This window comes from Arthrobacter sp. YC-RL1 (assembly GCF_001454985.1).
Lineage (GTDB): Bacteria > Actinomycetota > Actinomycetes > Actinomycetales > Micrococcaceae > Glutamicibacter > Glutamicibacter soli.
Map to the genome: position 1 here is coordinate 170494 of NZ_CP013297.1, position 55753 is coordinate 226246.

General features: G+C 64.3%; 56 protein-coding genes and 1 riboswitch (2 of these 57 running past the window's edge). Of the genes, 39 read left to right on the forward strand and 17 right to left on the reverse strand.

The annotated features are described in order from the left end of the window. Positions 1-280, reverse strand: the 5' portion of a protein-coding gene (locus ATC04_RS00790) for a lipopolysaccharide assembly protein LapA domain-containing protein (RefSeq protein WP_052772557.1). Its footprint begins 206 nt before the window's first position; only the first 280 of its 486 coding nucleotides appear in the window; the start codon lies at positions 278-280; its stop codon lies off the left edge, out of view. Between the two features lie 247 nt (positions 281-527). On the opposite strand from ATC04_RS00790, the gene ATC04_RS00795 reads away from it, so the two are divergent. From ATC04_RS00795 to ATC04_RS00805, 3 genes are all read left to right on the forward strand, one after another. Continuing rightward, a complete protein-coding gene (locus ATC04_RS00795; protein WP_231735868.1) occupies positions 528-1790 on the forward strand; it encodes a M18 family aminopeptidase in 1263 nt (420 codons plus the stop codon). 364 nt (positions 1791-2154) lie between these two features. Continuing rightward, positions 2155-2493 carry a hypothetical protein gene (locus tag ATC04_RS00800; RefSeq protein WP_052772556.1) on the forward strand — a complete coding sequence of 113 codons (339 nt, stop codon included), beginning with the start codon at positions 2155-2157 and terminating at the stop codon, positions 2491-2493. A 94-nt stretch (positions 2494-2587) separates the two neighbouring features. Next, positions 2588-3136 carry an LURP-one-related family protein gene (locus tag ATC04_RS00805; protein WP_052772555.1) on the forward strand — a complete coding sequence of 183 codons (549 nt, stop codon included), beginning with the start codon at positions 2588-2590 and terminating at the stop codon, positions 3134-3136. On the opposite strand, the gene lhgO is transcribed toward ATC04_RS00805, so the two are convergent. Then, complete coding sequence (gene lhgO, locus ATC04_RS00810; protein WP_047120542.1) at positions 3133-4341, reverse strand: L-2-hydroxyglutarate oxidase; 1209 nt, start codon at positions 4339-4341, stop codon at positions 3133-3135. The two genes, ATC04_RS00805 and lhgO, sit on opposite strands and share 4 nt — an antisense overlap. A gap of 180 nt (positions 4342-4521) precedes the next feature. Between lhgO and ATC04_RS00815 the strand changes: the two genes are divergently transcribed. The 7 genes from ATC04_RS00815 (at position 4522) to ATC04_RS00845 (ending at position 9924) form a co-directional block, all read left to right on the forward strand. After that, positions 4522-6588 carry an acyltransferase family protein gene (locus ATC04_RS00815; protein WP_052772554.1) on the forward strand — a complete coding sequence of 689 codons (2067 nt, stop codon included), beginning with the start codon at positions 4522-4524 and terminating at the stop codon, positions 6586-6588. 198 nt (positions 6589-6786) lie between these two features. After that, positions 6787-7083, forward strand: coding sequence for a 30S ribosomal protein S6 (gene rpsF, locus ATC04_RS00820; RefSeq protein ID WP_047120541.1), 297 nt, complete (start codon positions 6787-6789; stop codon positions 7081-7083). Between the two features lie 55 nt (positions 7084-7138). Then, the gene (locus ATC04_RS00825) at positions 7139-7699 is read left to right on the forward strand and encodes a single-stranded DNA-binding protein (RefSeq protein ID WP_047120540.1); all 561 of its coding nucleotides are present in this window, start codon (positions 7139-7141) and stop codon (positions 7697-7699) included. A gap of 62 nt (positions 7700-7761) precedes the next feature. Then, a complete protein-coding gene (rpsR, locus tag ATC04_RS00830; protein WP_013350683.1) occupies positions 7762-8001 on the forward strand; it encodes a 30S ribosomal protein S18 in 240 nt (79 codons plus the stop codon). An 18-nt stretch (positions 8002-8019) separates the two neighbouring features. Next, a complete protein-coding gene (gene rplI, locus ATC04_RS00835) occupies positions 8020-8478 on the forward strand; it encodes a 50S ribosomal protein L9 (RefSeq protein WP_047120539.1) in 459 nt (152 codons plus the stop codon). A 126-nt stretch (positions 8479-8604) separates the two neighbouring features. Continuing rightward, a complete protein-coding gene (locus tag ATC04_RS00840; RefSeq protein WP_160309112.1) occupies positions 8605-9447 on the forward strand; it encodes a bifunctional hydroxymethylpyrimidine kinase/phosphomethylpyrimidine kinase in 843 nt (280 codons plus the stop codon). Positions 9448-9651: 204 nt separating this feature from the next. Then, positions 9652-9924: a helix-turn-helix domain-containing protein gene (locus tag ATC04_RS00845; RefSeq protein ID WP_082124032.1), complete on the forward strand. Its 273-nt coding sequence runs from the start codon at positions 9652-9654 to the stop codon at positions 9922-9924. Positions 9925-10010: 86 nt separating this feature from the next. On the opposite strand, the gene ATC04_RS00850 is transcribed toward ATC04_RS00845, so the two are convergent. The 4 genes from ATC04_RS00850 to ATC04_RS00865 form a co-directional block, all read right to left on the reverse strand. Continuing rightward, a complete protein-coding gene (locus tag ATC04_RS00850) occupies positions 10011-10376 on the reverse strand; it encodes an SPW repeat protein (protein WP_047120537.1) in 366 nt (121 codons plus the stop codon). A 262-nt stretch (positions 10377-10638) separates the two neighbouring features. Next, the gene (locus tag ATC04_RS00855; protein ID WP_197413499.1) at positions 10639-11280 is read right to left on the reverse strand and encodes a CueP family metal-binding protein; all 642 of its coding nucleotides are present in this window, start codon (positions 11278-11280) and stop codon (positions 10639-10641) included. 14 nt (positions 11281-11294) lie between these two features. After that, the gene (locus ATC04_RS00860; protein WP_047120536.1) at positions 11295-11900 is read right to left on the reverse strand and encodes a DUF305 domain-containing protein; all 606 of its coding nucleotides are present in this window, start codon (positions 11898-11900) and stop codon (positions 11295-11297) included. Positions 11901-11999: 99 nt separating this feature from the next. Then, complete coding sequence (locus ATC04_RS00865; RefSeq protein ID WP_047120535.1) at positions 12000-12473, reverse strand: hypothetical protein; 474 nt, start codon at positions 12471-12473, stop codon at positions 12000-12002. A 267-nt stretch (positions 12474-12740) separates the two neighbouring features. Between ATC04_RS00865 and ATC04_RS00870 the strand changes: the two genes are divergently transcribed. Further along, a complete protein-coding gene (locus ATC04_RS00870) occupies positions 12741-14258 on the forward strand; it encodes an acetyl-CoA hydrolase/transferase family protein (RefSeq protein WP_286158840.1) in 1518 nt (505 codons plus the stop codon). Positions 14259-14337: 79 nt separating this feature from the next. Here the strand turns inward: ATC04_RS00870 and ATC04_RS00875 are convergent, their stop codons facing one another. The 3 genes from ATC04_RS00875 to ATC04_RS00885 all read right to left on the reverse strand — a co-directional run bounded on the left by ATC04_RS00875 (position 14338) and on the right by ATC04_RS00885 (position 17774). Next, complete coding sequence (locus ATC04_RS00875; protein ID WP_047120534.1) at positions 14338-15489, reverse strand: PQQ-dependent sugar dehydrogenase; 1152 nt, start codon at positions 15487-15489, stop codon at positions 14338-14340. A 29-nt stretch (positions 15490-15518) separates the two neighbouring features. Further along, complete coding sequence (locus ATC04_RS00880) at positions 15519-16097, reverse strand: dihydrofolate reductase family protein (protein ID WP_047120533.1); 579 nt, start codon at positions 16095-16097, stop codon at positions 15519-15521. A gap of 78 nt (positions 16098-16175) precedes the next feature. Beyond that, entirely contained in the window at positions 16176-17774 is a 1599-nt protein-coding gene (locus ATC04_RS00885) for an AMP-binding protein (RefSeq protein WP_197413552.1), read from the reverse strand. Between the two features lie 249 nt (positions 17775-18023). Between ATC04_RS00885 and ATC04_RS00890 the strand changes: the two genes are divergently transcribed. Next, entirely contained in the window at positions 18024-19196 is a 1173-nt protein-coding gene (locus ATC04_RS00890) for a helix-turn-helix domain-containing protein (RefSeq protein ID WP_047120531.1), read from the forward strand. A 979-nt stretch (positions 19197-20175) separates the two neighbouring features. Here the strand turns inward: ATC04_RS00890 and ATC04_RS00900 are convergent. Beyond that, complete coding sequence (locus ATC04_RS00900; RefSeq protein ID WP_047120529.1) at positions 20176-20610, reverse strand: hypothetical protein; 435 nt, start codon at positions 20608-20610, stop codon at positions 20176-20178. 410 nt (positions 20611-21020) lie between these two features. Next, positions 21021-21530: a hypothetical protein gene (locus ATC04_RS00905; protein ID WP_047120528.1), complete on the reverse strand. Its 510-nt coding sequence runs from the start codon at positions 21528-21530 to the stop codon at positions 21021-21023. Positions 21531-22558: 1028 nt separating this feature from the next. Between ATC04_RS00905 and ATC04_RS00910 the strand changes: the two genes are divergently transcribed. After that, positions 22559-24349 (forward strand): NAD(P)/FAD-dependent oxidoreductase, encoded by a 1791-nt coding sequence (locus ATC04_RS00910; protein WP_047120527.1) that lies wholly within the window; start codon positions 22559-22561, stop codon positions 24347-24349. An 89-nt stretch (positions 24350-24438) separates the two neighbouring features. On the opposite strand, the gene ATC04_RS00915 is transcribed toward ATC04_RS00910, so the two are convergent. Beyond that, a complete protein-coding gene (locus ATC04_RS00915) occupies positions 24439-25407 on the reverse strand; it encodes a DMT family transporter (RefSeq protein WP_231735869.1) in 969 nt (322 codons plus the stop codon). On the opposite strand from ATC04_RS00915, the gene ATC04_RS00920 reads away from it, so the two are divergent. The 6 genes from ATC04_RS00920 to ATC04_RS00945 all read left to right on the forward strand — a co-directional run bounded on the left by ATC04_RS00920 (position 25406) and on the right by ATC04_RS00945 (position 31423). Then, positions 25406-25960 (forward strand): XRE family transcriptional regulator, encoded by a 555-nt coding sequence (locus ATC04_RS00920; RefSeq protein WP_047120526.1) that lies wholly within the window; start codon positions 25406-25408, stop codon positions 25958-25960. The genes ATC04_RS00915 and ATC04_RS00920 overlap by 2 nt on opposite strands. 351 nt (positions 25961-26311) lie before the next feature. Continuing rightward, positions 26312-26428: riboswitch (SAM riboswitch) on the forward strand. A gap of 97 nt (positions 26429-26525) precedes the next feature. Then, the gene (locus tag ATC04_RS00925; protein ID WP_047120525.1) at positions 26526-27026 is read left to right on the forward strand and encodes a flavin reductase family protein; all 501 of its coding nucleotides are present in this window, start codon (positions 26526-26528) and stop codon (positions 27024-27026) included. Positions 27027-27627: 601 nt separating this feature from the next. Continuing rightward, positions 27628-28983 (forward strand): replicative DNA helicase, encoded by a 1356-nt coding sequence (dnaB, locus tag ATC04_RS00930; RefSeq protein ID WP_152666918.1) that lies wholly within the window; start codon positions 27628-27630, stop codon positions 28981-28983. Positions 28984-29044: 61 nt separating this feature from the next. Beyond that, a complete protein-coding gene (locus ATC04_RS00935) occupies positions 29045-29785 on the forward strand; it encodes a ZIP family zinc transporter (RefSeq protein ID WP_047120524.1) in 741 nt (246 codons plus the stop codon). Between the two features lie 53 nt (positions 29786-29838). Next, complete coding sequence (locus tag ATC04_RS00940) at positions 29839-31221, forward strand: MFS transporter (RefSeq protein ID WP_082124031.1); 1383 nt, start codon at positions 29839-29841, stop codon at positions 31219-31221. A gap of 13 nt (positions 31222-31234) precedes the next feature. After that, positions 31235-31423: a hypothetical protein gene (locus tag ATC04_RS00945; protein ID WP_047120523.1), complete on the forward strand. Its 189-nt coding sequence runs from the start codon at positions 31235-31237 to the stop codon at positions 31421-31423. 10 nt (positions 31424-31433) lie between these two features. Here the strand turns inward: ATC04_RS00945 and ATC04_RS00950 are convergent, their stop codons facing one another. Both ATC04_RS00950 and ATC04_RS00955 read right to left on the reverse strand, forming a co-directional pair. Then, positions 31434-31766: a GNAT family N-acetyltransferase gene (locus ATC04_RS00950; protein WP_047121010.1), complete on the reverse strand. Its 333-nt coding sequence runs from the start codon at positions 31764-31766 to the stop codon at positions 31434-31436. A 24-nt stretch (positions 31767-31790) separates the two neighbouring features. Continuing rightward, positions 31791-32792, reverse strand: coding sequence for a pirin family protein (locus ATC04_RS00955; RefSeq protein WP_047120522.1), 1002 nt, complete (start codon positions 32790-32792; stop codon positions 31791-31793). Positions 32793-32961: 169 nt separating this feature from the next. Between ATC04_RS00955 and ATC04_RS00960 the strand changes: the two genes are divergently transcribed. The 3 genes from ATC04_RS00960 (at position 32962) to ATC04_RS00970 (ending at position 34267) form a co-directional block, all read left to right on the forward strand. Next, positions 32962-33414 (forward strand): MarR family transcriptional regulator, encoded by a 453-nt coding sequence (locus ATC04_RS00960; protein ID WP_047120521.1) that lies wholly within the window; start codon positions 32962-32964, stop codon positions 33412-33414. 97 nt (positions 33415-33511) lie between these two features. After that, the gene (locus ATC04_RS00965) at positions 33512-33772 is read left to right on the forward strand and encodes a hypothetical protein (protein WP_047120520.1); all 261 of its coding nucleotides are present in this window, start codon (positions 33512-33514) and stop codon (positions 33770-33772) included. Positions 33773-33826: 54 nt separating this feature from the next. Further along, positions 33827-34267: an SRPBCC domain-containing protein gene (locus ATC04_RS00970; protein WP_047120519.1), complete on the forward strand. Its 441-nt coding sequence runs from the start codon at positions 33827-33829 to the stop codon at positions 34265-34267. Positions 34268-34300: 33 nt separating this feature from the next. Here ATC04_RS00970 and ATC04_RS00975 read toward each other — a convergent pair whose 3' ends face one another. Further along, the gene (locus ATC04_RS00975; RefSeq protein ID WP_047120518.1) at positions 34301-35065 is read right to left on the reverse strand and encodes an SDR family oxidoreductase; all 765 of its coding nucleotides are present in this window, start codon (positions 35063-35065) and stop codon (positions 34301-34303) included. A gap of 161 nt (positions 35066-35226) precedes the next feature. After that, positions 35227-37512 carry an ABC transporter permease gene (locus tag ATC04_RS00980; protein ID WP_047120517.1) on the reverse strand — a complete coding sequence of 762 codons (2286 nt, stop codon included), beginning with the start codon at positions 37510-37512 and terminating at the stop codon, positions 35227-35229. Between the two features lie 125 nt (positions 37513-37637). On the opposite strand from ATC04_RS00980, the gene ATC04_RS00985 reads away from it, so the two are divergent. From ATC04_RS00985 to ATC04_RS00995, 3 genes are all read left to right on the forward strand, one after another. Continuing rightward, a complete protein-coding gene (locus tag ATC04_RS00985; RefSeq protein WP_047120516.1) occupies positions 37638-38297 on the forward strand; it encodes a TetR/AcrR family transcriptional regulator in 660 nt (219 codons plus the stop codon). 45 nt (positions 38298-38342) lie between these two features. Continuing rightward, complete coding sequence (locus ATC04_RS00990; protein ID WP_052772551.1) at positions 38343-38867, forward strand: hypothetical protein; 525 nt, start codon at positions 38343-38345, stop codon at positions 38865-38867. A gap of 159 nt (positions 38868-39026) precedes the next feature. Further along, positions 39027-39362 carry a cupin domain-containing protein gene (locus tag ATC04_RS00995; protein WP_047120514.1) on the forward strand — a complete coding sequence of 112 codons (336 nt, stop codon included), beginning with the start codon at positions 39027-39029 and terminating at the stop codon, positions 39360-39362. Between the two features lie 89 nt (positions 39363-39451). Here ATC04_RS00995 and ATC04_RS01000 read toward each other — a convergent pair whose 3' ends face one another. Then, positions 39452-39634 (reverse strand): hypothetical protein, encoded by a 183-nt coding sequence (locus ATC04_RS01000; RefSeq protein ID WP_047120513.1) that lies wholly within the window; start codon positions 39632-39634, stop codon positions 39452-39454. A 320-nt stretch (positions 39635-39954) separates the two neighbouring features. Here ATC04_RS01000 and uraD point away from each other — a divergent pair, with 320 nt between their 5' ends. From uraD to galK, 14 genes are all read left to right on the forward strand, one after another. Further along, positions 39955-40449 carry a 2-oxo-4-hydroxy-4-carboxy-5-ureidoimidazoline decarboxylase gene (gene uraD, locus ATC04_RS01005; RefSeq protein WP_047120512.1) on the forward strand — a complete coding sequence of 165 codons (495 nt, stop codon included), beginning with the start codon at positions 39955-39957 and terminating at the stop codon, positions 40447-40449. A gap of 53 nt (positions 40450-40502) precedes the next feature. Then, on the forward strand, positions 40503-40859 hold the full coding sequence (gene uraH, locus ATC04_RS01010) for a hydroxyisourate hydrolase (RefSeq protein WP_047120511.1): 357 nt from the start codon (positions 40503-40505) through the stop codon (positions 40857-40859). A 4-nt stretch (positions 40860-40863) separates the two neighbouring features. Continuing rightward, on the forward strand, positions 40864-41787 hold the full coding sequence (gene pucL, locus ATC04_RS01015; protein ID WP_047120510.1) for a factor-independent urate hydroxylase: 924 nt from the start codon (positions 40864-40866) through the stop codon (positions 41785-41787). A gap of 77 nt (positions 41788-41864) precedes the next feature. Beyond that, positions 41865-43400, forward strand: a complete 1536-nt coding sequence (locus ATC04_RS01020; RefSeq protein ID WP_047120509.1) for a nucleobase:cation symporter-2 family protein — start codon at positions 41865-41867, stop codon at positions 43398-43400. Between the two features lie 139 nt (positions 43401-43539). Next, complete coding sequence (locus ATC04_RS01025) at positions 43540-44601, forward strand: LacI family DNA-binding transcriptional regulator (protein WP_052772550.1); 1062 nt, start codon at positions 43540-43542, stop codon at positions 44599-44601. A gap of 164 nt (positions 44602-44765) precedes the next feature. After that, entirely contained in the window at positions 44766-46379 is a 1614-nt protein-coding gene (locus ATC04_RS01030) for an FGGY-family carbohydrate kinase (RefSeq protein ID WP_047120507.1), read from the forward strand. Positions 46380-46390: 11 nt separating this feature from the next. Beyond that, positions 46391-47107, forward strand: a complete 717-nt coding sequence (locus ATC04_RS01035) for an L-ribulose-5-phosphate 4-epimerase (protein WP_047120506.1) — start codon at positions 46391-46393, stop codon at positions 47105-47107. A gap of 7 nt (positions 47108-47114) precedes the next feature. Then, positions 47115-48626, forward strand: coding sequence for an L-arabinose isomerase (araA, locus tag ATC04_RS01040; protein WP_047120505.1), 1512 nt, complete (start codon positions 47115-47117; stop codon positions 48624-48626). Between the two features lie 244 nt (positions 48627-48870). Then, positions 48871-50040, forward strand: coding sequence for a multiple monosaccharide ABC transporter substrate-binding protein (gene chvE, locus ATC04_RS01045; protein ID WP_047120504.1), 1170 nt, complete (start codon positions 48871-48873; stop codon positions 50038-50040). Positions 50041-50127: 87 nt separating this feature from the next. Next, positions 50128-51666, forward strand: a complete 1539-nt coding sequence (gene mmsA / locus ATC04_RS01050) for a multiple monosaccharide ABC transporter ATP-binding protein (RefSeq protein WP_047120503.1) — start codon at positions 50128-50130, stop codon at positions 51664-51666. Further along, entirely contained in the window at positions 51663-52844 is a 1182-nt protein-coding gene (gene mmsB / locus ATC04_RS01055; RefSeq protein ID WP_047120502.1) for a multiple monosaccharide ABC transporter permease, read from the forward strand. The genes mmsA and mmsB overlap by 4 nt, the downstream gene beginning before the upstream one ends. 11 nt (positions 52845-52855) lie before the next feature. Further along, on the forward strand, positions 52856-53785 hold the full coding sequence (locus ATC04_RS01060; RefSeq protein ID WP_047120501.1) for an aldose 1-epimerase family protein: 930 nt from the start codon (positions 52856-52858) through the stop codon (positions 53783-53785). A gap of 42 nt (positions 53786-53827) precedes the next feature. Beyond that, on the forward strand, positions 53828-54934 hold the full coding sequence (gene galT, locus ATC04_RS01065; RefSeq protein ID WP_047120500.1) for a galactose-1-phosphate uridylyltransferase: 1107 nt from the start codon (positions 53828-53830) through the stop codon (positions 54932-54934). After that, on the forward strand, positions 54934-55753 hold the 5' portion of the coding sequence (galK, locus tag ATC04_RS01070) for a galactokinase (RefSeq protein WP_047120499.1). It continues 365 nt past the right edge of the window; only the first 820 of its 1185 coding nucleotides appear in the window; its start codon is at positions 54934-54936; its stop codon lies beyond the right edge, outside the window. Before galT ends, galK begins: the two co-directional genes overlap by 1 nt.

Below are 55753 nucleotides of genomic sequence, written 5' to 3' on the forward strand. Positions count from 1 at the left end.
TCAGCAGCAGCACGCTGATGACGGTCGCCGTCCACAACCGGGCGAGCCTGGTCGAGTGGGCGCGGTCCTCGGAGTCCTCCACGGGCAGCGGCCGCAGCCCCTCGGGATCCGGCTCCGCCGGAACATAGGGTTCGGTCTCAACGGATGCCGGGCTGGAATCCAGCGTGGTGCCCAGCCCATCAGCCTGCTCAGGGTCTACTCCGGCCTTGGTCTCCGACTGCGGCTCGAGGGAATCACGGTGCTCCGGGAAATCTTCGGGCGTGCGGTTGGTCTTTGGCATGATGTACTCGCTTTCTTGGTCGGCGTAGGCCTGATCACAGCATTTACGCCGTCCGCGATCCGCGTCAAGTCCGGTCGCGCAATTCGCGGGCATTTCCCCGCCTGGGTCGCCCGCGCACTTCGCCGGACCCAATCCGCGGCGCAGACTACTAAGCTGGAGACAACCCGGCAGATCCCGCCGGCAGCAGCACTTGATGACAATCGATCGCGAAAGAAGTGAGCATCCAGTCATGGCACAAGCCGCGGCAATGGCACACATTGCAGATTTGGCCGAATACGTAGCGACCTCCCCGTCGAGTTACCACGCCGCCGCGAGCGCGGCGAAGCGGCTGGATGCCGCCGGGTTCACGGCGCTGGACGAAGCCGAGGCATGGACCCTCGGGGCCGGCGCCTACTATGTGGTGCGCGACGGCGCGGTCATCGCCTGGGTGCAGCCCGAGGGGGCCGCTGCCACCACTGGCTTCCACATCCTCGGCGCACACACCGACTCGCCCGGCTTCAAGCTGAAGCCGAAGCCGACCACCGGATCCAACGGGTGGTGGCAGGCCGGGGTGGAGGTCTACGGCGGACCGCTGCTGAACTCGTGGCTGGACCGCGAGCTGGTGCTCGCCGGCCGTCTGGTGCTGCGCGACGGATCGGTGCATCTGGCGCAGACCGAGCCGCTGCTGCGTATCCCGCAGCTGGCCATCCACTTGGACCGACAGGTCAACGACGGACTGACTCTGGACCGCCAGACCCACACCAACCCGATTTTCGGTGCCGGAGACCTGGCTGACGCTGACATCCTGGCAGTGCTGGCCGCCTCGGCCGGCGTGGATCCGGCGCAGATCGCCGGCTACGACGTGCTGACCGCTCCGGCGCAGCGCGGCGAGGTGTTCGGCGAAGGCAAGAACTTCTTCGCCTCCTCGCGCCTGGACAACCTGTCCTCGGTGCACGCCGGCCTGATCGCGCTGACCGACTACGCGCGCAAGCCAGAGGGCCGGCGCATCGCCATGCTGGCGGCCTTCGACCACGAGGAACTGGGTTCCGAGTCGCGTTCGGGCGCCAGCGGCCCCTTCTTGGAGGAACTGCTGCAGCGCATCCAGGCCTCGTTCGGCGCCACGGTGGAAGACACCGCCCGCGCGCTGGCCAACTCCGTGTGCCTGTCGGCCGACGCCGGCCACGCCGTGCACCCGAATTACGCCGAGCGCCACGACCCGGCGAACCGCCCGCAGGTCAATGCGGGCCCGCTGCTGAAGATCAACGCCAACCAGCGGTATGCCACCGATGCCGTGGGCGCCGCCGCGTTCGCCGGCTGGTGCGCCGCCGCCGGGGTGCCGTACCAGGAATTCGTCTCCAACAACCGGGTTCCCTGCGGATCGACCATCGGCCCGCTGACCGCGACCCGTATCGGCATCCGCACCGTGGACGTGGGCGTGGCGCTGCTGTCCATGCACTCGGCCCGCGAGATGTGCGGCGTCGACGACCCGTGGTACCTGTCCAAGGTGGCCCGCGTCTTCTTCGGCGAGTAGTTGACCCAAGGCCGCGGCCGGAATCTCAGAGGGAGGACGTCCGGTCGCGGCCTTCGAATGTATCGCATATGCAGTATCAGGTATATGCAATTCGCGCGAAGTTCCACCGTTCCGAGCAGCTTTCCTGAAAACGTAGCCACGGGTCTCATGAAGCCGGAAATGCGCGATGACGTGACATTGTCGGGTAGCTGTCGGCAGAAAGTCGTGGTGTTGTCGTGTCCTCAATGGCTAGTGTGATCTGCATGAACGAATCACGCATATCGGAAATACGCCGCACCATGGGGTAGACGCAGGAACGATTCTCCACGAAAGCGGGGTCACCGTCAGAACAGTCCAATGTCTGGAAGCCGGCCAGGACGCCAGCATGGACACGCTGTCGAAAATCGCCGCCGCTCTGCAAGTGCCGGTGGGAGACTTGTTTGCCAGCGTGGAAACGCCGCAGTTCCAAGCCTCGGTCGATGGGCTGGAATACCGAGTTGCTGAGCAGCGCGACTCCTACACCAAGGGCGTGGAGCTGATCTCCCGGGGTCTGGGGATTGCGGTCCTCTTTGCTACTCCCATCCTCGCCCTGACCATGCATTGGGGATGGCACGTATGGCTGGTGATCCCGGTGTACTGGGGTGCCGGGCGGCTGGCCTTGGAAGCGGCCTTCCGCCTCAAACTGGATCCCCTTCCGCCTCAGACTGGATCCGAAGCTGGATGAACGGTGCCGCTGTCCAAGGCGGACCGCACATTCCTGGGCTGAATCGCGTTTGATGGCCCGGGGACGGCAAGCCGCAAATGGCATAATCGCTGGCATGACGATCTTCGAATCTGACGTGCTGGTCATCCAGCAGACCAAGAACCTCATGAAGAACGATTTCGCCATCTTGAACGGCGAGGGCGTGCAGGTCGCCCATGTAGAGACCGGCGGAAGCGCGCTGGGCCGCATGTTCGCCGGGTCCCGGCAGCTGACGGTGTTCGATGGACCGGACAACCCGGTACTCCAGGTGAAGGACACCATGAGCGTGGGGCGCGACCGCATGGAGATCATGGACGGCCAGGGCAACCAGATCGCGACCCTCGTCAAGCGGATCACCTTCTTCAAGACCAAGGTCACCGTGGATTTCCAAGGCGAAGAGATCGACCTGGACGGAAATCTCTGGGATTTCGAATTCCAGATCAGCGCCCGCGGCCAGGTCATCGCCACCGTTTCGCGCAGCTGGTCGGGCCTGGGCAACGCGCTGATCGGCAAGTCCACCTACGCGGTGCGGCTCGCACCGAACCTCAGCCCGGGGCACCGCCTGATGACCGTCGGCGCGGTGCTGGCCTTGGACCTGATCCGGGAGAAGCAGTCCCGCGGTTAGGCGATGCTCCTGGAGACCAGCGAATCTACGATGTACTCGGCGATGGCCAGGGAGCTGGTGGCGCCGGGAGACGGCGCATTGCGGATATGCGTGGCATGATCGCGGTAGTCGATGGCGAAGTCGTCCAGCAGCTTGCCGTCGGCGTCCATGGCCTGCGCCCGGATGCCGCGGGTGAGGCGGGTCGCCTTGGCTCCCTCCAGCGACGGAACGTACTTCGCAGCTTCCCTGAGGAAAAACTGTTCCGAGACCACGGTGCGGATCTCGCGGACAGCCGTAGGCAAGTTCCGCGACGCGAACTTCCAGAAACCAGGGTTGGCCATGACCTCCCCGAGATCCTTGAAATCCAGTCCCAGGCCGTGGTACTTCTCCCGCGACAGGGAGAGGAAGGCATTGGGTCCGACCATCATCTGGCCATCCACGCGCTTGGTCAGGTGGACGCGGAGGAAAGGGTATTTCGGATCCGGGACCGGATAGACGAGCCCGTTGAGGATGGTGCGGTAGCTTTCCTCCAACTGGAAATACTGGCCGAAAAACGGCACAACACTGGGCTGGGCGTTGGCCCCGGAACCGCGGGCCAGCCGGTCGGACTGGGATCCTGCGCACACGATGACGTGGTCTGCAAGGAACTGCCCGGTGCTGGTATGAAGGCGCACCCCGGTGGCTAGTTCCTCGATACGCTCGACGGCGCAGCCGAAACGCACTTCTCCGCCTGCCAGCCGCACTTCGTCGAGCAGGGCTTCGGTCACCGCGGCATAGCTGATGATCGCCGTACCTGGGGAGTGCAGGGCCATCCGCCCCACCGCGTTGGGTTCGATGTCTTTGATGCCATCCGGACCGAGCATCCCCACCCCGGGAACACCGTTGGCTTGCGCCCGTTCGAAGATGTTCTTCAGCCGCTGTTCCTCGTCGGCTTCCAGCGCCACCACCAATTTGCCGCATTGCTCATAGGGAAGAGACCTGGCCTGGGCAAGGTCTTGGAGCAGTTCAACGCCGCGTCGGCACAGCTTGGCCTTGAGGCCTCCCGGCTCGTAGTAGAGCCCGGCGTGGACTACCCCGGAGTTGTGCCCCGTCTGGTGCCCGGCTGCCGCCTGTTCCTTCTCCACGACGGTGACGCTCGATCCGGGATATCTGGCCAGCAGCTCCCGGGCCACCGCGGCGCCGATGATCCCGGCACCTACCACTGCAAACGACTTGGCTTGGGGCATTGCGGGTCCTAACGTCGGGCAGCGCGGAAGATCACGGGAACATCTGGAAACGCTACCGATGAACGGCTTGCGAAACAATTGAATTACGCCAGCCTTTTCAGTCATTTCAGACGCGCAGTTTCTGCGCCCGTTGATTGGCGCTCACCGGATGTTTACCCGGGGCTGATTCGATCAAGCACTATGAGTTCGTTTGCCGCCCCGATCAGAAACTTCCGGCCCGAAATCCAGGCGTTGCGCGCACTGGCGGTCCTGCTGGTGGTGGTCTACCATCTGGAACCGCGGATCCTGCCCGGCGGGTATATCGGGGTGGATATTTTCCTTGTCATCTCCGGGTTCCTCATCACTTCCCATCTGCTCCGCGAAGCCGACCGCACCGGCCGCATCGACCTGCTGTCCTTTTACGCCGGGCGGGTGCGGCGAATCCTGCCTGCGGCGCTGCTGGTGATCGTGGTGGTCGTGGCGGGAACGCTGCTGCTCCTGCCCAGCACCTTGTGGGAATCGCTCGGCATCCAGGCCGTAGCCTCCGCCCTGTCGGTGCAGAACTGGGTGCTGGCCGCGTCGTCGGTGGACTATCTCGCAGCCGAGGAAGCCCCGAGCGCGCTGCAGCACTTCTGGTCTCTGGGTGTGGAGGAGCAGTTCTATCTTTTCTGGCCGCTGCTGGTGGTGGCCGCCTTTGCCGGACCGCTTCGCCGCTGGAGAACCAGCGCCTTGTGGATCGGTTTCTCGGCCACCGCGCTGGCTTCGCTGGCCTATTCGGCCTATTTGGGTTTCTCAGGTGATCCCAGCGGATATTTTGTCACCACCACCCGGGTCTGGGAACTGGCGGCTGGCGGTCTGCTGGCCCTGGTTGCCGCACAGCGGGCGCAAACCGGACGGCGGATTCTGGAAGGAATTCCCGCCGTGCTGCGCAATGTCCTGGTGCTTTTTGCGCTGGCCGCGCTGGCCGGCGCGGCATTCACATACAGCGGGGATATCGTTTTCCCCGGTGTTGCCGCCCTGGTCCCGGTCCTCTCCACGGTGCTGATCATCGCCGCGGAGCGCACCGAAGGACTGCTGTCGCTGCACCCGGTGGTGGACAGCGGACCGATCCAGTGGGTCGGCGCAGTGTCCTATTCCCTGTACCTGTGGCACTGGCCGTTGATCGTCTTTGCCGCGCAGCTTACCGGCGGTGATCCCGGCCCGCTGGAATCCGTGGGCCTGCTTGCCCTGTCGCTGCTTTTGGCGCAGCTCAGCTTCCGCTATGTCGAGAATCCGGTGCGCCGCTGGCCGACCTTGTCGCGCGGAGCCGGCCGCACCGTGCTGGCCGGGGCAGCTGCCGTAGGTCTTGTCGCGACGCTGGGATTCGTCCCGCAGCAGGCGCAGTCCGCCCTCGCTGAGAAGCAGAACAAGCAGGCGGCCGAACTGACCAGCAACCCGCCTCCCGGTTTCGGCGCCGCCTCGCTGGCGCAGGGCATGCCGGCCTATCTGGGCGAGAACCGTCAGATTGTTCCCACGCTCAGCGAAGCCAGCGGTGATTTTCCGCAGCTCGGGGACTGCGTGCAAAAACCCCAGTCCACGCAGGCCAAGGAATGCGAATTCGGCAACCCGTCAGCAAAGACCACCATTGCGCTGGTCGGCGATTCGCACGCCACGCACTGGTACCAGGCCGTGCAGGCGCTGGCTGATGCCAACGACTGGAAGCTGGTTACCTATCTGAAGGACTCCTGCCCGTTCTCCAAGGCGCAGCGCACAGCGGAAGCCGACGGGTCGATTTCCTGCAGCGAGGCGAACAGGGAAACCGCGCGGCGTTTGGCCGAGCGCGGCGACATCGACGTGGTGCTGACTGCCAATTGGGCCGAACCGTCCTACACTTCGGACGCTGCACGGGGATTTGCCGAGGCCTGGTCGGAGCTCGAAGATGCGGGGATTGACGTCATCTCGCTGGTGGACACACCCCGTCCGGCGCTCAAAGGCTACGCCAGGGACTGCCTGGCCGAGAATCCCGAGAATCCCCAACGGTGCGTCACCCCGCGGGACAAGGCCCTGCCGCCGGGGGATGTCACCGGAGAAGCAGGGAAGCTGGAGCCGCGTGTGCAGGTCCTGGATCTCACCGATCAATTCTGCACCGAGGAAACCTGCCCGTCGCTCGTGGGCAACGTTCTGGTGTACCGGGACAAGCACCATGTCTCAGACACCTACATGCGCACCCTTGCCCCGGACTTCATCAACCGGATCCAACCGCTGATCGACCGCGACCTGGAGGGCTAATACAGGTACGGGTCGCGAGCGCGGAGCGCATTTCATGATCTGCGACACCTTGACTACTACAAGGCGGGCACCCTCGGGTAAGCTTGGAAGGTCTGTGCTACCGCACGCCCGAAACTTGGGTGTGTCCGGCTCAGGCAACGCAAGAACCTCCTGTTGCGGAAAGGCCGCGACCGTTTAGCCCAAAGGAGGTGGGTTCACATGCGTGCTTATGAACTTATGGTCCTCATCGATCCAGAGGTCGATGACCGCACCGTAGAGCCAACCATCGAGAAGTACCTCGAGGTTGTTCGCTCCCACGGTGGCACCATCGACAAGGTTGATGTCTGGGGTCGTCGCAAGATGGCTTACGAGATCAAGAAGAAGGCAGAAGCCACCTACATCGTGGTGAACTACACCGCAGATCCAGCTACTTCGGCTGAGCTTGAGCGTCAGCTCAAGATCAACGAACTGATCCTGCGCCACAAGGTCACCCGTCCGGAAGAGGCTCGCGTTTAATTACGCAAGTACTTCCGTCGTAGGACAAACGTTCAAACTTTTCTAAGGAGAGTCAATGGCAGGCGAGACTGTTATTACCGTTATCGGAAACCTGACCGCCGATCCGGAGCTGCGTTTCACGCCGTCCGGCTCAGCCGTAGCGAACTTCACGATCGCTTCGACTCCTCGCACCTTTGACCGCCAGACCAATGAATGGAAGGACGGGGAAGCCCTGTTCTTGCGTGCATCGGTATGGCGCGAGGCTGCAGAGAACGTTGCAGAAACGCTGACCAAGGGCATGCGCGTCATCGCCCAGGGTCGTTTGCGCTCGCGTTCTTACGACACCAAGGAAGGCGAACGTCGCACCGTTATGGAGCTCGAGGTCGACGAAATCGGCCCGTCGCTCCGCTTTGCGTCCGCCAAGGTAACCCGCACCCAGCGCTCCGGCGGTGGCGGCGGCGGATTTGGCGGTGGAGGCTTCTCCAACGCACCACAGCAAAATGCACCACAGCAGCCGCAGCAACAGCAGCCGCAGCAGGGTGGTGGCTGGAACGCTCCAGCCAACGACCCGTGGAGCACTGGCGGAAACAACGGTGGCGGCTGGGGCAACCCGGGCAACGACGAACCGCCTTTCTAACCACTATTTATTCACCATCCCGCAGAATAATCTGCGGGCTCCCAAACTAAAGGAGCTCCACGATGGCTAAGGCTGAAATCCGTAAGCCCAAACCAAAGTCCAACCCCTTGAAGGCCGCTGACATCACCGTCATCGACTACAAGGACACCGCATTGCTGCGCAAGTTCATCTCCGATCGCGGTAAGATCCGCGCTCGTCGTGTGACCGGCGTTTCCGTGCAGGAACAGCGCAAGATCGCACAGGCAATCAAGAACGCACGTGAAGTTGCCCTGCTGCCTTACTCCGGCGCTGGCCGAGGCTAAGGAAGAAGGGATAGCAAAATGGCAAAGATCATTCTGACTCACGAAGTATCCGGTCTCGGTGCTGCTGGCGATATTGTCGAGGTAAAGAACGGCTACGCCCGTAACTACCTGCTGCCACGCGGTTTCGCAATCGTTTGGACCCAGGGTGGTGAGAAGCAGGTTGATTCCATCAAGGCTGCTCGCGCTGCTCGCGCCGTTGCAAACCTTGAGGAAGCTCAGGCTCTTGCAGCATCGCTGAAGTCCCAGCCGGTCAAGGTTACCGTCAAGGCTGGCGCTAACGGCCGCCTGTTCGGCACCGTGAAGACCGCAGACATTGCTGCTGCTGTTGCAAACGCTGGTCTGGGCAAGATCGACAAGCGCAACATTGAGGTCAGCGACCACATCAAGTCGACTGGCAACTACACCGCAACCGTTCGCGTTCACGAGGACGTTGTTGCAAACCTGCGCCTGCAGGTTGTTGCTGCTGCAAAGAAGTAAGTCCTCCAGACCTGCTTCCTGTCCGACGGGTGGGGCACTCTCCGCGAGGGGAGCGCGCCACCCGTTGGCGTTTAATCAAAGCACTCCGAAAGAACGGCAGGGGCTCCCTCTCGTTAAGATATGGGTGTGGAACAACAGGATGAAAACAGCGCATTGTCGCGTGAACGGTGGGAACTGGATTCCTGCCCGGTGGATATCATTGCCATCGGATCCCAAGTGGTTTACGGCACGGTCGGCCTGAGCGCTTCGGTGCCGGTGTTGACGGAGCGCGGCCTGAAGGTCGCGGCGCTGCCCACCGCCATGCTCAGCAACCTGCCGCACTACCCGCAGGTGCACGCCGCCGACCTGTCGGGCCCATGGGTTGCGGACGCGCTGCATGACCTCACCGCGCTCGGCATCGCAGATGAGGTCTCCACCGTCTACACCGGGTACTTCGCCGGCCCGGCCCAGGTGGTCGCCGTAGCCAGCTGGCTTCGCATGCTGCTCGAACGCCGCCCGCAGCTGCGCGTCGTCGTCGATCCCACGCTTGGGGATTACGACGTGGGCGCCTACACCGATCCCGAGGTCGCCGCTGCCCTGCGCAAGGAGCTGCTCCCGCTGGCTACCGGGATCGTTCCCAACCTCTTTGAACTGCAGCACCTGCTTGAAAGCCCCCCGGCGCGCGAGCAACCCGTCGACCAGATCATCAAGGACGCGCGCCGTCTGCTGTCCGGACGCTGCCAATGGGTGGTTGCCAGCGGCTTGGAGGGGCAGGACAGGCAGCACGGCGAGGATCTCGTCGTGACAGCAGATGAGGTCGCCGCCATCGGCTACGAGCGCCTGGACGTGCGTGTCAAGGGAACCGGGGACGTCATGGCCGCCTCGATCGTGGCAGGGCTGCACCAAGGTCTGGGCATCGCCGACGCCGTGGAACAAGCCGGATCCGCAGTACGCCGACGGCTTGAAGCGCGCCGAATCGGCCGCATTTAGAAGCACGACGGACATCACGGATCATCCTGCCCAGCTGCCGAAGCTAGCAAGCGTTGGTTCCTCCCGTGGCCTTGTTGATAGTTCGCGTGCATCGAGAAAGCCGAATCTCTTGTGTACCGTTATCCCCGAATGATCGAAAATCTGGCTAAGGAATCCCAGAAGAGGCGTGCCAGATTTCCCAAGGATTGCGACGGATATACCTAGCTGGCGCAGCTTCGCGAAGTGGCAGGTTTGAGCACCAAGGATCTCGTCGGAAGCCTTAAGGTCAGCGCCGACCGGGTCAAGAAACTTGAATCAGGAGACCTGGACCGCGTCCAGCTGGCAACCCTGCCTCGGCATGCGGAGGCCATCGGCTGCCGCTTGGAGTTGCGCTACGTCGCCGAAGGCACCCCACGCGGCATTCAACTAAGCGGCTGGTTCGGAGGCATCCCAGCGCTGGGACATCTCACGGAGCTGGGCGAGCCAATTGGCACCTGAACAACTAAAAAACCATTGCCTGGGCTCCGGATCGTCAATCATCCGGAGCCCAGGCAATGTGAATGCACTGGTCTTTCACGAGGAATCTAGTGTGCGGTGCTTGAGCCGCCTGTTGCGTGGCGCATTTCCATGGCCGGGGCCAAGGCCATCAAGCCCGCTGCGATGCCAACGGCACCGCAAATCCATGACACCCATGTGCTCATGGCGTAGCTGGTGAACTGTCCCATCCACGGCGAGGCAAAAAGCAGTGCACCCGAAATGGCAAGTGCCCATTCCATCGAAACGAGACGCGGCATCGCAACGCTCCACACTGCGGTGACGACCATCAGCAAACCGAAGACCATCATCAGCGTCATGGATGTTGTCGTTCCATTGAGCCAGATAGATGCGATTGCGGCATACAGACCTGCCGCGACACCGACCCAGTCTTGCCACCGAGTCCATTTCTTCATTTGAATCCGACCTCCAACATGAATTTTCAGAGGGCCCCCGACGGGAGTCACCTTAAATGTAGGAGCGACCCCATGACGGGTCAACGGCAATTCGGGGACAAAACGGTAACAGCCAGATTTCCTTAGGAATTTGGCGATTTTCGCACCAAGCGAGCGTCTCGAAGCTCCAGAACTCGGGCGTGGCAACGTTCATGGGCCCATGCCCACACCGGTTCGGCACGCAGTGTACTGCCGTGCTGAACCAGGTGAAGGGAAGCCGGTCCTAGACGACCTGCATGGTCGTCAGACAGGTGGCGTCCTCGGACCCTGCCGTGGAGATGGACTGCGTCGAGGTTTTGCCGCCGGCGGTGATCGTCAGTTCACCGGTGACTCCGCTGGGCAGCCAGAGACCGACGAAGCCGTTGTCATTGGTTGCCAGCTGCATGCCGTCCAGGACCTTCGTGCCATCGTTTGTCGTGAAATCGACGATGACGTCAGCATTCTGTAGCTCCCCGAGGCAGGTGGTGAGACTGTGGAAATGGCAGTCGTGGGTTTGGCTCTCGTAGGGAGCGACGGAAAGGTAGAATTTGTCCGCAGGCAGCTGCATGGCGGCCTGGCGACCGGCTTCGTCGCTGAGCACCAGCTGCCCGGGACGGACCGAGGCCATCAGATTGGCCGGGCGTTCGGCAACCGGCAGCTGCTCCAGCTGATCGATGATCTGCGCCGCGTCCAATCCCTGCAGGCCGAACCGTTCAAGCAGTTCGCCTGAATCTGCGGTAGATTCGGCGTCGGACTGGGATGCCGGAGCAGATGTTGGGGCCGGTGCCTGCGAGCAGCCGCTGAGCACCATGGCAAGCATGGCCAACGGAGCGGCGAGCCGCACCGCCTGGCGGCTCCAGACGCTTGGTTTTTCGGTGGAGTTCATTGCTTCCTTCGGGCTTAGTGTGCGGAAAGCAGATCATTCATCTGCTCAATTTCTGCGGTTTGGGTGTCGACGATGCGCAGGGCCATGTCCTTGGCTTGGGCGTAACGTCCTTCTGAGAGCTCTTGTTCTGCCATCTCAACGGCGCCTTCGTGGTGGGTGATCATCTGCTCCAGATACAGCGTGGTGCCTTCCGCTGCCGTGGCCTGGCGCAGCTTCTCCAGATTCTCGTCGCTGACCATTCCGTCATCCTCGCCCATCGAATGGGGCTGGTCCGACGGGACGTTCCACTGTTCCTGCCAGGTTCGCAGAGTCTGGATTTCTGGGCCCTGAGCCTCCTTGATGTCCTGCGCCAGCTGCTGGATTTCCGGGGCCAGTCCCTGCTTTGACAGCAGGATGTCGCTCATCTCAATGGCCTGTTCATGGTGTATCACCATCATCGAAGCGAACATTTCGTCGGCCTCGTTCTGCGCGGCGTTCACGGATTCGTTCGAAGGCGGGGCGGCACTCATGTCGTGGGTTGAATGCTCCGCCGGGTCGTTTGGTTCTGGCGCGGAACAGCCTGCCAGGGCCAGCGCAGCCGCCGCCCCGAGGGCGCTGAGAGTCAGAGGGGTGGACTTCATGGAAGATCTCCTGTGTTGTTGTCGAGGGCGCGCAAAACGCGCCGGATTACCGGGAGGCGGCCAGGGAATCGGCGAAACGCTTCCGGCCGCCACCGGTCATCACGTGCGACTAATACACAGGCTGATTAGGCTCGGCGCGCGCAGCACGCTCCAGTTTGCCCGGGAACATCGCGGCCCGGCCCGCGACGGGGAGACCCGGCGGACCAGTACGCTGCCGCGGCGCGGCAAGAGCAGGAAAAAGAGGATGAACGCGAGGACGCATCCGGCGGCGGCCGCCTGTGCGCCCTGCTCATCGCAGTCGGTGCAGGCCAGCGCGTTCGGCTGGCCGACAAGATGCTGGGTTCTCGTGGCGACGAGTCCCGATCCCGGCGCCAGGGGTCCTGCCGCGTGCCCGTGGGCGCTCTGGGCGGGAGCCGCGGCGCCAGTACCGGCCGCATGCTCGTTGTGCAGGTTCATCCCGTGCATCAAGAGCAGGCCGAGAATCAGCAGCAGGGAGAGAAGCACTGCGCGCGGCAACAGGACCAGCGCCGCAGTGAGGCGGTGCCGGGGTGCGGCGGCTCGTGCTGTAGTCATCACTACCCAACCTAGCCACCGAGCCTGTCAATGGACTTAGAACGAGGTTGAAACTGCACCGCGCACGGTGTTCGGGAGAATACTAGTCGCACGCGGTGAATTTCCGGCGACCGGTCACCGCAAACTCTGGACAGGTCAGCGCTTTGCCCCTGCTTTATTCGGCATTGGGCCTAGAAGCTGGCCCCGGACGGTCGAAAGCGACACTAGAGTAGTAGGTTGAGATACTCGTTACAGACGTGGATCACAAAGAAGTGAGAAAGGGCTATTTTGCACCAGCGTATCCACCATCGCGCCTTCACCGAACGACTGATGAGCGCAGAACAGGCTGCCACTTTCGTTAAGCCGGGCATGACCGTGGCCATGAGCGGCTTCACCGGCGCCGGCTACCCGAAAGCCGTGCCAGGCGCTTTGGCAAAGCTCATCGGCGACGAGCATGACGCCGGCCGAGACTTCAAGATCAACGTTCTGACCGGTGCCTCCACCGCTCCGGAACTGGACGGCGTACTGGCCAAGGCCGAGGGCATGAACCTCCGCCTGCCGTACATGTCCGACCCGGAGCTCCGCCGCCGTATCAACGAGGGCAACATGGAGTACATGGACATCCACCTGTCCCATGTCGCCCAGCACGCTTGGTTCGGCTTCTACGGCAGGATCGACCTGGCCATCGTCGAGGTTGTCGGCGTCACCGCCGAGGGCGACCTGATCCCTTCCTCCTCCGTGGGCAACAACAAGACCTGGCTGGAAATGGCCGACAAGGTCATCATCGAGGTCAACTCCCAGCAGTCCGCCGCCATGGACGGCATGCACGACGTCTACTACGGCACCGCCCTGCCTCCGCACCGCAAGCCGATCGACCTGACCACCGTGCGCGACCGCATCGGCCAGAAGTACCTGAACGTCGACGTGAACAAGATCGTCGCCGTCGTGGAGACCGACGCCCCGGACCGCCTGAGCCCGTTCGCCCCGGTCGACGCCACCAGCGAGAAGATCGCAGACCACCTGCTGGGCTTCCTGGACTACGAGATCCGCGCCGGCCGCCTGAGCGAGAAGCTGCTGCCACTGCAGTCAGGCGTGGGCAACATCGCCAACGCCGTGCTCGCGGGCCTGGCCCGCGGCGGTTACAAGGGCCTGACCGCCTACACCGAGGTCATCCAGGACGGCATGCTCCAGCTGATCAAGGACGGTACCATCGAGTTCGCCTCCGCCACCAGCTTCTCGCTGTCCGAGGCAGGCATCGCCGAGTTCAACAAGAACGTCGACCACTACCGCGACCGCATCCTGCTGCGCGCCCAGGAGATCTCCAACCACCCGGAGATCATCCGCCGCTTGGGCTGCATCGCCCTGAACGGCATGATCGAAGCCGACATCTACGGCAACGTGAACTCCACCAACGTGCTCGGCTCGCACGTCATGAACGGCATCGGCGGTTCGGGCGACTTCGCCCGCAACGGCTACCTGTCGGTATTCATGTCCCCGTCCACCGCCAAGGACGGCAAGATCTCGGGCATCGTCCCGTTCGCCTCCCACGTGGACCACACCGAGCACGACACCATGATCCTGATTACCGAGCAGGGCCTGGCGGACCTGCGCGGCCTGTCGCCGAAGCAGCGTGCCCAGATGATCATCGACAATTGCGCGCATCCGGACTACCGTCCGCTGCTGCAGGACTACTTCGACCGCGCCCGCAAGGAAAGCTACGGCAAGCACACGCCGCACCTGCTGGGCGAGGCATTGTCCTGGCACGAGCGCTTCCGCACCACCGGGGACATGCGCCCAGCGCAGTAGCGCCCGAGGTCATCTCGGAGGCCGGCACTTCCCCTGACGGGGCGGTGCCGGCCGTCGGCGTTTGCAGGGTGGAAGCCCGCTATCCGGTCCCTGACGGCGGGAGGGAGATCAGCCGGTCGTCTTGCAGGCCCGGGTCGCCGCGCCCGTCGGTGTTGTTGGTCAGCACCAGCAGCCGCCCATCCGGCCCCGGGACCACGTCGCGCAGCCTGCCCAGCTCGTTGACCAGCAGCTCCCGCTGCATTTCCGGGTCGTCCAGCTGCACCGCGCGCAGCCGCTGCCCGCGCAGGTTGGCCAGGTAGAGCACGGAATCGACGATCGCGATGCCGCTGGGACTGGCCTGGTCGGTGCTCCACTGGGCGACGGGGTCGGTGAACTCCCCGGTGCCGCCGGTGCCTTCCACTTCCGGCCAGCCGTAGTTGCCGCCTGCGGTGATCTTGTTCAGCTCGTCCCAGGTGTTCTGCCCGAATTCGCTGGCGTACATGGCGCCGTCGGCGTCCCAGGCCAGCCCCTGCACGTTGCGGTGGCCGTAGCTGTACACGTAGGAATCCGGGAACGGGTTGTCCGCCGGAACGCCTCCCTCCGCGTCCATCCGCAGGATCTTGCCGCCCAAGCTGCCCAGATCCTGCGCGCTCGCCGGCCGCGCCGCATCCCCGACGCTGGCGTAGAGCATGCCGTCCGGTCCGAAGGCCAGCCGCCCGCCGTTGTGGTTGGAGGCTGAAGGCAGCCCGTCCAGCAGCGTCCTGGGCTCGGACAGCGAATAGCTTCCTACCGCCCCGGCCAGCGTGAAACGCTGGATCCGGTTGCCGTTCGGGCCGGTGGAATACGCGTAGAGCCGGTCCGGGGTCTTGAAGGCCAGGCCCAGCAGCCCGCCCTCGCCGCCGAAGTCCACATCGGGCAGCCGGCCGACCTCGCGCACGGCGCCTGAATCGAGGATCTCCAGGACGCGCCCGGAGTCCCGTTCACTGACCAGTAGCGCATCCCCGGCATCCGCCACCGACCACGGAGCGTTGAGATTCGAGGCCAGCGTTTGGAAGCTTGCGCCCTGGGTGTTTTCCGCCCCGGAGGGCGAGCCGCTGGTGGGTGCATCGCTGGTGGGAACGGGGCCGGCCGGCGCCGGGTTGTTGGGAGTCGAGCAGGAGGCCAGCGCCAGCGCCCCGGCCGCTAGCAGCCCCAGGGCGCGCAGGGAAAGCGTGGAACGCGTGCGGTGCGCCGGTGCGCCCTTCCTGGCCACCTGGACCTCCTCTCAGCCGCCGGGGGCGGCTAGCCGTGCCGGGTCGGGCGGTAGGTGAGTTCCTGGATGCTGCCATCCAGCAGCCGGGAGTCGACGAGCTCCAGGTCGTAGTCGTCCACCCCGGCGAACACCGGCGAAGCGCCGTTGCGGCCGGTGAGCACCGGGAACACGGTGACCTGGATGAAGTCCACCAGGCCGGCGGCCAGCAGCGAGTGGTTCATCGCCAGAGAACCGTGGGAGCGCAGCGGCACCGCGGATTCGGCCTTGAGCCGGGCCACCACGCTCAGTGCGTCCTCGCGTTCGAGCACCGCGTCGGGCCAGTCCAACGGCTCGGACAGGGTGGTGGAGATGACCGTGGCGGGCTGCTCGTGCATGGCGATGCCCCAGGGGTCCTCGACTTCCGGGTTGTCCGCGATCTCGTTCCAGAAGCGCTCGAAGAGCCGGAAGGTGTTGGCGCCGTAGACCATGCGGCAGGCAGGGGTGTAGAGCTGCAGCCGGCGCTCGAGCAGCTCGGGGCCCTGCTTGCCCCAGTAGCCGCCCCAGTCGCCGCCGGCGCTGCCGAAGCCGTCCAGGGAGCTGAAGACGTCGAAGGTATAGGTTGCGGGCATGGCGGACCTTCCGGCCGGTAGGCTATGCGGTGCGCCAACTCTACGCTGTTGCGGTGCGCCGCGGAACCCCGCCGGGGCCTATCCGGCGGCCTCTTCCAGCGCCTGCGCGCGCAGCACGTTCTTCTGCACCTTGCCGGTGGAGGTGCGCGGCAGATCCTGCGGGAACACGATGGTGCGCGGCACCTTGTATCCGGCCAGGCGCTCACGGGCGAAACTGATCAGCCCCTCGGCATCCAGCTGCGAGCCGCTGGCGCGGATCACGTAGGCCACCGGGCGTTCACCCCACTTTTCGTCCTGCACGCCGACCACCGCCAGATCCAGCACCTCGGGGTGTGCGGCCAGCGCCTGCTCGACCTCGATGGTGGAGATGTTCTCCCCGCCGGAGATGATGATGTCCTTGGCGCGGTCGCGGACCTGGATGTAGCCGTCGGGGTGCATCACGCCCAGGTCCCCGGTGTGGAACCAGCCGCCGGCGAAGGCCTGCTCGGTGGCCTGCGGGTCGCGGTAGTAGCCGATCATCACGTTGTTGCCGCGCAGCACGATTTCTCCCATGCTTTCCCCGTCGGCGGGCACGTCGTTCATGTCCAGGTCCACCACGCGCGCGGATTCGGCGGTGATCATGCCGACGCCCTGGCGGGAGAGCCGCTCGGCGCGCTCGGCCGGCGCCAATTCGTCCCAGGCGTCCTGGTATTCGCAGATGGTGTACGGGCCGTAGACCTCGGTCAGCCCGTAGACGTGCACCACCTCGATGCCCAGCTTCTGCAGCTTGGAGATGATGGCAGGCGAGGGCGGGGCCCCGGCGGTGGTGATGCGCAGCGGCTCGGCCAGCTCGTGGGCGCGTTCGGCGTCGGCGATGATCGAGCAGACGGTCGGGGCGCCGCACAGGTGGGTGGTGCCCAGGTTCTCGATGGCGTCCCACACCGAGTCCTCGCGCACCGCGCGCAGGCACAGATGGGTGCCGCCGGCGGCGGTGACCGCCCACGGGGTGCACCAGCCGTTGCAGTGGAACATCGGCAGGGTCCACAGGTAGCGGGTGGCGGAGTTCATGCCCTGGTGCATGGCCTCGCCCAGCGAGTTCAGGTAGCTGCCGCGGTGCGAATAGAGCACGCCCTTGGGTTTGCCGGTGGTGCCGGAGGTGTAGTTCAGCGTGATCGGCGCGCGCTCGTCCTCGACGGAATAGGGCAGCTTCACTTCGCTGGCCTCCGCCAGCAGCTCGTCGAGCACCGCGTCCACCGCCACGTCGGGGCGCCGCCCGGTGAACTGGTCGTCGGTGAGCTCGATCAGCGCCTGCAGCGTGGGGTTCTCGGCGCGCAGCATCTTGGTGTTGCCCAGCAGCTCGGTGTCGGCGAAGAGCAGCTTCGCCTCGGAGTGGTCCATGATGTACTGCAGCTCGTGGGCGGACAGCCGGGTGTTCAGGGCGATCAGCACGCCCCCGGCCAACGGCACGGCATAGTGCGCCATGAGCATCTCAGGGGTGTTGGGGGCCAGCACGGCCACGCGGTCGCCGGGGGTGATGCGCTCGCGGATGACCTGGGCGAAACGATGGATCCGGGCTTCGAGTTCCGCGTAGGTGTAGCTGCGGGTACCGTGCAGGACTGCCTGCTTGGACGGGTAGACCTCGGCGGAGCGCTCCAGGAAGCGCAGCGGGGTCAGCTCGGAGTGGTTAGCGTGAGTCATGGCCATGGGGGTGACGTCCTTTGATCTCTGTACCTGTCACGTAGCACCGCCCGCGATCCTGTGAGCTGGCGCACGTCCAACAAATATCGTGGCATGAAACGCAGGTTCAATTCAAGAAACGTAGTTTCATGTCGGTAAGCGGAGGCAATGCCGCGCCGAACGCACCACCGCGCTCTGGGCGCTATGGAAGCAATGCCGCGCCGAAAAACAAGTCTTTTCCTGCGCATGAATGCGTGTCATCCTCTATGAATGACACCTGCCCGCCCTCCGGCCGCTCCGAGCCTTCAGGCAGCGCTTGGCGCCGGCGTGGATCCGCTGGGTTACGCCCGCCAGCTGCTGCCGCTGCACCGCAGCTGGTCCGAAGGAGCGCGCATCCAGCGCGAAGTTCGCCCGGTCATCGCGCGCTCCTGGGAGCGGGCGCAGGGCCGCGGCGGCGAATCCCGCCCGTTGCCGAGCGGCGAGCTGGCAGCGCGCCAACGGGAGAATAATGAGCTGTCGATCCTCGGCGAGCTGCTGAGCGACCGGCTGCTGCCGATGGCGGGTCAGGCAGAGAACCAGCTGGTCATCGCCGACGGCGAGGGCTACATCCTCACGGTGCTCGGACCCCGCGCGGTGCGCAGGCAGAGCGATGGGATCGGATTCGTGGCTGGCGCGCGCTGGCGTGAAGCGGATGTCGGGACCAACGGCATCGGCACCGCCATGGCCGAGCGGATTCCCGTGCAGGTTTTCGGCCCGGAGCACGCCCGCGAGGAACAGCATGCCTGGGTGTGCACCTCGGCGCCGATCGTCAGCCCGGCTACCGGAATGCTCACTGCCACCGTCACACTAGCCGGTTCATTCCGCACTGCGCACCCGCACACCCTCGCGTTGGTGTCCGCGACCGCCCGCGAGGCGGAGGGTGAGCTGCTGCGCGTGCACCAGTTGAAGCTGAACGAACTGCGCGACGCAGTGGACCAGCCGGCCGATAACTACGTGCTGGTTGACGAGCAGTACGCGGTAGCTGCCAGCCGTGGTTTCGACTGCCCGGTGCGGCTTTCGGCGATCGGCGGATTGCACGAGGGAAGCGTCTGGGTGCGCGGGCTGGGCGCCATGCACGCGGCACCGGTGCCGGGCGGATGGATGTTGCGCCCCATCGCCGAGCAAACCGTCTTGGAATTGTGTCCCAGCCCGATGCCGCGCGCGGTGATCTGGGTGGGATCAGAGCGTACCGAGGTGCCGCTGAACTCCCGGCATTGGCGGATCCTGCAGCTTCTGGCCCGCCGGGAGCAGGGGGTGGATGCGGCCGGGTTGCGCCAGCTCTGGCAGGAACCGGTAACCCCGGTAACCGTGCGTGCCGAGGTCTCGCGGCTGCGGGCCAAGCTCGGCGGGATCATCGCCGCGCGCCCTTACCGGCTGACCGTTCCAGTGGTTTTACCTGGTTGAGAAGAAGTTGGGATCGTACCTGCCAGCCGCGGCCGCGATCGGATGGGTGGTCGCTTCAGGCGCGGGAGAGCCGGTTCCGACCGGCTCGCAAGTCGGCCAACGAAACTGCTGGCTATCTGGGCATGGGCCGCAACCGGGGGAACAAGATGTCTACCTGTTGGCGTTCGCAGCGGTTGATAGTGACGCGTTCCGTCTTATCGGCAACGGGTAGCAAGCAGCTACGGTGTTTTGAGGCCGCATCGCGGCGCGCGTTGGGTCCTGAGGGCGAACGCCGCGGAGCGTGGATCCGTCGTCGGCTCGGGGGCTGGTCACAGGGTTTCGCAATCATGGAAGACATTTGGTTGCAGCAGAAATCGGCGTATTTTTCCTTAGACTGCTGGGGGATCGCTTGCTTATAGGATGGTGCTGGGTAAATCCTGAAATCCTTGACCTATACCCATTGCCGAGGAGTAGGGTCGAAGGGACTTGCTATCTAGTGAACAATCCTGAAACTTATGACAAATAGACCTCGTAAAGACATCCATCTTTCCCTTACTGGCGACCAATATGACGATCTGACTAGTGCCTTAGAAACACAGAGGAACAGCTTTGAGCAGTTCGCTACCGACGCGAATAACGGATTTGGGTATCTTGATACCGCGTATTGGACTCAGCGGGTTACCGAGGTGCAACAATTGCTTGATACAGTTCGCCGGCTGGCCCTGGGGGCGAATCCGGAGGTCGTGAGGCACGAGGCGCAAGAAAACGCGACCAAGCACGCGAGTCCGGATTCCGGGACCGAGATCGGCCCGCAAGGCTAGAGGCTAAGGACGGTGGCGGGGAATACTTACCGCCAGCCAGCCTGCAAAGCTGCGAGGGGGTAGCGCATGGGGCCGGCATTCCAGCACCTCGCGGTAATTGCCATGGCAGAACCGATAACAAGTCTTGATGTCCGCAGGCATAAGTGTCGCAGTTTGCAGGCTTTTAACTGCCTTGGTGACTAACCACTGAAACGGTGTGCGTAGGTGGGGCTCTCGGTGGCAGGACGGAACGCAGGGATCGGGTGCGCCACTGAGCTCGCATCCCAGTACTTGGCTCGGAAGGTGACTAGCCCATCTTCTTCGGCGCGCTCGAACAGATCTTGGATGTGGGTCGAATCTTTCTCGACCGCGGCGTTTCGCAGGGCTGGGTTGGGGGTCGAGACGTAGAGGAACTTCAACTCATCGAGCTTGGCACTGAGCATGGCTACCAAGACCGGGCGGCCGTGCATGGAGACTAGGCCCATAACATCATTGAGAGGCTCCGTGGGAATCGACATCACTATTGGCATTCCCTGGACCCATCCGTAGTTCGTCAGGTGTTGGCGCCCCTCGCGGGAACCGAGCAGTTCACTCACGCGCTCGGCGGTTTTGGTGCGTACGATACGTCCTGGCATTGGTACTACCTCCACTGTGTTCTTGAGTCTTCCGAGTGATCCCCATCAACTTGGAACAAGTCACCATGCAAACCGGCTACCTTTCATCCTGCCTGTTTGCGGTGTTATTTCTACCCTAAAAGATTAGGCCACTGAAGGATAGTTCGGCTTTATCGCTTAATAAGCATTCGTGAATGCGCCAAGGATCTTCCGTGGCCATACCGCTTTAAGAATGGAGGAGTCCCTGGTTTGATCGACGCGCGTAGCGCCTAGTCAGTAGATACTTCAGAATATGAGAGGCTTACGGATTAGGGGTGTGGTTTTACCATTCTTACGCGGCGCAACCCTTATCAGGATTCGCGCAGGTTAGGAATGATTTCGTTCTTCGTAATCTAATTGTGATAAGACGAAATTAATTTCCGCAAGTCATGTCAATTGGTATAGGGATGGAGTGGAATTTCATGGATGGCAGCACTGTGTGACCAGAATGCCACCCGGAACGGAGTGAGCCGGCTTTTGGGATGTCTGACGCAAAGGTCTTGAATTGTCGACTCAGGAGAGACCGGCTCCACGCGCGTGAAGATCGGACTCGGCACACTGATGTGCCATAACTGCAGATCATTGTTTTGGCCATCAATGCGTACCAGAAGTACAGCGCGCCCGTGCACGGAGACTAGCCCCATGATGTCTTCCACACGTTCACAGGCGTGGGCGAAAACTACTGGCATGCCTTCCATCCATCCATATGAGGTGAGATGCCTCCTGGCTTCGGGGCATCCGAAGAGTTCTTGCATGCGCTGGGCAGCAGGGGTGTGAAGTTCTGGGATATTCATTTGTTCCTCCGCCGACGGCAGCTTGCCGAGAAAGTGGTCGTTCACGAAGTCCGCTGTGAAGTTGCGGAAAGGTTCCCCGTGTTTCGCTTTTCGGCGCTCGGTGATCATCGTGGAGTTTCTCTCTGAGGGTACCGCTTAAGTTTATAAAATGAGATACCACGCCCTGGTGAATCACCTATGCCGTCTTGCCCGTAGGGCTCCGTCCTTTCCTGTAATACTGGGCGGTGGCGACGTGACGATGCCACGCAGGCCGAAGCGAGAATATACGCGGCGTAGTTGCCATCTGTGCACCCCGTCACCGACCGTGTCCAGCGCGGCTATCACGGAATTTTTCAATGCCTCAGCTGGCAGCGCGGCAGGGGTCTTTCGGCAGACTCCATCACCGTCACCCCGTGGCCCGCGATGATTGCATGATCTGTGCCTGCGCCCTCTTCGGGCCCTGGATTTCTGGTATCAGTGCTGGCGGCGTATTTGCGATGATCAAACTCCGTCCGGGCGAGATGGTCATTCCGGCGAAGCCAGGGCTGAAATCCCGTGGGCGAGCGCCCTGATCCACGCTCTTGCGGTTTCCTGCGCGCCGTCACGTTGCTTGGGGCAGACCGTGGATCCGCCGGAGTCAGATTGGCGCCCGGCCAGGGGCGCCAGTTGGCTGTGGAAAGTAAGCCGAGACCGGCTCTGGCGGCCCCGGGGCATTCAGCATCCGCGAGTACTGCCGGTTTTTCCAAGTCCTTGAATCCTTGGCGTGGCCATCGTTTTGGCCGGAGGAGCCACGCGACTGCTGGTGTCATGATTGTGCGGCCAAACGACGAGCAGCATCGCGGTCACTGCGCGGGGCAACACTGGCCCCGCGGGCGGTGTTCGCGCTCCGCCGACGAGCAGGAAACTGCTTGATGGATCTAGGGTGCCCTGTACCCGACCCGTCGGTGCTGCGTCGTTGGCTGCATGGTTTTCTGCGCTTGAACGAGACCAACGATTTGCCATCCATGAAGCCAATGGTCGCGAACGAGAGCCCTTCGGCGCGGTTGCAACCTTTTGCAACCCTTTCGAATTGTGATCCACCTCATATTCTGGATTCCACGCGGCACAGCTGGCGCCGCACCATCCCAATGGTTCCAGGAAGAAATGAAGTGATGACGATGGCTGAGAACTCCCCGGAAGTCCAGGCGCAAGCATGGCTGTCCAAGTTGCAGCAGGCGCTGGAGGCCGACGATTCCGCCGCCGCGGCGCAGTTGTTCGGCGAGGAATCCTATTGGCGCGATCTGACCGCGCTGACCTGGAATCTGCACACCGCCGAGGGGCGCGACGGCATCCAATCCATGCTGCTGGGCATCGACTCTGGCGCCTGGCCGCGCAACCTGCAGGTCACCGGAGCTTCGGAAGCCGACGGCATCATCGAGGCGTGGTACACCTTCGAGAACAACGCGATGCAGGGCAAGGGCCTGTTCCGGCTGCGCGACTCGCTGGGCTGGACTATGCTTTCCACCGCTCAGAGCCTGCGCGATTTCCCCGAACCCTCCGGCCCGCGCCGCACACTGGGCGCGGACCACGGCGCGGCCATGGTCTCGGAGAACTGGCTTGACCGGAGAAAGAAGGCGCAGCAGTCCCTGGGCGTCACCGAGCAGCCCTACGTGCTGGTCATCGGCGGCGGCCAAGGCGGCATCGGCCTGGGAGCACGGCTCAAGCGCATGGGCGTGCCCGCGCTGATCATCGACAAGCACCCCAAGCCCGGCGACCAGTGGCGTTCGCGCTACCACTCCCTGGCCCTGCACGACCCGGTCTGGTACGACCATATGCCGTACATCGAGTTCCCCGACCACTGGCCGGTGTTCACGCCGAAGGACAAGATGGGGGACTGGCTGGAGTGCTATACCAAGCTCATGGAACTGGACTACTGGTCCCTGACCGAGGCCGTCAGCGCGCGCAAGGACCCCGAGTCCGAAGGCTGGATCGTCCAGGTTCTCCGCGACGGTCAGCCGCTGACCCTGCGCCCTACGCACCTGGTCATGGCCACCGGCATGTCAGGCATCCCGAACCTTCCGCAGTACCCGGGCCAGGAGATCTTCGCCGGGGAGCAGAACCACTCCTCGACCCACCCGGGCGGCGAGTCCTACCGTGGCAAGAACGTCGTGGTGATCGGCGCGAACAACTCCGCTCACGACATCTGCGCGGACCTGGTCCACAACGGCGCCAAGCCGGTGATGGTCCAGCGTTCCAGCACGCACATCGTGCGCTCCGAATCGCTGATGAAAACCGTGCTCGGGCCGCTGTACTCGGAGGAGGCGCTGGCCAACGGGATCGATACCGATACCGCGGACCTGATCTTCGCCTCGATCCCGTACAAGGTGCTGCCCGAATTCCACAAACCCGCCTTCGCCCAGATCAGGGAGGACGACGCGCAGTTCTACCAGTCGCTGACCGACGCCGGGTTCGACCTGGACTTCGGCGACGACGACTCGGGGCTGTTCCTGAAGTACCTGCGCCGCGGCTCAGGCTACTACATCAACATCGGCGCCTCGGAGCTGGTGGCCGACGGGTCCATCGCGCTGGCCAAGGGCGAGGTCTCGCACCTAACCGAACATTCAGTGGTGCTGGCCGACGGCACCGAGCTGCCCGCCGACGCGGTGGTCTACGCGACCGGCTACGGCTCCATGAACGGCTGGGCCGCGCAGCTGATCTCCCAGGAAGTCGCCGACGAAGTGGGCAAATGCTGGGGCCTAGGCTCGGGCACCACCAAGGATCCCGGGCCGTGGGAGGGGGAGTTGCGCAACATGTGGAAGCCGACCAGGGTCAAGAACCTGTGGTTCCACGGCGGCAACCTGCACCAGTCCCGGCACTACTCCAAGTATCTGGGGCTGCAGCTCAAGGCACGCTACGAGGGGTTGGACACTCCTGTGTACGCGCTCGCCGAAAGCTTCCACCGGCTCTGACGCGGGGATGCGTCTGGAGGGTCCTCGGCCCGCCCGGTTCGATGGTGCGACCGGGCGGGCCGAGGGCTGCGTGCCAAAGGTCTGCGGGCTTATTCGGTCAGGGCGTCCTGATTCGGAGCCTGAGCCTGATCCCGTGTCGTGTCCTCCGGTCTCGGTCGGATCTCGCTGAGCAACGTCCCGGCCACGATGACCGCCGCGCCGAGCAAGGCCAAGGCAGGCATCCGGTCACCGGCCATGCGGCCGAAGATTCCGGCCCAGACCGGTTCCCCGGCATAGATAATGGTGGCCCGGGCGGGGGAGACGGACTTCTGCGCCCAGTTCATGGTCGCCTGGATCAGGAAACTTGCGGCTCCCAGGCCAATGGCAGGGGCGGCCCAGAGCCAGGAGAACTCGGGGACGGATTCACCGGCTGCCGGCATGGCGGAGAATCCGAGGCCGCCGGCAACAAGCAGCTGGATGACGGTGACCCTGCCCAGGTTGACCTTGCCGGCGTAGAAGCCAATCAACAGGATTTCTGCGGCCATAGGCAGGGTGCTCGCCAAGGTTGCGATCTCTCCAGGGCCCAAGCCCAGGGTGACGGCACCCGGTCCAGCCAGCAGCAGTAGTCCGACAAAGGCGAGACCCGCCCCGAGCAAAACCATCGTGTGGGGGCGCTGGCGAAAGACCAGCCATTGCAACAGCGGAACCATCGGCACGTACAGCGCTGTCAGGAACGCCGAAGTGCTGCTATTGATGGTTTGAAGCCCTTGGGTCTGCAGCCCATAACCCAGGAAGATCATCACGCCGATGGCCGTTCCGGCCCATAACTCCCTGCCGGTGATCCTGCGGAGCGACTTCGAGAAAATGGCCGCGGCGACCAAGCCTGCGATGACAAATCGGACGCCGACAAAGAACATCGGTCCGCTGTGGCGCATGGCCAAGTGAATCAGCAGGAAAGTTCCGCCCCAAACGGACGTGATGGCAAGGAGGGCGGCTTCTTGCCTGCTGAGTGAAAAATTTTCCCGTATGGCAGAAATATGCACCATTCTGCACATCATATAGTGCAGAATAGTGCACATGCAAGATTCCAGTGACTCTCCGGTTCTCCGCAACGTTGGATCCAATCTCCGCGACTTCCGAAAACGCGCGGGACTGAGCCAGGCAATTCTTGCGCAGCGCTCGGGGGTCAGCCGACGCACGATCATCAACCTCGAAGCCGGCGAGGCGAATATCAGCCTGGCGGGACTCGACCAATTGGCGGAAGCGCTGGGAATTCGCTTCGTTGATCTGGTGACCGCGCCTACTGCGGCCCGTTCCGAAATCAATGAACTGGCGTGGAAGGGGAGTAGTCCGCAGAGTCGGGCGATGCTGCTGGGGTCGGCCCCCGCCAGCGAAGAGGTGCAATTGTGGACGTGGGTGCTTGCGCCCGGCGAACGATATGACGCCCAGCCCGATCCCCAAGGCTGGTCGGAAATGATCTTGGTAGTTCACGGCAAGCTGCTCATTGAGTTCGCCTCGACGGTCCTGGACCTGAACGCGGGGGAACATGCAACCTACCCCAGTTCGCAGTCCTATTCCTACGTGAATGCCGGCGCGGAACCGGTGAAGTTCGTTCGAAACGTCATTTCGTGACGGGCGGGCTGGCCGCCAGCGCGGCGGTACTTCTGGCGGAAGAATCGCTGTGGACCGCCCGGGGGTGTCCGGGGAGTCGGGTTCTGCAAGTCTGTGGGGGCTTGGGCGACGCCTGCCCTCGGCATGGCAGATGTACGAAGCCAGCGGCTTGATTGCCTTGGCCCGCTGCATTCTTTGAAATCAAACCGCACAAGTTGGCTGGAGATGCGTGCAAAATGACTGAAACTTCCGAATAAAAGGATGATCGAAACACGGAAATTACCGAAGGAGTCGAACAATTTCTTGAATATTGCGATTTGAGAAGTGAAATGTTTGACCGTGCGGCGTAACGAGCAATATGGTTTTAACCAGAATCAAGAGCGTCAGCTATAAGCCCTGGCTTGCTGGCCGGCAACCCTCTCAACGGTAGTGGGGTGCTCCAGGTGAGGATTCGGTCCCACGCAAGAACGCGTGGCACAAGTACCGCACATCGAGTGTGCAAACATCTGGCAGCGCGCAGAAGTGAACTCCACGGGCTGTTGCCGGACGTTCCCGCTCGTTGGGCACGACCCGAAGGAATCGAGCCATGTCTTTGAATCAGGATCTTGACCCGCTGACCCTGCGCAAGGTTTTCGCGCAGCACCCATCAGGCGTCGCCGCACTCTGCGCCGTCATCGACGGGGAGAAAACCGGCCTCGTCGCGTCGTCCTTTACCGTCGGAGTATCGCTGGAGCCAGCCCTGGTCATGTTCGCGGTGCAGAAAACCTCCAACACCTGGCCCAAGCTGCGTGCCGCGGAGCGTATCGGCGTCTCGGTGCTCAGCGAGCGCAACGACGGGATTTGCGGGCAGATCGCCTCAAAGCACGGCGACCGCTTTGCCGGCGTAGATACCCATGAGACTGAGCAAGCCGCACTGTTCATCCAGGAATCCACCCTCTGGCTGGAGACCTCGATCTACAACGAAGTGGAAGCCGGCGACCATTGGGTGATCTTCCTGGAGGTCCACGGTCATGACTTCTCCAACCATTCCCCGCAGATCTTCCACGATTCGCGATTTCACTCACTGCCAGTGCCCGAACTCGTTTAACTGACATCACCAGACGCTGCGGCGCGAAGAATCATCCTTCGCGCCGCAGCGTTTTTAATTCCAAACCGCGCAGCTTCGGGCCCGGATGCCCGGTATCCATGGACTGGAGTTCGCCGACCTGCGGGCTTCCACCGCTCATCACGCGATTATGACGGAGCTGCTATCCACAGCACTATCCACAGCTTTGTGGATAGCCTGTTGATTGGGGTTGATAACTTGTGAAAAACACCTTGATTCCGGGATTTTGGCTGTTGATAACGCTTTCGGAGCCTGTGTGCAGTGGAAAAAATTAACTCTCTATCCACAGCTGTGAAAACATAAATACCCAAGTCAAGTTCTAATGTCTGGCATTTAAGTGGGGTAATCCACAGGATTATCCCCACGTAGTGAACAGGGGAATCCACAGGAGGTTGTAGGTTATCCACATATTCTGTGGATATCAGGGTTTACCTCTGTTAATAACCCACCTAGTGTTGGCACTGGGAAAGACTATCCACAAGGGCTCCGGGCCCAACTGTCGGTTGGTGCTGACACGATGGACAGTTGCCGACATGGCAAAAGTGGTTTCCCGGCGGTTACATAGGGGATGGAAGTGTCTGTAATGAGCGCAGAGCCGATCTACGAAGAGCGAGCATCGGATGCGGGGCGCAAGCCGCCGCAGGATATCGAAGCCGAGATGTCGGTTCTTGGCGGCATGATGCTCTCCAAGGACGCCATTGCCGATGTCGTCGAAGTCCTTCGCGGCACCGACTTCTACCGTCCCGCCCATGAAACAATCTACGAGGCGGTCATCGACCTGTACGGCCGCGGCGAGCCCGCGGATGCCGTGACCGTGGCCGACCTGCTGACCAAGCGCAACGAGATCGCTCGCGTCGGCGGAGCCGCCTACCTGCACAATCTGATCCAGCAGGTGCCGACCGCCGCGAACGCCGGCTACTACGCGGAAATCGTGCGCGAACGCGCCGTGCTGCGCCGCCTGGTGGACGCCGGAACCCGTATCGTCCAGATGGGCTACTCGCCCGACGGCGAGGTGGATGCCATCGTCAACGAGGCGCAGGCCGAGGTCTACAAGGTCTCCGAGAACCGCGGCAGCGAAGATTACGTGCGGCTGTCCGAAATCATCGAGGGTACCGTCGACGAGATCGAGAACGCCGCCAACGCCGGCGACGGCATCACCGGCGTGCCCACCGGCTTCTACGAGTTCGACGAGCTGACCCAGGGCCTGAAGGGCGGCCAGATGATCATCATCGCGGCCCGCCCCGCCGTGGGCAAGTCGACGTTCGCGCTGGACTTCGCCCGTTCCGCGGCCATCAAGCACAACATGGCCACCGTGTTCTTCTCCCTGGAAATGGGCCGCAACGAGATCGCAATGCGCCTGCTCTCGGCGGAAGCATCCATCCAGCTGCAGGACCTGCGCAAGGGCTCGGTGGAGGACGCGCAGTGGACCAAGATCGCGACCACCATGGGCCGGCTGAACGAGGCCCCGCTGTTCATCGACGATTCGCCGAACATGTCCATGATGGAAATCCGCGCCAAGTGCCGACGCCTGAAGCAGCGCAACGAGTTGCGCATGATCATCCTCGACTATCTGCAGCTGATGAGTTCGGGCAAGCGTGTGGAATCGCGCCAGCAGGAAGTCTCCGAGTTCTCGCGTAACCTCAAGCTGCTGGCCAAGGAGCTCGACGTGCCGCTGATTGCGCTGTCGCAGCTGAACCGTGGTTCCGAGCAGCGTACCGATAAGCGGCCCATGGTCTCGGACCTTCGCGAATCGGGCTCGATCGAGCAGGACGCCGACATGGTCATCCTGCTGCACCGCGACGATGTGTACGACAAGGAGAACCGTCCGGGCGAAGCCGACGTGATCATCGCGAAGCACCGTGCAGGTCCCACCAAGACCATCACCGTGGCATTCCAGGGACATTACTCGCGCTTCAGCAACATGTCCTCGGAAGGGTAGCCCCGGCCGGCATTTCCAGGGCACCTACTGGGTTGGCTGACCGCCAACTATAGTGGGTGTCATGTTCGTCTCCCTCCAAGCGTTGCTCTGGGGAACCGTGGCCGGATCAGCGCTGCTGATCGGGGCCGTAGCGGCCTGGTGGCTGCGAATTCCCCGGGTCTGGGTCTGCGCCGTCATGGCGTTCGGCGCCGGCGTGCTGGTCAGCGCGCTGAGCTTCGAGTTGGTGCTGGAGGCCTTCACCATGGGCGGGCTGGCGGCCACGGCCGCCGGGGTCGCTGCCGGCGCCCTGCTCTACTTCGGCGCCAACGCGCTGCTGGCCAGGCGCAGCCGCAAGAGAAGCCGCACCCAGGCAGGCAGCTCCGGATCCTCCTCCGGATCAGCCATCGCCGTCGGCGCGCTGATCGACGGCATCCCGGAATCCGTGGCGCTGGGCCTGGGGCTTGTCGCGGGAGCCAGCGTGAATCCGACCATGCTGATCGCCATTTTCGTCTCCAACATTCCCGAGGGGCTGGCTAGTTCGGCGGATATGAAGGCCTCCGGGCGCAGTAGCCGGTCGATCTTCGCCCTGTGGGGCTCGATCGTGCTGGCCAGCGGTCTGGCCGCCTTCATCGGGGCGATTGCCTTGGAGGGCATGCCTGCCGAGGTGCTGGCCTTCACCACCGCCGTGGCCGCGGGAGGCATCCTCACGATGATCGCCGACACCATGATTCCCGAGGCCTACGCGGTGGACCACGACTACACCGGGCTGCTGGTCACCGCCGGATTCCTCAGCGCCTTTTCGCTGCACGCACTGGGCGGATAGCCGCCGATCCCACGGGTGGACTGAAGCCGCCGCGGTTCTGCGAGAATGATTCCATGCCCCAGAACAAAAGCTCTCGTACCGGTGCGCCCGGCGTCGAGACCATCTACGCGCCGCAGTACCTGTCCACGACTCTGGGCATGTTCATCCTGGTGTTCCTGGTCGCGTTCGAGGCCATGGCGGTGACCACGGTGATGCCGCTGGTCAGCGAGGTGCTGGACGGGAAGCGGCTGTTCGCCCTGTCCTTCGCTGCGCCCATGGCCAGCGGCATGCTGGGCATGGTGGCGGCCGGCGAAATCACCGACCGCTGGGGGCCGAAGATTCCGCTGTTCGCCTCGGTGGCGGTATTCCTGGCGGGCCTTCTGGTGTGCGGCACCGCGGGCAGCATGGAGATCCTGATTTCAGGGCGCATCCTCCAGGGCATCGGCGGCGGCGCGATCACCGTGGCGATCTACGTGCTCATCGCGCGCGCGTACCCCGGCAGCCTGCATGCGAAGATCTTCGCGCTCTTCGCCACCGCCTGGGTGTTGCCCGCGCTGATCGGCCCCTGGCTGGCCGGGCTGATTGCGACGTTCATCGGCTGGCGCTGGGTGTTCCTGGGTGTCATGGGGCTGGTTGCCCTCGCCTTCTGCGCCATCATCCCGGCGCTGGACCGGCTGCCTCGGGAGTCCCACTCCGAGCTGGGCCCGGTCTCCTGGAAACGCCTGCTGCTGGCCGGGTTGGCCGGAGCGGCTGTCATCGCGATGAACCTGCTGGGCAACAGCGGCGGCGCCTGGTCGCTGCCAGCCCTGCTCGCGGCCTTGCTGCTGGCGCTGCTGACCATCCGCCCGCTGTTGCCCAAGGGTACCTTCAGCGTGCGCCGCGGGCTGCCCGCCACCATGAGCACACGCACGCTGGTCGCCGGCGCGTTCTTCGGTGTCGAGGTGTACCTGCCCTACCTGTTGCGCGAGGACTACCAGCTGAGCCCGGACCGGGCCGGACTGGTGCTGACCGCTTCGGCGCTGAGCTGGTCGGTGGGTTCGTGGCTGCAGGGCAAGCTGGGCGACAAGCTCTCGAATTCGCACAGCATCACCCTCGGAGCCCTGGCCAGCACGGTCGCGATCTCCACGGCGCTGCTCACCGCGGTGTACCACCCGCCGGTGGCGGTGCTGATCTGCGGCTGGGCCGTGGGCGGCTTCAGCATGGGGATGATCTACCCGCGCCAGAACGTGAATATGCTCAAGCTCTCGGCCGAGCATGAACAGGGATTCAACTCCTCGGCCATGACGCTGGCCGATTCGCTGGGCACCGCCGGCGCCACGGCGCTGGGCGGCGTCATTTTCGCCACGGTGGCCGCAGGGTGGGGCTTCATCTCGGTGTTCAGCTTCTGCCTGGCCCTGGCGCTGGTCCTCATCATCGTTTCGCCGCGCACCAAGCCTGTTGCCCGGCCAGCGGCTTGACTACGCTGGGGGCATGGATACGCAGCTTCCGAAGACCAGCAAGCCCGCCGCCAGGGCTTTCGAGCAGGCCGGCATCACCAGCCTCGAGCAGGCGGGGCAGGCCGGCGCCGCAGCGCTGCTCGCGCTGCACGGCATCGGACCGAAAGCCATTCGCATTCTCCGCGAGGAGCTGGCCGCGCGCGGCCTGGAGATGAAACCCTGAAATCCCCGGTTCAGCTGCGCGGAAGGATTTCCAAGTGGCTCGGGGTCGGCTGCACCAGATGCGCCTGGTATTCCGGATGCTTCGCGACATATCCCTTGACGTACGGGCAGACTGCCACGATCTTCGCGCCGCTGGAGATGGTGTTGTCCAGCGCGAACTTCACCATGACGCTGGCCAAGCCCTGTCCGCCGTACTCCTCGTCCACGGTGGTGTGGAAGAAAATGCGCTCCACGCCGTCGGTGCCGTCGTAGTCGCGGTAGTGGGCCGCGCCGATGCGCTTGCCGTTGTCGTCCAGGGAGAAGCGCTGGCGCTCGGAGAGGAATACCGGCTTGATCTCACTCATGTTCATGTTTCCTTTGCAGATGTACTAGGACGGGTTGACGCGCGGGCGCAACTTGACGGTCGGCAGCGCTGGCGCCGGCAGCGCCGCGGGGGTGTTCGGAGGGAACGGCCCGAAGCGGTCTTCGCTGGCATCGCCGGGTTCGGCGCCGATTTCCGCCTGCCACTGGGCGCGGAAGGCCAGGACCTCCTCGTGGGACCGTCCCACGAAATTCCACCACATCAAGATGTCTTCATTCAGCGGTTCACCACCGATAACAAGGGCGAGGACTGGTTCATTCCCGGCCTTGAGGCGCAGGCACCTGCCGCCGGCCCGAACGTAGCCCAATTCGCGAGCCTCCAGCTGGTGCCCGTTGACTTCCAGGCTTCCGGAATCCAGCAGCACGCCGTGTTCGTGATGCTTCGGAACCACGATCTCGATCTCGGCGCCCGGTGCAAGGCGCAGCTCCGCGCCTGACAGCTCCGTGTGGGTCTTGACCGGCGAGGTCGAGCTCTGCGATCCGACGGCGAGACTGCCCAGGAAGACCGACAGCGACCAGCCATCGCCGTGCATCGGCTCCGGGCGGTAGTTCTCGAAGGTCGGCTCCATGTCGCGCGCGCCGTCTGGCAGCGCGGTCCACAGCTGGGCGCCATGCAGGATCGTGGTGCCCTCGGTGAGGATCTCCGAATGGCTGATGCCGTGACCTGCGGTCATCAGGTTCACTTCGCCCGGGCGGACGGTGGCCGCGAAGCCTGCCGAGTCAAGGTGGTTGATGGCCCCGGTGAACAGCCAGGAGACGGTTTGCAACCCGGTGTGCGGATGGCGCGGGACGTTCATGCCTCCGGTGATCGTGATGTCGTCGGGGCCGTAGTGGTCGAGGAAGCACCAGGCGCCGATGAGGCTGCGCTGCTTCTGGGGGAGCGTGCGGAAAACGGTCATGGCCCTCAATCCGCCCAAGGGGACCTCGCGCGGTTCGAGGATCTCAATTTCGGAGGGGGATTGACCCGCACAGCAGTCGATTTCTGCCGGCGCCTGCTCAAGGTTGCTCATAGGCACAAGGCTATGCAGTGCAACCGGGTTTCGCTACCTATTCCGCGGCGGCGTGGCGGATGAAGCCGGTCGCCGGCGAGGAAAGCCCTCGGCCGCCAAAGTCCGGCAACAGCGTACGATCAATAGGAGGACAGCATTGCGACGAGAAGAAGTAGGGGCCGTGGAGAGCATGAATCTGCAAGACGAAGAACTGCTGCAGCTGGAGAAGCAGGTGTGCTTCGGATTGGCGGTAGCCTCACGTACGGTGATCTCGGCCTACAAGCCGGTTCTCGACCCCATGGGGCTGACGCATCCGCAGTATCTGGTCATGCTGGCGCTCTGGGAATTCGCGCCGATGAGCGCGCGTGAACTGAGCGACCAGCTGCACCTGGATCCGGGAACGCTTTCCCCGCTGCTCAAGCGCCTGGAAACAGCCGGCCTGATCGTCAAGACCCGCAATCCGCAGGATGAGCGGGCCATTGTCATCACCACCACCGAGCAGGGGGCGGCGCTGCGCACCGAGGCCGTGAAGGTGCCGAAGGAAATGATGAAGCGCCTGAACCTGAGCCTGGAGGACGCGGTGGAGCTCCGCACGATCCTGGACCGGATGATTGCCGCCGGTTCGGCCGCGCCGAAGGGTTGAATCATTAATTAGTTGGTGCACCAACTAATATCGTAGACTTGGGGTTACCAGGGGATGCCGACTGCATGTCCGATAACACCGAAGAGGAAAGACCATCATGGATGAGTCACCGCTGCCCATCATCGAAGACACCACTGGCCTGGGGCTGGGTTATCGGGCACTGTGGCGCCTGAAGTACCTCGGCCTGAGCATCTTCGGCCCGGCGGAGCGCAACCTCAAGGACAGCCCCCGCGAACGCCACAAGTGGGACCGCGCCTACAAGGTGCTCAAAGCCCATGAGGCGGCCGGCACCCAGGCTGACGAGTTGACCGTTTATACCGCCAGCCGCATGGAACCGCGCCGCCGTCCGCAGCAGTAGATCTCACATCGACCCGGGCGGCCCGGACGCGATAATCTACTAGGCATGGATTCGATGACTGAACTGGTTATGTCCCGCCAATTTTCCGCACCGCGCACCGCGGTCTGGGCGGCATTCGTGGAACCGGAAATCATCTCCCAGTGGTGGGGCCCGCACGGCTGGGCCATCGAAGAGGACTCGATTGTCTTCGAGCCCATGGTCGGCGGCCGCCATGAATTGACCATGGTCCAGGTCGACAACCCGGAAGCCAAGGTCCCGCTGAAGGCGGTCATCACCGCCTTTGACGAGTACACCTGCCTAGTCAGCGACGACGGGCCGCATGAAATGACACTTGAACTGGTGATCACCACCCGTGTCGACTTCCAGGAATTCGCCGGGAAAACAAGCATCACGCTGACGCAGAGCCCGCTGCCCTACGAGGTCATCGAATCCAGCACCAAGGCCTGGAATTCCGCGTTCTCCAAGCTCGAGAACCTGCTGTCCGAGTTCTTCTAGGCCGCGCCGGATCGGACCAGGCAGGCCGTGGCGCTAGCCCCGCCCGATGTACGGCATGCCGCCGGCGGTGATGGTGAACTGGTTGATCGAGGTTCCCAGCGGAATGCCCGCGATGTAGGCCACTGCATCCGCCGCTTCGGCCAGCGGAAAGGTCGGTTCAACCAGGCGTTGGCCACTGGGCTGCAATGCTCCCTGCGTCGCCCCGAAATCATCAAGCAGGTCGCTGGCGGTATTCCCGATGTCCAGCTGGGTTGCCCGGATGCGGTACGGGCGCCCGTCGAGTTCCAAAGATTTCGTGAGGCCCGCGATCGCGTGCTTGGTCACCGAGTAGGCGACCGAATTCACCCGCGGAACCTGCGCGGAGATCGAGCCGTTGTTGATGATGCGTCCGCCGCCGTGCAGCTTGAAGTGCGCGAAGGCGGCCCTCGCCGCATTCATCGCGCCGGTGAGGTTGATGCTGCAGACCTCCTCCCATGCCTGAGGGGACAGCTCGTCGATGGGCACCGCGGGGCCGAAGACCCCGGCGTTGTTGAACAGCACGTCCACCCGGCCGAAGCGCTGCGCCGCCCGGGTGAAGAGCGCATCGACGGCATCCGGGTCCGTGACATCGGCGGGAACCACCAGGGCCTTGTCATGGCCGTCGGAGGCTTGGGCCAGCGTCGCTTCGGTGCGCCCGGCGAGCACCACATTCCATCCGCGGGCCAGCAGCAGCTGCGCGGTGGCCTTGCCGATGCCGGATCCGGCGCCGGTAATCACGATGGTGCGGGCGGCCGACGGGTTCTCAGGTGCCGAGGTCATCAATTCTCCTTGGAAGATTCAGCGGGTCATTGGTGAGGCGTCTGCTCCCATCCTAGGAACCGCGGCGGCCAGCTCCCAGAAACGCCCGGGATGTTTCGCCCGTCCGGTTAGACGGCCGTGCCCCGGGGGAAGTCCCCGGGGCACGGCTGGCGTTGAGGCGGCTAGACGCCCAGCGCGTCCTTCTCGAGCTCGTCATCGGCCAGGTGGCTGGCCTCATCATCGATCTCATTGGCGGATTCGGCGGCCAGGGCGGCCTTGTCCGCCGGAGTCTGGCCCCTGAGCTCGGCCAGCACCTCCTCAGGCACCGGATGCATGTGGCCGCGAACCGGCTTGATCTGGTCTAGGACCATGACCACGGCCAGGCTGATCAGGCCCCACAGGGCCAGGGTGATCAGGTGGGAACCGACGCCGACCGAATCGAAGTAGAGGATCGAGCGGATGGATTCTGTGGCGGCAGGCATCGGCAGGATGTCATGCAGCCATCCGAAGGCCTGCGGCACCATGTAGATCGACAGCGACGCATTGGAGGCAGGAACACCCAGGAACATCACCACTGCCAGGATCGGCAGCATGGCGAGCATGCCCATCAGGCGGCTGAAGATCGTGCTGAACAGCGCCACCGAGAAGATGGCCAGTGCTCCGGTGCCCAGCAGGGCCCAGAAGTGCCCGTGGACCGCACCGGTGAACGGGCCGGCAATCAGGTAGAGCACGGCGGACATGAAGACCGAGTAGCCTGCCAGCAGCGGCAGCAGGTTCTTCAGCCGGCGGGCGTGCGGGGCGGCGGTGTCGCCGACGATGATCACCATGAAGCCCGCCATGATCCAGCCCATGCCAAGGTACATGGCGGTCATGCCGACATTGTCACCCTCGGGCAGCGGAGCCAGTTCCTGGTGGTCAAGCGGCAGCTGCTGCGCGCCGGCCACTTGGCCGAAGACGGTGCTCAGCACCTGGACGTTGGAGTTGCCCGAGGCCTGGGCCGTGTACAGCACGGCCTGCGGGTTCTCCGCGGTGGGCAGCACAAATACGCCGGCCAGGTCCTGCTGGGAGATCAGGGACTTGGCCTCTTCGGGGTCATCCAGCACGGTGAAGTCGAACATGCCCTCCATGTCGCCTTCCAGTCCCGCGGCGGTCTGCTCGGCCTGCTCGATGGTGGAACCCACCACGGCCACCGGCATGTCGCGCACGGTCGGGGACTGCATGGCGCCGAGCATGAAGGTCAACATGACGCCGACCATGCCCAGCGGGATGGCGCCCAGGGTGATGTAGCGCCAGGCATTGCTCTTCGGGCGCGGGCCGCCGTGCAGGCCTGCCACGTTGATCTCGGTGGGAATGGTGCTCTTGCCCTTGGCGGTGCGGGCGTTGTCGATCACCTGGGTCAGCAGCAGCGCGGCTACGGCGCCGATGGTCAGGATCAGCAGGTGGATTGCCGCCCCGTCGCCGTTGAAGTACATCACCGAGCGCAGGGCCTCGCCGAGGGCGGGCATCGGCAGGAACTGGTGCAGGAAGGTGTAGAACTCGGGCAGCACGTGGATGGACATGCCCAGGTTGGAGGCCGGCTGGCCGAGCACCATGAACAGGAACATCCCCGGAATCACCGCCATCGCGCCGAACAGGCGGGTCAGCAGCAACTGACCGGCGCCCACGGCGAATACGCCGAGCGCAAGCACACCCATGACCTGCACGCTCTGCGCGCCGTCAAGCACACCCAGGATCGGTCCGGCGATCAGCGCGCCCAGCGCGGACATCAGCAGGGACCAGCCCGCCAGCAGCGGCAAGGCGCGGCGGCGGCGCAGCAGCTCGGGGGAGTTTGAGAAGGCCATCGACCACGGCATGTAGCCGGCGGTGACCATCGCGGTGGCCAGGAACATCGCGCCCATGCCGCTCGGGTCGTTCGCCGGAAGCGGGGCGACATCCTCGGCCGAGATCTTCAGGTCCTGCTCGAGCATCACCGGGGTGATCACTGCCTGGATGGAGGAGGCGGCTGATACGCCGGCACCGCCGGCGGTGTAGAAGGTGGCGTTCTTCCCGTCCAGGAAGACCGCGGCGCTGGCGTCGCGGTCGTAGACCTCGTCGCGGGCCTCGCGCTGGGAGTCGACAATGCTGATTTCCACTGCCTCGGCGTTGGCCTGCTCCAGCGCGGCGGCGAAGTCCTCGGCCTGAGCGGTGCTGGTTGCTGCGATGGCCACCGGCATGTCCCGGGCCTCCTGGTGGTGCATGGCACCGAGGTAACCCCAGATCATCATGCCGACGATCAGCAGCGGCATGATGAAAACTGCCGCGGTGCGCCCGATCTTCTCCGCCTTGGCGCGTTTGGCCGCGAGTGCCTGCGGATCGAGGGGTTCCCCCTCCGTCCTGGACTTCCGCCGGGGCGGAGCCTGGTGTCCGGGGCCGGTGGTGTGGTTGCTCAAGCTGTCGTGCTCCTCGATATTGATCTGTTTAAACTGCATTCGAAAAATGCCTTCGTTGCAGTCTATCAACTAATTTACGCCACATGGCGTAAAATTACCTGTGAAGGTCATGAGGATAGACTTGGCGACCGAAGCAAGCGGCACGGAGGAAGGGTCGTACGGGCATGAGCAGGCATAGCGACAAGGCGCGGGAGGCGCTGATGGATGCGGCGGAAGAACTCTTCGCCATCCATGGAATCGATGGCGTCTCGAACCGGAAGATCACCGAACATGCCGGCACGGCGAACCATTCGGCGATCAAGTACCATTTCGGGACCCGCGACGACCTGCTCAATGCGCTGATCCGCCGCGCCATCACCGAAGTTTCGGAATTCCGGGAGGCCCTGCCGGTCAGCGAGGACCTCGACGGCGGCCTGCGCGAAGTGGTAACCCATCGGGTGCTGCCGTGGATCTACTACCTGGCCGCCCAACCCGAGCCATTCTGCCGGGCGCAGTTCCTCTATCAGGTGCGCGGCTACCCGGGCCTGTCCGGAATCGGCGCAGAAATGCTCCGTGGTGATGAGCTGCAGGCCGATCTGGTGGGCAGGACGCGCCACGAACTGCGCGGCATTCCCGCTTCGGTGCTCCGAGCCCGCGCGGGAATCCTCGGCTATATGGTGCTCGGGATCAGCGCGGAGTTCGAGCGCCAGGTGGCCGAGGGGGAGCATGCGGCGACCTGGGAGGAGCTCGGCTACTTCCTGGTCGACTCCATCGTGGGCATGGTCGCCGCCCCGAGCACCGCGAAATCCGAGTTCCTCGATTTCGGCGGGCCATCCCGCGGATAGAAGCCGAGGACAATCCGCAGATCAACCGACGTATCGAAGGACACCATGAAAAGCAACGGAAAATCCCGAAGCGATGACCAGCCCTCGCCCCAGGAGATGGCCAGCAGGCTGAAGGAGCGCGTCTACGTGACCTTCACCGCGCTCGCGGTGCTGCTGGCCATGAACCTGCACAGCCATGACCCGAAACCCGGGGCATCGGCCGTGAGCCTGCTGGTGACCGTGGCCGCGATCCTGATGGCAGGACTGGTTGCCGACCTGATTTCCCACTCGACGGTCCACGCGTCGCTGCCCACACGCGCAGAGCTGCGCCACCAGCTGGAAGTCGCGTGGGGAGCTGGTGGAGCCATTGTCGGTCCGCTGATCCTGTTGGGTCTCAGCGCGCTCGGGGTCTTCTCCACGTCCACGGCGCTGATCGGGGGGCAGTGGATGCTCGTGGCGGCGTTGGCATTCTTTGCCTGGCTCTCTTTGCGCCGGAGCAAGCTCGGCTTCTGGCGCACCCTGTGGCTGATGCTCGTGCTCGTCCTGGTCGGCGTCGTGGTCATCGCGTTGCAGCTGCTGGCCCATTCCTAGGCGCACTCGGGTGCGATATGTCTCGGTGTCCGGAGGGTGGATCGGCGTGAATTCCTTGACCAGCACCGAACTGCAGGACATGCTGTAAGCCAAGGTGCCGGGCGGAGTCTGACCTGCTCGGGGCATTGACGGCAGTATCGCCTGCGGAATGGGGATGACATGAAGAAATTTTCACTTGCGGCCATTGCGCGCACTGAATTGCGCGAAGCAGTGAACGCCAGCAACGGTCGTGCGGCGCGCACGGTCTTCGGCGGGCACGAGCACGTCATGCGGCAAACGGTGATGGCTCTGGCGCGGGGCACCGAGCTGCAGGAGCATGAAAACCCGGGCGAGGCCACCATTCTGGTGATTTCCGGAAGGATCCGCATCAGCTCGGGCGGCGAGCAGTGGGAAGGGCGCAGCCAGGACCTGCTGGTCCTTCCCGACGGCCGCATCCAGGTCACCGCGCTGGAGGAATCGAGCATTCTCTTGAGCGTGGCCAAGAACGGGCGGTGACTTCCCGTTAAATAACGCAGAGACCATGCCCGACGCCTCAGGAGAATGGTCTCTACGCAGTTTGTGGGTGCACCTAGGTGCAGTGCTGGTTACCGGCCGAAGAGCTTGGTCCAGATGCTCGGCGCCTGCGGGGTGATGCGGATGCGCGGAGCGATGTCGGGGTCCAGGTTCTCGATCGGTTGAAAGAGCCCTGTCCGCAGTGCCTCGGTGGCCGCGACCAGACGCTGTCCCTCCGGTGAGCAGTTGAAGTTGGCTGGATTGATAGCGGTCATTGCGACCCTCCTTCAGATGGTTCAACTTCCGAATTATGGAAGTTTTATTTTGCTTTACGAAACTAGTATGGGGGTCTCACTGCACTGATGGCAATAGTCCCGGGCAAAAAAACTTATCCATGGTGCGGAAAAAACCCTAAAGTCTGACTTATCCAAGTTTTTTTGGAACACGACTTGACGGCCATGGTGTGAACTGGCTTACAGTGGTGAACAAGTTCCACGGAGCCAACATCTAGTCGAAGCCGAATTTTTCGGTGGTAAGGGTGTTCAGCTAAAGCTCCCTGGGTTAACCCTTGAGCTAGAAATGAGCTGAGCACCCGATGCACCTCAACGTATTCAATGAAGTCTCCGCCGCCGAAGCGGCCGAAATTCTGCGTCCGTGCATCGATGTTGAGCGCTGGATCAATGATCTGGTTTCTGCTCGCCCCTTCTCCTCGCTGGCTGCCCTCCACGAGTCCGCAACCCGCAGCGCCGCACCATTCAACCGCGACGAAATCGCCGCGGCCTTGGCTCATCACCCGCGCATCGGAGAACGAGCCGGCGGAAACAGCCAGGAAGCAACCCTCTCCCGCGGAGAGCAGGCGGCCCTGGACCTCAATGCGGACATCATCGAACGCCTTGCCGCGGCCAACCGGGCCTATGAACAGCGCTTCGACCGCGTCTTCCTCATCCGCGCCGCCGGGCGAAGCAGCGAGGAAATCCTCGCCGAATGCCAGCGACGACTGGAAAACACCGACGAGGCGGAGCTGGCCGAAGTAGCCGACCAGCTGCGCCAAATTGCCCTGCTGCGACTGCAGGACGCGGTCAAGAACTAACTTCCAGAGCACCTTCCCTCCAGCGACCGACTCATTAGTCAGGAGACGAACACATGGCAGATGCCAGCGCAGAGCGCAGCCACATCACCACCCACATTCTCGACACCGGGACCGGGAGGCCATCCTCCGGTGTCAAGGCCACGCTGGAAGCCAAGACGGCATCCGGCTGGCAAGAAATCGGCTCGGGGATCACCGATGCGGACGGCCGCATCAAGAACCTCGGCCCGACTCAGGTTGAAGCAGGCCACTACCGGGTTTCATTCGAAATCGGGGACTACTTCGGGAAGCAGGGAACGGAAAGCTTCTTCCCCGGGGTAACCATCGACTTCTACGTCAACAACGTCGATGAGCACTACCACGTACCTCTTCTTATCAGCCCGTTTGCATATTCCACGTACCGAGGGAGTTAGAACAATGACTACCGAAATCACCGCCCCAGCATCCACCGGCATCGTCCTTGGCGAGAACCAGTACGGCAAGGCCGAGGTCCGCCTGGTCAAGATCACCCGCGACACCGCCCGCCACCAGATCGAAGACCTGAACGTCACCAGCCAGCTGCACGGCGACTTCACCGAAGCCCACCTGGAGGGGGACAACGGCAAGGTCGTCCCGACCGACACCCAGAAGAACACCGTCTACGGCCTGGCCCGCGACGGTGTGAACAGCCCGGAGGAATTCCTGCTCCGCCTGGGCGCCCACTTCACCGGCGAGTTCGAGTGGATCACCGGCGGCCGCTGGGCGGCCCAGCAGTACTTCTGGGACCGCATCAACGACCACGACCACGCCTTCTCGAAGAACAAGAACGAGGTCCGCACCGCGGTGCTGGAAATCGCTGAAGACGGCTCCAAGAGCATCGTCGCCGGTCTGGAGGACCTGACCGTCCTGAAGTCCACCGGCTCCGAGTTCCATGGTTTCCCGGTCGACCGCTACACCACCCTGAAGGAAACCAGCGACCGCATCCTGGCCACCGACGTGACCGCCCGCTGGCGCTACACCTCGGAAGCCATCGAGGCGGGCATCGACTTCAACGCGGTCTATGCCTCGGTGCGCGAGCAGCTGCTGACGCTGTTCGCCAACACCCACTCGCTGGCGCTGCAGCACACCATGTTCGAGATGGGCAAGGCCGCGCTGGAGGCCAACGAGCAGATCGCCGAGATCAAGTTCTCGCTGCCGAACAAGCACCACTTCCTGGTGGACCTCGAGGTCTTCGGCCAGGACAACCCGAATGAAGTGTTCTTCGCCGCGGACCGTCCATACGGCCTGATCGAAGCCACCGTGACCCGTGAGGGCGGCGCAGCCAAGCACCCGATCTGGTCGAACATTCCAGCATTTATCTAATTTTGATAAGCGGCGAGGGTGTGCCGATGCGGACACATCGGCACACCCTTGGCAGCGACTGACTTAGGAGGTCAGCCATGAGCGCTACACAAGATGAATCTATCAAAGGGACGCGTCCCGAAGATGCCAAGTTACCACTAGGCAAGACTTTTGCCTACGGTTTGCAGCACGTCTTGACCATGTACGGCGGCATCATCGCGCCGCCGCTGATTATCGGCAGCGCAGCCGGTCTATCACCCGAAGAAATCGGCCTGCTCGTCGCCAGTTGCCTGTTCGTGGGCGGCCTGGCCACTATCCTGCAGACCATCGGCATCCCGTTCTTCGGCGCGCAACTCCCGCTGGTGCAGGGCACGTCCTTCGCCTCGGTGGCCACCATGGTCGCCATCGTCAACGGAGGAGGCGGCATCCAAGCGGTCTTTGGCGCGGTTCTCGTGGCGTCGCTCATCGGCTTCCTCATTGCCCCGTTCTTTGCGAGGGTCATCAGATTCTTCCCGCCGGTCGTCACCGGCACGGTCATCACGATGATCGGCATCTCCCTGACTCCCGTGGCCGCCAACTGGGCCATGGGCGGGAATGCCAAGGCGGATGACTACGGGTCGCTGGCCAACATCGGCTTGGCCGCCGGCACCCTGCTGGTAGTCATCCTGCTCTCGAAGGTCGGCAATGCCGCGATCTCCCGCATGTCCATCCTGCTGGCGATCGTCATCGGCACCGTCGCCGCCGCCCTGCTGGGAATGGCGGACTTCTCCAAGGTCGGCAACGGCTCGATCTTCGCCTTCCCGCAGCCGCTGGCCTTCGGCATGCCGATCTTCGAAATCGGCGGCATCATCTCGATGACCATTGTGGTGCTCGTAATCCTGACCGAGACCACCGCAGACATCCTGGCCGTCGGTGAAATCGCCAATACCAAGGTCGACTCCAAGCGCATCGCCGACGGCCTGCGTGCCGACATGGCCTCCTCCGCAATCGCTCCGATTTTCAACACCTTCACCCAGTCCGCCTTCGCGCAGAACGTCGGCCTGGTCGCCATCACCGGCATCACCAGCCGTTTCGTGGTCGCCGCCGGCGGCGGCATCCTGGTGGTCCTCGGCCTGCTGCCCGTCCTGGGCCGCGTGGTGGCCGCGATCCCGACCCCGGTCCTGGGCGGCGCAGGCATCGTCCTGTTCGGCACCGTGGCCGCCTCGGGCATCCGCACCCTGTCCAAGGTCAAGTACGACGGCAAGAACCTGATCATCGTGGCGGCCTCCATCGCCTTCGGCTGCGTGCCGATCGTGAAGCCGGACTTCTACGAGAGCTTCCCGGTGTGGTTCCAGACCATCTTCCACTCGGGGATCTCCTCGGCCGCCGTCATGGCGGTGCTGCTGAACCTGCTATTCAACGTCCTGCAGGCCGGCAACACTAAGGACAACTCGGTCTTTGCCGCGGCCCCGCCGCGCATGGTGAAGGAAGAGGAAGTCTGCGGCCTGATCGAAGGAGACCACTTCGAGGGCGGCAAGCTGATCGACAAGGACGGCTACGAGATTCCCGTGGTCACTTCCGAAGACTACGAGAAGATCCAGACCGGAGCGATCCAGATGCCTGCACCCAGGCTCGCCGGGAGCTCGGAGCACTGAGTCTGACCCGGGGGATCCCGAACAAAACAAGAACGATCGCGAAAAGATGGACAAGGATCCATCCTGAGCGGGCTCAACGCCCGCAGGCCATGCGCCTGCGGGCGTTCGCCCGTGTTGGCGGGAGGAATGGTTTGCAATAATGACGGATGTGAATACTGTTCAGCCCACTGAAGGGCCAGCCGCGCACCGTCCGCCGTCCATGGCCGACGTCGCGGTGGTGGCCGGGGTATCCCATCAAACCGTCTCCCGGGTGCTGAACGACCACCCCAACGTCCGCCAGGGAACCCGCGAACGCGTGTTGGAAGCCATCGAGCAGCTCAGCTACCGCCGCAACCGCGCGGCCCGCACGCTGGCCACCTCCCATTCGAGCATCGTCGGGATCCTGACGGTCGGCAGCGAGTTCTTCGGACCGCAGTCCACGGTGCTGGCCATCGAGGCGGCCGCCCGCAGCAAGGGATACTTCGTGACCGTCACCGCGCTGGACCGCTACGACGTGCGTACCTCCATGGCAGCGCTGAACCACCTGATCGACCAAGGGGTGGACGGGGTCGTCGTGGTTGCGCCGTTCGAGAAGATCACCGATGCCATCGATGCAGCGAACTTGAAGGTGCCAGTGGTCGTGGTGGCCGCGCGCACCTCCGTTCCGGACGACGACCCGGCGCGCTACGTGTACGTCGACCAGCGAGAGGGCGCCCGGCAGGCCACCCGCCACCTGCTGGCGCTGGGCCATCGGAAGATCGCCCACGTCTCGGGCCCCACCGGATGGTTCGATGCGGTTGAACGCAAGATCGGCTGGCGCGAGGAGATGTCCGCCGCGAAGGCCCCCGCCATCGAGGTTCCGGCCGAATCATGGCTGTCTCCCAGCGGCTATGAAGCCGGCCAGCGCCTTGTGGAGCAGGTGCGCGCCGGCGAGGTGACAGCGGTGTTCGCCGCCAACGACTACCTGGCCATCGGCCTGCTGCGCGCCTTCTGGGAGGGCGGCGTGAACGTGCCGCAGGACGTGTCGGTCGCCGGGTTCGACGACCTGCAGGTATCCAACTACCTGATTCCGGCGCTCACCACGGTACGCCAGCCCTTCGAAGAGGTCGGCCAGGCGGCCCTGAACGAGCTGCTCAGCCCCGACCAAGGGAATTCGCTGCCGCGCGTGACCGCCCCGACCATGGTGATCAGGGCGAGCACCGCACCGCCTCCCTCCGCATAGGTTCCAGCCGCCGCGGTCTGAGCAGAATAGCTCCGAATGTATTGCGCATCTCATTTTGTTAGCGCTAACATTAAGTCCAAGTTCCCGTCAGCCCCCGTTTTCGCTCCCGAGGGGTTGACGCTGTAAAGACGCTGCCCCGCACCGGGGCCGAGGATGGAGTACCCATGGCTGTTGTGCCGACCGAGAGCGCCGCGCGCGACTGCATTGCCGCCGGGCAGGCCGTATTGGGCATTGAATTCGGATCCACCAACATCAAGGCGAGCCTCATCGGGGCGGACCATGAGCAACTGGCCAGCGGCAGCCACGCCTGGGAAAACCAGTACGTGGAGCGCACCTGGACCTATTCGCTCGAAGCTGTCGCCTCCGGACTCCAGGAGGCAGTTGCCATGCTGCTGGCCGACGCCGAGAAGCGCCATGGCGTACGACCCCAGCAGTTCGCGGCCATCGGCATTTCCGCGATGATGCACGGCTATCTCGCCTTCGACCAGGCCGGCGAGCTGCTGGTACCGTTCCGCACCTGGCGCAACACCTCCACCGGGCAGGCCTCGGCGGCCCTGACGGAAGCCTTCGGCGTGAATATCCCGCTGCGCTGGTCGGTGGCCCACTACTACCAGGCGCTGCTGGATGGCGAGGAGCACACTTCGCGCATCGGGCACCTGACGACGCTCGCTGGCTACGTCCACCAGAAGCTGACAGGTCGCCGGGTCTTGGGGGTCGGCGACGCGTCCGGGATGTTCCCGATCGACAGCGCGACCGGCGGCTACGATGCAGCGCTGGGGCGGCGCTTCGACGAACTCGCTGCAGCCAGCGGAGCCAGCGGGCGGCTGTTCGACCTGCTTCCGCAGGTGCTGCCCGCCGGGCAGGACGCGGGGAGGCTGAGCCCCGAAGGGGCGAGGCTGCTGGATCCGTCCGGAACCCTCCAGCCAGGGGCCGCCTTCTGCCCTCCGGAGGGCGATGCCGGAACCGGCATGGTCGCCACCAATTCCACGGCCCCGCGCACCGGCAATGTCTCGGCCGGCACCTCCATTTTCGCGATGGTGGTGCTCGATGCCCCGTTGGCCTTCCCGCACCAGGAGATCGACCTCGTGGCCACCCCCGCCGGGGATCCGGTGGCCATGGTGCACTGCAACAACGGCGCCAGCGAACTGGCGGCCTGGGCAGGGGTCTTCGGCGAATTCGCGGCCGCGCTGGGTTCCCCGGCGGACTCCGAGAAGGTGTTCTCGACCTTGTTCGCCGCCGCGCTGGAAGGCTGCCGGGACGGCGGGGGACTGCTGGCCTACAACTACCTTTCCGGGGAGCCGGTCACCGGGCTTCAGGAGGGCCGTCCGCTTCTCCTGCGCACCCCGGATTCTTCGCTGAACCTGGGCAACCTGATGCGCGCCCACATCTACGGGGTCTTCGCCACCCTCAGCCTGGGCATGCGGATCCTGGCTGCCGAACACGCGGCGGTTGAAAAAATGTATGCCCACGGTGGCATTTTCCGCACTGCCGGCGTGGCCCAGCGTTTCCTGGCGGCGGCACTCGACGTCCCCGTCGCCGTGGGGAGCACCGCCGGACACGGCGGTGCCTGGGGCATCGCGGTACTCGCAGCCTACCGCCTGGCCCGCGCGGAGCAGCCGCAGCTGGAACTGTCCGACTATCTCGCGGACCGCGTTTTCGCGGGTGCCGCAGTCAACACCGTCCTGCCCGACCCAACGGACGTGGCCGGCTACGCCGCCTACCTGCGCGCCTACGTCGACGGGCTGTCCGTCGAGCGCGCCGCCATCCACGCCATCTGAAGGAGCCATCGATGAGTTCAAGCCGTACCCTCCAGGACTACCCGGAGGCCATGCGCGATCAGGTGCGGCGCGTGAGGGAGGTCGTCGCGGGCCTGCACGCCGAGCTGCCGCGCTACGAACTGGTGGTCTGGACCGCCGGCAATGTCTCCCAGCGCGTGCGCCACCCTCAGGTGGCTGACGGCAGCCAGGACCTGTTCGTCATCAAGCCCTCGGGGGTCTCCTATGACGAGCTGACCGCCGAATTAATGGTGGTCTGCACGCTGGACGGGCAGCTGCTGGACGGCACGCGGGCCCCGTCCTCGGACACCGCGGCCCATGCCTACACCTACAGGCACATGCCCCACGTGGGCGGCGTGGTGCATACGCACTCCACCTACGCGACCGCCTGGGCTGCCCGCGGGGAACCGATCCCGTGCGTGCTGACCATGATGGCCGACGAATTCGGCGGACCCATCCCGGTGGGCCCCTTCGCGGTGATCGGGGACGACTCCATCGGCCGGGGCATCGTGGACACGTTGTCCGGCTCGCGCAGCCCCGCGGTGCTGATGGCCAATCACGGGCCGTTCACCATCGGCCCGGATGCCCGCGCCGCGGTCAAGGCCGCGGTGATGTGCGAGGAGGTGGCCCGCACGGTCCACATCTCGCTCCAGCTGGGCGAACCTACGCCTCTCGACGCCAGCCATATCGACTCGCTCTACGAGCGCTACCAGCACGTCTACGGACAGTAAGGACATCATGACCAAGGCCTATGACACCAAGGAGATCTGGTTTTTCACCGGCAGCCAGGACCTCTACGGCGAGGAGACGCTGCGCCAGGTGGCGCAGCAGTCCACCGAAGTCGCCGAGGCGCTGGACGCCTCGGCCCAGGTTCCCGCCCGCATCGTGTGGAAGCCGGTGCTCAAGGACTCCGACTCCATCCGCCGCGCCATGCTCGACGCCAACTCGGATGACAATGTTCTGGGCGTGATCACCTGGATGCACACCTTCAGCCCTGCCAAGATGTGGATCACCGGCCTGAAGGCGCTGGCCAAGCCGCTGCTGCACTTGCACACGCAGGCAAATGTCGAGCTGCCCTGGGAATCGATCGACTTCGATTTCATGAACCTGAACCAGGCGGCCCACGGCGACCGCGAGTACGCCTATCTGGCCACCCGGCTGGGCGCCGCGCGCACCACCGTGGTGGGCCACGTATCCAACCCGGCCGTGGCCAAGCGTGTTGGCGCCTGGGTGCGCGGCGCCGCCGGATGGGATGCGGTGCAGGGGTTGAACCTGGTGCGATTCGGCGACAACATGCGCAATGTCGCGGTCACCGAGGGCGACAAGACCGAGGCGGAGATCCGCTTCGGGGTGTCGGTGAACAGCTGGGCGGTCAACGACCTGGTCGACGCCATGGCCGCGGTGGACCAGGCGCAGGTCGACGCGCTGGTCGCTGAATACGAGCGCGACTACGACGTCGCGCAGGAGCTGCGTGCGGGAGGCGCGCGCCATGAATCGCTGCGCTATGCCGCGGCGCAGGAGATCGCGCTGGAAACATTCCTGCGCCAGGCCAACGCCTGGGCCTTCACCACCAACTTCGAGGACCTGGGCGGGCTGCGGCAGCTGCCCGGCCTAGCGGTGCAGCGCCTGATGGCCAAGGGCTACGGCTTCGGCGCCGAAGGCGACTGGAAGACCGCAGTGCTGGTGCGCGCGGCCAAGGTCATGGGTGCAGGGCTTCCCGGCGGCGCTTCGCTCATGGAGGACTACACCTACGACCTGACCCCGGGCAGGGAACTGATTCTCGGTGCGCACATGCTGGAAATCTGCCCCTCGCTGACCACCGTAAAACCCCGCGTGGAAATCCACCCGCTGGGAATCGGCGGGCGCGAGGACCCGGTGCGCATGGTCTTCAACGCCGGCGCAACCGAGGGAGCGGTGGTCGTATCAATGGCTGACATGAGAGAACGCTTCCGCCTGACGGCAAATGTGGTGGACGTTCTCGCGCCGCCGGCCGACCTGCCGAACCTGCCGGTGGCACGGGCGGTGTGGCGTCCGCGTCCGGACTTCAATACCTCGACCGAATCCTGGTTGGCTGCCGGCGGAGCGCATCACACCGTCATGTCCACGGGTGCGGGAATTGAAGAGTTCGAAATCTTCGCCGAGATCGCGGGCACCGAGTTGCTGGTCATCGACGAGGAAACCACCCGGCGCAACTTCGCCCAGCAGATCCGGGTTAACCAGGCGTATTTCCGGCTGGCCCAAGGTTTCTGAAACTTCAGGCGGCATCCGGTATTCCCGGCTACCGGCAATCACCGCTACGCATTACGCGACAGTAACATCAGGTCACGAGATGGATGGGCTCCACGACCTGCGCGTAATGTCGTGGATCACATTCGTTGCCTCGAACCCGGAAGGATATTTTTGTAAGGAAGGGTGGCTCATATCACTTGTTAGCGCTAACATGGTGTGAGCCGGGTCCCATTTCCGGGCGAGGCGGACTTTTCAAGGAGGAAAAATGGCATGGAATAACTGGGCCCGCAAGGCTGCGGCAACCCTCGGATCCGTCGCACTGGTCACGACCCTCGCCGCATGCGGCGGCAGCGGTGCAGGCGGCGGCGCCGGAGCCGGTAGCGGAGAATCCACCGCACCGGAGGACATCCAGGTCGGCGTGGCAATGCCCACCGAAACTTCGGAACGCTGGATCGCCGACGGCGATGCCGTGAAGTCGCAGCTGGAGGAAGCCGGTTATTCGGTGGACCTGCAGTTCGCCAACGACGACATCCCGACCCAGCAGCAGCAGATCGACCAGATGATCACCAAGGGCGCGGATATCCTCGTTGTCGCCTCGATCGACGGCACGGCGCTGTCCAACCAGCTGCAGGCCGCCGCGGACCAGGACATCCCGATCATTTCCTACGACCGGCTGATCAACGGCACGGAAAACGTCGACTTCTACGTCACCTTCGACAACTACAACGTCGGCGTGCAGCAGGCGACCTCGTTGCTGACCGGCCTGGGCCTGCTGGATGCCGACGGCAACAAGACCGACAAGAAGGGTCCGCTGAACATCGAGCTGTTCGCCGGATCGCTGGACGACAACAACGCCCACTTCTTCTGGAAGGGCGCCATCGACACCCTGCAGCCGTACCTGGATGACAAGACCCTGGTGGTCAAGTCCGGGCAGACCAAGATCGAGCAGGCAGCCACCCTGCGCTGGAGCCAGGAAGAGGCCCAGAGCCGCATGGAAGACCTGCTGACCGCGCACTACGCCGGCGGCAAGACCCAGCTGGACGGCGTCCTCTCGCCATTCGACGGCATCTCCCGCGGCGTCATCACCGCCCTGAGCAACGCAGGCTACGGCAAGGACATCAAGGCCGGGCTGCCGGTCGTCAGCGGCCAGGACGCGGAAATCGCCTCGGTGAAGCTGATCGATGACGGAGTCCAGTACTCCACCATCTTCAAGGACACCCGCAAGCTGGCCAGCCAGGCCGTCGACGCGGTCAAGGCCTACGCCGGCGGCGGCGAGCCGACCGCCAACGACACCGAGTCGTACAACAACGGCGTCAAGGCAGTTCCTTCCTTCCTGCTGGAATCGGACATCGTGATTGCTGACAACATCCAGAAGCTGCTGGTTGACTCCGGTTACTACACCGCGGACGAAGTGAAGTCCGGTCAGAGCAAGTAGCGCTCCTACCGGCTGGGGGTTGGCGGGCCGGCACGGCCCGCCAACCCGACGCATCGACCAAAGATCACAGCAAGGACCTGGGTACCCATGGACACCACTATCCTGCAGATGCAGGACATCACCAAGACCTTCCCCGGCGTCAAGGCGCTGGACGGCGTCAACCTCACCGTGCAGCAGGGAGAAATCCACGCCATCTGCGGTGAAAACGGCGCCGGGAAATCCACCCTCATGAAAGTGCTCTCCGGGGTCTACCCGCACGGCAGCTACGAGGGACGGATCCTGTTCGAGGGCCAGGAGCTGAAAGCGTCGAACATCAAGGATTCCGAAGCGCAGGGCATCGTCATCATCCACCAGGAGCTGGCCCTGGTGCCCTACCTGTCCGTGGCGGAGAACATCTTCCTGGGCAACGAAACCCAGCGCGGCGGCTTCATCGACTGGAACGAAACCAACCAGCGCGCCGCCAAGCTGCTGGCCCGCGTGGGACTGGACGAACTGCCGGTCACCCCGGTCGGCCAGCTGGGCGTAGGCAAGCAGCAGCTCGTTGAAATCGCCAAGGCGCTGAGCAAGAACGTGAAACTGCTGATCCTCGACGAGCCCACCGCGGCCCTGAACGACGAGGACTCCGCCCACCTGCTGCAGCTGCTGCGCGGGCTACGCGAGCAGGGAATCACCTCGATCATCATTTCCCACAAGCTCGGGGAGATCGAAGACATCGCGAACACCACCACCATCATCCGCGACGGCCAGTCGGTGGAAGCCCTGGACATGTCGGACCCGGCCTCCACCCAGAACCGCATCATCCGCGGCATGGTCGGCCGCGAGCTCTCCGCCCGCTACCCGGACCGAACCCCGCAGATCGGGGAGGTCGTTTTCGAAGTCAAGAACTGGTCGGTGTACCACCCGACCCAGCAGGACCGGAAGGTCGTGGACAACGCCTCGCTCCAGGTGCGCGCCGGGGAAATCGTCGGCATCGCCGGGCTGATGGGGGCCGGGCGCACCGAACTGGCGATGAGCGTCTTCGGGCACAGCTACGGCCGCGCCATCACCGGCGAGGTCCACATGGACGGCCGGAAGGTGGACACCTCCACCGTCGGGAAGGCGATCAAGGCAGGCATCGCCTATGTCTCGGAGGACCGCAAGAAGTTCGGCCTGAACCTCATCGAGGACATCCGCGTGAACACCACCGCGGCAGGACTGGCAAAGATCTCCTCCAACGGATTCGTGGACGGCAACAAGGAAATCCAGATCGCCGAGCACTACCGCAAGTCCATGCGGATCAAGACCCCGAACGTCATGGCCAAGACCGGGAACCTTTCCGGCGGCAACCAGCAGAAAGTCGTGCTGGGCAAATGGCTGCACACCGCGCCGGAGCTGCTGATCCTGGACGAGCCCACCCGCGGCATCGACGTCGGGGCCAAATACGAGATCTACACGATCATCAACGAACTCGCGGCCGCCGGCAAGGCGGTGCTGGTCATCTCCTCCGAGCTGCCGGAACTGCTGGGCATCTGCGACCGCATCTACACACTCGCCTACGGCCGGATGACCGGCCAGCTGCCACGAGCCGAAGCCACCCAGGAACGCCTCATGGAGCTCATGACCATTGAGAGGGAGAGCGCCCGATGACGATCTCATCCGAGCTGAAAGACATCTTCACCAAGAACCTGCGCACCTCGGGCATCTACATCGCCTTCGTGCTGATCGTGCTGCTGTTCACCGTGCTGACCAACGGGCTGCTGCTCAGCCCGACGAACATCACCAACATCGTCCTGCAGTACTCCTACGTGCTGGTGCTCGCGCTGGGCATGATCATCGTGATCGTCGGCGGGCACATCGACCTGTCGGTGGGATCGCTGGTCGCGCTGACCGGCGCGGTGTCGGCGGTGCTGGTCATCAAGGGCGGAATGCCCTGGTGGGTCGGCATGCTCGCCGGCATCCTCACCGGCGCGCTGTGCGGGGTGTGGCAGGGTTTCTGGGTGGCGATCGTGGGGATCCCGTCCTTCATCGTGACCCTTGCCGGCATGCTGCTCTTCCGCGGCCTGACCTACGAGGTGCTGAACAACATCTCGCTCTCGCCGTTCCCCGCCGGATACCAGAAGATCGCCGGCGGCTTCCTCAACGGCCTGCTCGGCGGCTACGGCTTCGACACCTTCACCCTGGTCATCGGCGTGATCGCGGTGGCCGGCCTGGTCGTCTCGGCCTGGCGCACCCGTCAGGGGCGCGTGAAGTACGGCCAGCAGGTCGAGTCGATGGCGATGTTCCTGGGCAAGAACCTGCTCTCCGCGGCGATCATCCTGTGGTTCTTCTGGCAGATCGCCACCAGCCGCGGCATGCCGATCGTGCTGATCATCCTGGGCGTGCTCATCATCGCGTACCACGTGCTGACCACCAAGACCGTGTTCGGACGCCATGTCTACGCGATCGGCGGCAACCTGTCCGCGGCGAAGCTCTCCGGCGTGAACATCAAGAAGATCAACTTCTGGATCTTCATCAACATGGGCATGCTCGCCGGCGTGGCCGGCGTGGTGTTCTCCTCGCGCTCCAACGGCGCTCAGCCGGGCGCCGGCAACATGTTCGAGCTCGACGCGATCGCCGCCTGTTTCATCGGCGGCGCCTCGACCACCGGCGGCGTGGGCCGCGTGACCGGCGCGATCGTCGGCGGCCTGGTCATGGCGGTGCTCTCCAACGGCATGCAGCTGATGGGCGTGGGCGCCTCCGCCCAGCAGATCGTCAAGGGCATCGTGCTGCTGCTGGCAGTCGCCTTCGACATCTACAACAAGCGCCGCGTGGGCCAGGGCAGTTGAGCCCGGACGCCATGCGCACCACCGCGAACGGAAAAATCGCCACGCTGGAAGCCCACGGGTTCACCGCGCGCATCGCCAGCGTGGGCGCCGCCTTGGCCGGCCTGGAATTCCGGGGCAGGCCCTTGGTGCGCCCCTTCGACACGGATAGGGCGCGCCCGGTCTACTCCGGGGCGCTGCTGGCCCCCTGGCCCAACCGGGTGGTCGATGGGCGCTACGGCTGGCAGGGCCGCGAACACCAGCTGGCGCTGACCGAGCCGGCGCGCGGGCATGCGCTGCACGGGCTGGCGGCGAATACCGATTTCACCGTCACCGCCGAGGACGCCTCGTCCCTGCGGCTTGCGGCGCTTCTCCCGGCGCAGGAGGGATACCCCTTCGCGCTGGAGCTGGCCGTCGAATTCCGGCTGGATCAGGACGGGCTGCGCACGCTGGTGACCGCCGCCAACATCGGCCGGGACACCGCGCCGCTGGGCTGGGGGTCGCACAGCTACCTGCTCGCCCCCGGCCGGCCGGAGGACTGGGTCCTTACGCTGCCCGCCGCCGCCGTGCAGGAAACCCGCGGCGAGCGGCTGCTGCCCGGGCGGCTGGTGCCGGTGGAGCAATTCGATCACGGGGCGCTGGATTTCCGCGCGCCGCGGGCGCTGGGGCAGACCTTCATCGACCACGCCTATACCCGCCTGCAGGCGGATTCCTCCGGCCTCTTCCACGCCAGCGTCACCGACGCCCAGGGGGTCGGCGCCCAGATCACCTGGGACGAGGCCTGCCGGTGGGTCCAGGTGCATACCGCCGACCGCCCGGAGCCGGAACTGGACCGTACGGGACTGGCGCTGGAACCGATGACCTGCCCTCCTGACGCCTTCAACAGCCACCAGCACCTCATCGCGCTGGAACCCGGCGCCAGCCACCAAGCATCCTGGCTCATCGGCCCGGTCCAGCCGCGCTGAGAACCGCCACCACACCGTGCACCGTCAATGGGAGAACACGCCATGCCGCAGGGCACCGCACCTCACGAACACCACCACCGCGTCCACCACCTGGCCGACGGCCGCGAGGCGATCTTCTTCGCCGATGCCGGAAACCTGCCGCCCCGCCAGGTGCACGACCTGCGCCCGCTGGATCCGCGCGGCGAACCGGGCCAGCTGCGCTACGACCGGCTGACCGGGGACTGGGTGGCCGTCGCGGCGCACCGGCAGTCACGGACCTACCTGCCGCCGAAGGAAGAATGCCCGCTGTGCCCGAGCACCGGCGGAAGGCTGAGCGAAATCCCGGCCGAGCAGTTCGACGTCGTCGTGTTCGAAAACCGCTTCCCGTCGCTCGGGCCGCTGCTGGGGCAGATCCCGCCGGAAGCCTCCGCCGCCGTGCCCGAAGCCGCGGTCGGGCGCTGCGAGGTCGTGGTGTTCACCCCGGACCACGAAGGATCCTTCGGCTCGCTGGACGAGCGGCGCGCCCGCACCGTGGTGGAAGCCTGGGCGCAGCGCACCGCGCAGCTGACGGCCATGGAAGGAATCAAGCAGGTCTTCGTCTTCGAGAACCGCGGGCAGGACATCGGGGTGACGCTGCACCACCCGCACGGCCAGATCTACGCCTACCCGTACCTCACCCCGACCGCTCACAAGATGGCGCAGCAGGCGCAGGCGCACCTGGCGCAAACCGGCCGCACCCTGATGGGCGACATCCTGGATTTTGAACAAAAAAACGGTTCACGGATGGTCGAGCAGGGCGAGCACTTCTCGGTTTTCGTGCCCTACGCGGCCCGCTGGCCGCTGGAAGCGCACCTGGTGCCGCACCGCCACGTCGCGGATCTCGCGGCGCTGTCCGAGGAAGAAAAGGACGAGCTGGCGCTCATGTACCGCGGCCTGCTGCGGCGCTTCGACGCGCTGTACCAGACTCCGACCCCCTATATCGCCGCCTGGCACCAGGCCCCGCTGGTCGACGGCGCCCGCGAGGCGTCGCGGCTTCACCTGCAGCTGACCAGCCCGCGGCGCGCGGCTGACAAGCTCAAGTACCTGGCCGGCTCCGAAGCGGCCATGGGTGCGTTCATCAACGACGTACCTGCAGAGCAGACCGCCGCACGGCTTCGCGAGGTGGGATAGTGAGCGCCAGCAACTCCCGCCGGACCGCTGTGCGCATCCAGGCCCTGCGCGCCGGCTTCGCGAAAATCTACGGCCAGGAACCGGAGGGCGTGTGGCGCGCGCCGGGGCGCGTGAACCTGATCGGCGAGCACACCGACTACAACCTGGGTTTCGTGCTGCCCTTCGCCATCGACAAAAACGCCCTGGTGGCAGTGCGGCGCCGCGATCCGCAGGGCGCGGATCCGCAGCTGCTGCAGTTCGCCTCCACCTTCGGCGGCGAGCAGGTGACCAGCGTGCGGCTCGAAGACCTCGCCCCCGGGGCCGTGCCGGGGTGGGCCGCGTACCCGGCCTCCGTGGCCTGGGTGCTGGGGCAGCAGGAAAACGTCGAGCTGACCGGGTTCGACTTGCTGGTCGACTCGGACGTTCCGGTGGGCTCAGGGCTGTCATCCTCCCATGCGCTGGAGGTCGGGACCATCGTGGCGCTCAACGACCTGCTTGGGCTGCAGCTGGAGAAGACCGGCATGGCCCGGCTGACCCAGCGCGCGGAGAACGAGTTCGTCGGCGCCCCGACCGGCATCATGGACCAGAGCGCCTCGCTGATGTCCCATGCGGAGCACGCGCTGTTCCTCGACTGCCGCAGCCTTGAATCCACCGCGGTGCCGCTGCCGCTGGAGCACTGGAATGCGGTGGTGCTGGTCATCGACACCCGGGTGGAGCACTCGCACATCGACGGGGGCTATGCGGCCCGCCGCGCCAGCTGCGAGCAGGCAGCCGCCGCCCTGGGGGTCGCCTCGCTGCGCGAGATCAGCTCGGTGCCGGAGCTGGAAGGGCTGGATCCGT

Bases quoted from the DNA above. Each gene is read 5' to 3' on its own strand.
- ATC04_RS00940 (WP_082124031.1), top strand. From the start codon at position 29,839: ATGCCCCAGAACAAAAGCTCTCGTACCGGTGCGCCCGGCGTCGAGACC.
- galT (WP_047120500.1), top strand. From the start codon at position 53,828: ATGCCGCAGGGCACCGCACCTCACGAACACCACCACCGCGTCCACCAC.
- ATC04_RS00915 (WP_231735869.1), bottom strand. From the start codon at position 25,407: ATGTGCACTATTCTGCACTATATGATGTGCAGAATGGTGCATATTTCT.
- ATC04_RS00950 (WP_047121010.1), bottom strand. From the start codon at position 31,766: ATGAGTGAGATCAAGCCGGTATTCCTCTCCGAGCGCCAGCGCTTCTCC.
- uraD (WP_047120512.1), top strand. From the start codon at position 39,955: ATGCACCTCAACGTATTCAATGAAGTCTCCGCCGCCGAAGCGGCCGAA.
- ATC04_RS00995 (WP_047120514.1), top strand. From the start codon at position 39,027: ATGAAGAAATTTTCACTTGCGGCCATTGCGCGCACTGAATTGCGCGAA.
- ATC04_RS00885 (WP_197413552.1), bottom strand. From the start codon at position 17,774: ATGACTCACGCTAACCACTCCGAGCTGACCCCGCTGCGCTTCCTGGAG.
- ATC04_RS01025 (WP_052772550.1), top strand. From the start codon at position 43,540: ATGACGGATGTGAATACTGTTCAGCCCACTGAAGGGCCAGCCGCGCAC.
- ATC04_RS00975 (WP_047120518.1), bottom strand. From the start codon at position 35,065: ATGACCTCGGCACCTGAGAACCCGTCGGCCGCCCGCACCATCGTGATT.
- ATC04_RS00865 (WP_047120535.1), bottom strand. From the start codon at position 12,473: ATGACTACAGCACGAGCCGCCGCACCCCGGCACCGCCTCACTGCGGCG.
- ATC04_RS00985 (WP_047120516.1), top strand. From the start codon at position 37,638: ATGAGCAGGCATAGCGACAAGGCGCGGGAGGCGCTGATGGATGCGGCG.
- mmsB (WP_047120502.1), top strand. From the start codon at position 51,663: ATGACGATCTCATCCGAGCTGAAAGACATCTTCACCAAGAACCTGCGC.
- ATC04_RS00850 (WP_047120537.1), bottom strand. From the start codon at position 10,376: ATGAAGAAATGGACTCGGTGGCAAGACTGGGTCGGTGTCGCGGCAGGT.
- ATC04_RS00880 (WP_047120533.1), bottom strand. From the start codon at position 16,097: ATGCCCGCAACCTATACCTTCGACGTCTTCAGCTCCCTGGACGGCTTC.
- ATC04_RS00805 (WP_052772555.1), top strand. From the start codon at position 2,588: ATGACGATCTTCGAATCTGACGTGCTGGTCATCCAGCAGACCAAGAAC.
- ATC04_RS00945 (WP_047120523.1), top strand. From the start codon at position 31,235: ATGGATACGCAGCTTCCGAAGACCAGCAAGCCCGCCGCCAGGGCTTTC.
- mmsA (WP_047120503.1), top strand. From the start codon at position 50,128: ATGGACACCACTATCCTGCAGATGCAGGACATCACCAAGACCTTCCCC.
- ATC04_RS00795 (WP_231735868.1), top strand. From the start codon at position 528: ATGGCACACATTGCAGATTTGGCCGAATACGTAGCGACCTCCCCGTCG.
- ATC04_RS00965 (WP_047120520.1), top strand. From the start codon at position 33,512: ATGGATGAGTCACCGCTGCCCATCATCGAAGACACCACTGGCCTGGGG.
- uraH (WP_047120511.1), top strand. From the start codon at position 40,503: ATGGCAGATGCCAGCGCAGAGCGCAGCCACATCACCACCCACATTCTC.
- chvE (WP_047120504.1), top strand. From the start codon at position 48,871: ATGGCATGGAATAACTGGGCCCGCAAGGCTGCGGCAACCCTCGGATCC.
- pucL (WP_047120510.1), top strand. From the start codon at position 40,864: ATGACTACCGAAATCACCGCCCCAGCATCCACCGGCATCGTCCTTGGC.
- ATC04_RS01000 (WP_047120513.1), bottom strand. From the start codon at position 39,634: ATGACCGCTATCAATCCAGCCAACTTCAACTGCTCACCGGAGGGACAG.
- ATC04_RS00890 (WP_047120531.1), top strand. From the start codon at position 18,024: ATGACACCTGCCCGCCCTCCGGCCGCTCCGAGCCTTCAGGCAGCGCTT.
- ATC04_RS00905 (WP_047120528.1), bottom strand. From the start codon at position 21,530: ATGATCACCGAGCGCCGAAAAGCGAAACACGGGGAACCTTTCCGCAAC.
- rpsF (WP_047120541.1), top strand. From the start codon at position 6,787: ATGCGTGCTTATGAACTTATGGTCCTCATCGATCCAGAGGTCGATGAC.
- ATC04_RS00855 (WP_197413499.1), bottom strand. From the start codon at position 11,280: ATGAACTCCACCGAAAAACCAAGCGTCTGGAGCCGCCAGGCGGTGCGG.
- ATC04_RS00970 (WP_047120519.1), top strand. From the start codon at position 33,827: ATGACTGAACTGGTTATGTCCCGCCAATTTTCCGCACCGCGCACCGCG.
- araA (WP_047120505.1), top strand. From the start codon at position 47,115: ATGACCAAGGCCTATGACACCAAGGAGATCTGGTTTTTCACCGGCAGC.
- lhgO (WP_047120542.1), bottom strand. From the start codon at position 4,341: ATGCCCCAAGCCAAGTCGTTTGCAGTGGTAGGTGCCGGGATCATCGGC.
- ATC04_RS00925 (WP_047120525.1), top strand. From the start codon at position 26,526: ATGTCTTTGAATCAGGATCTTGACCCGCTGACCCTGCGCAAGGTTTTC.
- ATC04_RS00910 (WP_047120527.1), top strand. From the start codon at position 22,559: ATGGCTGAGAACTCCCCGGAAGTCCAGGCGCAAGCATGGCTGTCCAAG.
- ATC04_RS01020 (WP_047120509.1), top strand. From the start codon at position 41,865: ATGAGCGCTACACAAGATGAATCTATCAAAGGGACGCGTCCCGAAGAT.
- ATC04_RS00920 (WP_047120526.1), top strand. From the start codon at position 25,406: ATGCAAGATTCCAGTGACTCTCCGGTTCTCCGCAACGTTGGATCCAAT.
- ATC04_RS01060 (WP_047120501.1), top strand. From the start codon at position 52,856: ATGCGCACCACCGCGAACGGAAAAATCGCCACGCTGGAAGCCCACGGG.
- dnaB (WP_152666918.1), top strand. From the start codon at position 27,628: ATGAGCGCAGAGCCGATCTACGAAGAGCGAGCATCGGATGCGGGGCGC.
- ATC04_RS00815 (WP_052772554.1), top strand. From the start codon at position 4,522: ATGAGTTCGTTTGCCGCCCCGATCAGAAACTTCCGGCCCGAAATCCAG.
- ATC04_RS00955 (WP_047120522.1), bottom strand. From the start codon at position 32,792: ATGAGCAACCTTGAGCAGGCGCCGGCAGAAATCGACTGCTGTGCGGGT.
- ATC04_RS00800 (WP_052772556.1), top strand. From the start codon at position 2,155: ATGGACACGCTGTCGAAAATCGCCGCCGCTCTGCAAGTGCCGGTGGGA.
- ATC04_RS01035 (WP_047120506.1), top strand. From the start codon at position 46,391: ATGAGTTCAAGCCGTACCCTCCAGGACTACCCGGAGGCCATGCGCGAT.
- ATC04_RS00935 (WP_047120524.1), top strand. From the start codon at position 29,045: ATGTTCGTCTCCCTCCAAGCGTTGCTCTGGGGAACCGTGGCCGGATCA.
- ATC04_RS01030 (WP_047120507.1), top strand. From the start codon at position 44,766: ATGGCTGTTGTGCCGACCGAGAGCGCCGCGCGCGACTGCATTGCCGCC.
- ATC04_RS00825 (WP_047120540.1), top strand. From the start codon at position 7,139: ATGGCAGGCGAGACTGTTATTACCGTTATCGGAAACCTGACCGCCGAT.
- ATC04_RS00960 (WP_047120521.1), top strand. From the start codon at position 32,962: ATGAATCTGCAAGACGAAGAACTGCTGCAGCTGGAGAAGCAGGTGTGC.
- rpsR (WP_013350683.1), top strand. From the start codon at position 7,762: ATGGCTAAGGCTGAAATCCGTAAGCCCAAACCAAAGTCCAACCCCTTG.
- ATC04_RS00860 (WP_047120536.1), bottom strand. From the start codon at position 11,900: ATGAAGTCCACCCCTCTGACTCTCAGCGCCCTCGGGGCGGCGGCTGCG.
- ATC04_RS00980 (WP_047120517.1), bottom strand. From the start codon at position 37,512: ATGCAGTTTAAACAGATCAATATCGAGGAGCACGACAGCTTGAGCAAC.
- ATC04_RS00900 (WP_047120529.1), bottom strand. From the start codon at position 20,610: ATGCCAGGACGTATCGTACGCACCAAAACCGCCGAGCGCGTGAGTGAA.
- ATC04_RS00990 (WP_052772551.1), top strand. From the start codon at position 38,343: ATGAAAAGCAACGGAAAATCCCGAAGCGATGACCAGCCCTCGCCCCAG.
- rplI (WP_047120539.1), top strand. From the start codon at position 8,020: ATGGCAAAGATCATTCTGACTCACGAAGTATCCGGTCTCGGTGCTGCT.